Origin of the sequence: Sphaerisporangium flaviroseum (assembly GCF_039537005.1) — a bacterium.
Classification (GTDB): Bacteria; Actinomycetota; Actinomycetes; order Streptosporangiales; family Streptosporangiaceae; genus Sphaerisporangium; species Sphaerisporangium flaviroseum.
This window is the reverse complement of the sequence record NZ_BAAAZR010000002.1, coordinates 954,776-1,012,446: the sequence shown is the minus strand read 5'-3', so window position 1 is coordinate 1,012,446 and position 57,671 is coordinate 954,776. Positions and strand designations below refer to the sequence as shown.

45 protein-coding genes and 3 tRNA genes (2 of these 48 running past the window's edge) are annotated in these 57,671 nt (G+C 70.9%); 21 read left to right on the top strand and 27 right to left on the bottom strand.

Annotated features, from left to right (window positions below; genetic code table 11):
- The 3 genes in view from ABD810_RS10630 to ABD810_RS10620 are tightly spaced (at most 5 nt apart) and all read left to right on the top strand, a layout consistent with a single transcriptional unit that may run on beyond the window.
- Window positions 1–562, top strand: the 3' end of a protein-coding gene (locus ABD810_RS10630) for a serine/threonine protein kinase (RefSeq protein ID WP_344937400.1). Its footprint begins 1,340 nt before the window's first position; the window shows 562 of its 1,902 coding nt (coding positions 1,341–1,902); the start codon falls outside the window, past its left edge; its stop codon occupies window positions 560–562.
- Entirely contained in the window at window positions 559–2,577 is a 2,019-nt protein-coding gene (locus ABD810_RS10625; protein WP_344937398.1) for a protein kinase domain-containing protein, read from the top strand. Before ABD810_RS10630 ends, ABD810_RS10625 begins: the two co-directional genes overlap by 4 nt.
- Window positions 2,578–2,582: 5 nt before the next feature.
- Window positions 2,583–4,496 carry a protein kinase domain-containing protein gene (locus ABD810_RS10620; protein ID WP_344937395.1) on the top strand — a complete coding sequence of 638 codons (1,914 nt, stop codon included), beginning with the start codon at window positions 2,583–2,585 and terminating at the stop codon, window positions 4,494–4,496.
- 13 nt (window positions 4,497–4,509) lie between these two features.
- On the opposite strand, the gene ABD810_RS10615 is transcribed toward ABD810_RS10620, so the two are convergent.
- Window positions 4,510–6,138 (bottom strand): beta-N-acetylhexosaminidase, encoded by a 1,629-nt coding sequence (locus ABD810_RS10615; RefSeq protein WP_344937392.1) that lies wholly within the window; start codon window positions 6,136–6,138, stop codon window positions 4,510–4,512.
- A gap of 325 nt (window positions 6,139–6,463) precedes the next feature.
- Between ABD810_RS10615 and ABD810_RS10610 the strand changes: the two genes are divergently transcribed.
- Window positions 6,464–6,904, top strand: a complete 441-nt coding sequence (locus ABD810_RS10610) for a hypothetical protein (RefSeq protein ID WP_344937389.1) — start codon at window positions 6,464–6,466, stop codon at window positions 6,902–6,904.
- A 113-nt stretch (window positions 6,905–7,017) separates the two neighbouring features.
- Window positions 7,018–8,004 carry an isopenicillin N synthase family dioxygenase gene (locus tag ABD810_RS10605; RefSeq protein WP_344937386.1) on the top strand — a complete coding sequence of 329 codons (987 nt, stop codon included), beginning with the start codon at window positions 7,018–7,020 and terminating at the stop codon, window positions 8,002–8,004.
- Here ABD810_RS10605 and ABD810_RS10600 read toward each other — a convergent pair.
- From ABD810_RS10600 to ABD810_RS10590, 3 genes are all read right to left on the bottom strand, one after another.
- Window positions 8,001–9,458 (bottom strand): ATP-binding protein, encoded by a 1,458-nt coding sequence (locus ABD810_RS10600; RefSeq protein ID WP_344937384.1) that lies wholly within the window; start codon window positions 9,456–9,458, stop codon window positions 8,001–8,003. The genes ABD810_RS10605 and ABD810_RS10600 overlap by 4 nt on opposite strands.
- The gene (locus tag ABD810_RS10595; protein ID WP_344937382.1) at window positions 9,455–11,113 is read right to left on the bottom strand and encodes an NAD(P)/FAD-dependent oxidoreductase; all 1,659 of its coding nucleotides are present in this window, start codon (window positions 11,111–11,113) and stop codon (window positions 9,455–9,457) included. The genes ABD810_RS10600 and ABD810_RS10595 overlap by 4 nt, the downstream gene beginning before the upstream one ends.
- Window positions 11,114–11,241: 128 nt before the next feature.
- Window positions 11,242–12,669 (bottom strand): L-fucose/L-arabinose isomerase family protein, encoded by a 1,428-nt coding sequence (locus tag ABD810_RS10590; protein ID WP_344937380.1) that lies wholly within the window; start codon window positions 12,667–12,669, stop codon window positions 11,242–11,244.
- A gap of 238 nt (window positions 12,670–12,907) precedes the next feature.
- On the opposite strand from ABD810_RS10590, the gene ABD810_RS10585 reads away from it, so the two are divergent.
- Window positions 12,908–13,468 (top strand): hypothetical protein, encoded by a 561-nt coding sequence (locus ABD810_RS10585; RefSeq protein WP_344937377.1) that lies wholly within the window; start codon window positions 12,908–12,910, stop codon window positions 13,466–13,468.
- Window positions 13,469–13,757: 289 nt separating this feature from the next.
- On the top strand, window positions 13,758–14,579 hold the full coding sequence (locus tag ABD810_RS10580) for an SAM-dependent methyltransferase (RefSeq protein WP_344937375.1): 822 nt from the start codon (window positions 13,758–13,760) through the stop codon (window positions 14,577–14,579).
- 1,580 nt (window positions 14,580–16,159) lie between these two features.
- Here ABD810_RS10580 and ptsP read toward each other — a convergent pair.
- The 9 genes from ptsP to ABD810_RS10535 all read right to left on the bottom strand — a co-directional run bounded on the left by ptsP (window position 16,160) and on the right by ABD810_RS10535 (window position 23,769).
- Window positions 16,160–17,803 (bottom strand): phosphoenolpyruvate--protein phosphotransferase, encoded by a 1,644-nt coding sequence (gene ptsP, locus ABD810_RS10575; RefSeq protein ID WP_344937372.1) that lies wholly within the window; start codon window positions 17,801–17,803, stop codon window positions 16,160–16,162.
- Window positions 17,796–18,080, bottom strand: a complete 285-nt coding sequence (locus ABD810_RS10570; RefSeq protein WP_344937369.1) for an HPr family phosphocarrier protein — start codon at window positions 18,078–18,080, stop codon at window positions 17,796–17,798. Before ABD810_RS10570 ends, ptsP begins: the two co-directional genes overlap by 8 nt.
- A gap of 13 nt (window positions 18,081–18,093) precedes the next feature.
- On the bottom strand, window positions 18,094–19,134 hold the full coding sequence (locus tag ABD810_RS10565) for a zinc-dependent dehydrogenase (RefSeq protein WP_344937366.1): 1,041 nt from the start codon (window positions 19,132–19,134) through the stop codon (window positions 18,094–18,096).
- A complete protein-coding gene (locus tag ABD810_RS10560; protein WP_344937363.1) occupies window positions 19,131–19,643 on the bottom strand; it encodes a PTS mannitol transporter subunit IIA in 513 nt (170 codons plus the stop codon). The genes ABD810_RS10565 and ABD810_RS10560 overlap by 4 nt, the downstream gene beginning before the upstream one ends.
- Complete coding sequence (locus ABD810_RS10555; protein WP_344937361.1) at window positions 19,636–19,944, bottom strand: PTS lactose transporter subunit IIB; 309 nt, start codon at window positions 19,942–19,944, stop codon at window positions 19,636–19,638. The genes ABD810_RS10560 and ABD810_RS10555 overlap by 8 nt, the downstream gene beginning before the upstream one ends.
- Before the next feature lie 4 nt (window positions 19,945–19,948).
- Entirely contained in the window at window positions 19,949–21,142 is a 1,194-nt protein-coding gene (gene mtlA, locus ABD810_RS10550; protein ID WP_344937358.1) for a mannitol-specific PTS transporter subunit IIC, read from the bottom strand.
- A 60-nt stretch (window positions 21,143–21,202) separates the two neighbouring features.
- On the bottom strand, window positions 21,203–22,144 hold the full coding sequence (gene pfkB / locus ABD810_RS10545) for a 1-phosphofructokinase (RefSeq protein ID WP_344937355.1): 942 nt from the start codon (window positions 22,142–22,144) through the stop codon (window positions 21,203–21,205).
- A complete protein-coding gene (locus ABD810_RS10540) occupies window positions 22,141–22,902 on the bottom strand; it encodes a DeoR/GlpR family DNA-binding transcription regulator (protein ID WP_344937352.1) in 762 nt (253 codons plus the stop codon). The genes pfkB and ABD810_RS10540 overlap by 4 nt, the downstream gene beginning before the upstream one ends.
- Before the next feature lie 231 nt (window positions 22,903–23,133).
- Window positions 23,134–23,769 carry a hypothetical protein gene (locus ABD810_RS10535; protein WP_344937350.1) on the bottom strand — a complete coding sequence of 212 codons (636 nt, stop codon included), beginning with the start codon at window positions 23,767–23,769 and terminating at the stop codon, window positions 23,134–23,136.
- A 232-nt stretch (window positions 23,770–24,001) separates the two neighbouring features.
- Here ABD810_RS10535 and ABD810_RS10530 point away from each other — a divergent pair, with 232 nt between their 5' ends.
- Window positions 24,002–25,279 carry an N-acetylglucosamine kinase gene (locus ABD810_RS10530; protein WP_344937348.1) on the top strand — a complete coding sequence of 426 codons (1,278 nt, stop codon included), beginning with the start codon at window positions 24,002–24,004 and terminating at the stop codon, window positions 25,277–25,279.
- Between the two features lie 61 nt (window positions 25,280–25,340).
- On the opposite strand, the gene ABD810_RS10525 is transcribed toward ABD810_RS10530, so the two are convergent.
- Window positions 25,341–26,939 (bottom strand): glycoside hydrolase family 10-like protein, encoded by a 1,599-nt coding sequence (locus tag ABD810_RS10525; RefSeq protein WP_344937346.1) that lies wholly within the window; start codon window positions 26,937–26,939, stop codon window positions 25,341–25,343.
- Window positions 26,940–27,277: 338 nt separating this feature from the next.
- Here ABD810_RS10525 and ABD810_RS10520 point away from each other — a divergent pair, with 338 nt between their 5' ends.
- Complete coding sequence (locus ABD810_RS10520) at window positions 27,278–28,819, top strand: glycoside hydrolase family 3 protein (RefSeq protein ID WP_344937344.1); 1,542 nt, start codon at window positions 27,278–27,280, stop codon at window positions 28,817–28,819.
- Between the two features lie 144 nt (window positions 28,820–28,963).
- Complete coding sequence (locus tag ABD810_RS10515) at window positions 28,964–29,869, top strand: MurR/RpiR family transcriptional regulator (RefSeq protein WP_344937342.1); 906 nt, start codon at window positions 28,964–28,966, stop codon at window positions 29,867–29,869.
- Between the two features lie 64 nt (window positions 29,870–29,933).
- Here the strand turns inward: ABD810_RS10515 and ABD810_RS10510 are convergent, their stop codons facing one another.
- From ABD810_RS10510 to ABD810_RS10470, 10 genes are all read right to left on the bottom strand, one after another.
- Window positions 29,934–30,401 (bottom strand): hypothetical protein, encoded by a 468-nt coding sequence (locus ABD810_RS10510; RefSeq protein ID WP_344937341.1) that lies wholly within the window; start codon window positions 30,399–30,401, stop codon window positions 29,934–29,936.
- A 147-nt stretch (window positions 30,402–30,548) separates the two neighbouring features.
- The gene (locus tag ABD810_RS10505; RefSeq protein WP_344937339.1) at window positions 30,549–30,716 is read right to left on the bottom strand and encodes a hypothetical protein; all 168 of its coding nucleotides are present in this window, start codon (window positions 30,714–30,716) and stop codon (window positions 30,549–30,551) included.
- Between the two features lie 134 nt (window positions 30,717–30,850).
- Window positions 30,851–31,564 carry a hypothetical protein gene (locus ABD810_RS10500; RefSeq protein WP_344937337.1) on the bottom strand — a complete coding sequence of 238 codons (714 nt, stop codon included), beginning with the start codon at window positions 31,562–31,564 and terminating at the stop codon, window positions 30,851–30,853.
- A gap of 159 nt (window positions 31,565–31,723) precedes the next feature.
- A complete protein-coding gene (locus ABD810_RS10495) occupies window positions 31,724–32,782 on the bottom strand; it encodes a hypothetical protein (RefSeq protein WP_344937335.1) in 1,059 nt (352 codons plus the stop codon).
- 261 nt (window positions 32,783–33,043) lie between these two features.
- The gene (locus ABD810_RS10490) at window positions 33,044–36,274 is read right to left on the bottom strand and encodes a helicase HerA domain-containing protein (RefSeq protein ID WP_344937333.1); all 3,231 of its coding nucleotides are present in this window, start codon (window positions 36,272–36,274) and stop codon (window positions 33,044–33,046) included.
- A complete protein-coding gene (locus ABD810_RS10485; RefSeq protein WP_344937331.1) occupies window positions 36,271–36,924 on the bottom strand; it encodes a hypothetical protein in 654 nt (217 codons plus the stop codon). Before ABD810_RS10485 ends, ABD810_RS10490 begins: the two co-directional genes overlap by 4 nt.
- Window positions 36,917–37,033 carry a PDDEXK family nuclease gene (locus ABD810_RS40995; protein WP_425566873.1) on the bottom strand — a complete coding sequence of 39 codons (117 nt, stop codon included), beginning with the start codon at window positions 37,031–37,033 and terminating at the stop codon, window positions 36,917–36,919. The genes ABD810_RS10485 and ABD810_RS40995 overlap by 8 nt, the downstream gene beginning before the upstream one ends.
- Window positions 37,014–37,619 carry a hypothetical protein gene (locus ABD810_RS10480; protein WP_344937329.1) on the bottom strand — a complete coding sequence of 202 codons (606 nt, stop codon included), beginning with the start codon at window positions 37,617–37,619 and terminating at the stop codon, window positions 37,014–37,016. Before ABD810_RS10480 ends, ABD810_RS40995 begins: the two co-directional genes overlap by 20 nt.
- A 215-nt stretch (window positions 37,620–37,834) precedes the next feature.
- Complete coding sequence (locus ABD810_RS10475) at window positions 37,835–39,235, bottom strand: GH12 family glycosyl hydrolase domain-containing protein (RefSeq protein ID WP_344937326.1); 1,401 nt, start codon at window positions 39,233–39,235, stop codon at window positions 37,835–37,837.
- Between the two features lie 127 nt (window positions 39,236–39,362).
- Entirely contained in the window at window positions 39,363–40,859 is a 1,497-nt protein-coding gene (locus tag ABD810_RS10470; RefSeq protein WP_344937324.1) for an SDR family oxidoreductase, read from the bottom strand.
- Window positions 40,860–41,052: 193 nt separating this feature from the next.
- Between ABD810_RS10470 and ABD810_RS10465 the strand changes: the two genes are divergently transcribed.
- Window positions 41,053–41,769, top strand: a complete 717-nt coding sequence (locus tag ABD810_RS10465) for a rhomboid family intramembrane serine protease (RefSeq protein ID WP_344937321.1) — start codon at window positions 41,053–41,055, stop codon at window positions 41,767–41,769.
- A 31-nt stretch (window positions 41,770–41,800) separates the two neighbouring features.
- Here the strand turns inward: ABD810_RS10465 and ABD810_RS10460 are convergent, their stop codons facing one another.
- Together ABD810_RS10460 and ABD810_RS10455 are read right to left on the bottom strand one after the other, a co-directional pair.
- Window positions 41,801–42,487 (bottom strand): HD domain-containing protein, encoded by a 687-nt coding sequence (locus ABD810_RS10460; RefSeq protein WP_344937318.1) that lies wholly within the window; start codon window positions 42,485–42,487, stop codon window positions 41,801–41,803.
- Window positions 42,488–42,513: 26 nt separating this feature from the next.
- Window positions 42,514–43,176, bottom strand: a complete 663-nt coding sequence (locus tag ABD810_RS10455; protein ID WP_344937315.1) for a hypothetical protein — start codon at window positions 43,174–43,176, stop codon at window positions 42,514–42,516.
- A gap of 273 nt (window positions 43,177–43,449) precedes the next feature.
- On the opposite strand from ABD810_RS10455, the gene ABD810_RS10450 reads away from it, so the two are divergent.
- Window positions 43,450–45,942: a DEAD/DEAH box helicase gene (locus tag ABD810_RS10450; protein WP_344937584.1), complete on the top strand. Its 2,493-nt coding sequence runs from the start codon at window positions 43,450–43,452 to the stop codon at window positions 45,940–45,942.
- 78 nt (window positions 45,943–46,020) lie between these two features.
- On the opposite strand, the gene dusB is transcribed toward ABD810_RS10450, so the two are convergent.
- Complete coding sequence (dusB, locus tag ABD810_RS10445) at window positions 46,021–47,133, bottom strand: tRNA dihydrouridine synthase DusB (RefSeq protein ID WP_344937312.1); 1,113 nt, start codon at window positions 47,131–47,133, stop codon at window positions 46,021–46,023.
- Window positions 47,134–47,267: 134 nt separating this feature from the next.
- Between dusB and ABD810_RS10440 the strand changes: the two genes are divergently transcribed.
- The 9 genes from ABD810_RS10440 to ABD810_RS10400 all read left to right on the top strand — a co-directional run.
- Window positions 47,268–47,924: an ACT domain-containing protein gene (locus ABD810_RS10440; protein ID WP_344937309.1), complete on the top strand. Its 657-nt coding sequence runs from the start codon at window positions 47,268–47,270 to the stop codon at window positions 47,922–47,924.
- A gap of 122 nt (window positions 47,925–48,046) precedes the next feature.
- A tRNA-Gly gene (locus ABD810_RS10435) sits at window positions 48,047–48,118 on the top strand.
- Between the two features lie 32 nt (window positions 48,119–48,150).
- Window positions 48,151–48,221, top strand: a tRNA-Cys gene (locus ABD810_RS10430).
- A 19-nt stretch (window positions 48,222–48,240) separates the two neighbouring features.
- Window positions 48,241–48,315 (top strand) — tRNA-Val (locus ABD810_RS10425).
- Between the two features lie 201 nt (window positions 48,316–48,516).
- On the top strand, window positions 48,517–50,769 hold the full coding sequence (locus tag ABD810_RS10420) for a terpene synthase family protein (RefSeq protein WP_344937306.1): 2,253 nt from the start codon (window positions 48,517–48,519) through the stop codon (window positions 50,767–50,769).
- A gap of 206 nt (window positions 50,770–50,975) precedes the next feature.
- Window positions 50,976–52,817 (top strand): ricin-type beta-trefoil lectin domain protein, encoded by a 1,842-nt coding sequence (locus ABD810_RS10415; RefSeq protein WP_344937302.1) that lies wholly within the window; start codon window positions 50,976–50,978, stop codon window positions 52,815–52,817.
- Between the two features lie 185 nt (window positions 52,818–53,002).
- Window positions 53,003–54,385 carry a ricin-type beta-trefoil lectin domain protein gene (locus ABD810_RS10410; protein ID WP_344937299.1) on the top strand — a complete coding sequence of 461 codons (1,383 nt, stop codon included), beginning with the start codon at window positions 53,003–53,005 and terminating at the stop codon, window positions 54,383–54,385.
- Between the two features lie 12 nt (window positions 54,386–54,397).
- Window positions 54,398–56,620: an RICIN domain-containing protein gene (locus ABD810_RS10405; RefSeq protein WP_344937297.1), complete on the top strand. Its 2,223-nt coding sequence runs from the start codon at window positions 54,398–54,400 to the stop codon at window positions 56,618–56,620.
- 152 nt (window positions 56,621–56,772) lie between these two features.
- Window positions 56,773–57,671: the 5' portion of an ROK family protein gene (locus tag ABD810_RS10400; protein ID WP_344937294.1), read on the top strand. The gene runs 295 nt beyond the window's last position; 899 of the gene's 1,194 nt are visible here — the first part of the coding sequence; its start codon is at window positions 56,773–56,775; its stop codon lies beyond the right edge, outside the window.

Genomic DNA, 57,671 nt, shown 5'->3' with positions numbered 1-57,671 from the left:
CCGCGACGCCCGGCGCCTCCTGCTCACCCTCACTTCCGGCAAGGACGAGGTGCCCACCGGTTTCGTCGTCGTCGACGTCGGGCGGCGCACGATGACCGAGGTCGACACCGATGAGGAGACCCAGCGCGGCGAGGGAGTCTACGCGTGGCTGCCGGACGGCTCCGGAGTCACCGTGTCGTACAAGACCGAGCGTGACTACGGCATGCGGATCCGCGATCTGGCCGGACGCGAGGTGCGCACCATGGATTGGGTGGGCTTCAGCACCGGCCGCCGGATGTTCTCCCCTTCCGGGAGGCAGTTCCTGACCCTGTGCCCGAGCGGCGGCACCTACTGCGCCTGGGAGACCGGCACCGGTGTCCGGCGTGCGTCGTTCAGCGTCACCTTCGACTACGCGGAGTTCTGGGGCTGGTACGACGAGAACCACGTGCTGGTGCTCGATCCGAGCAAGGACCCGCACCGGATCCTCGTCATGGACTTCCTCGGACGGCCGCAGCGGACGATGGCGACGATCAAGGCCTCCGACGACGCTCCCGATCTCTTCTTCACCAGGGCGGACCGATGAGCACGCCGACTCCCGCCGATGCGACCGCCTCGGAGAACCCCGGCCGCATCGGCCCCTACCGGGTCGTGAAGCGCCTGTCGGCGAGTTGCTGCTCCGTCGCGACCTACCTCGCCGAGTCCCCCTCGGGGGAGCGGGTGGTGGTCCGGCACTACGCCGATCCCCCGGCGCGGCGGCCGGCGGACCCCTCGTCATGGCTCGACCGGTTACGCCAGGCGTCCACGGTGGGCACCGCTCACGTACTGGACGTCGGCCCGGACTACGTGGCCGGTGAGCACGTCGACGGGCCCGCCCTGCCCACGGAGATCCAGAACCGCGGGCCCATCTCCGGCGCGGCGCTGCAGCGCCTGGCCATCGCCACCGTCACCGCCCTGGCCGCCCTCCACCGGGCCGGGATCGACCACGTCGGCATCCGGCCGAGCCGCGTCCTGCTCGGGCCGGACGGGCCTCGCCTCGCCTACCCCGGTCCCGAACACCACGACATGTCCTCCTCGGCCCACGAGACCAATCCGCTCAGTGCCGGCGCCCTGTCGTGGCGGGCGCCGGAGGAGCTCGAAGGGCACCGGCCCGGCCCGCCCGCGGACCTGTTCGCCTGGGCGGCGGTGATGGCCTACGCCGCCACCGGCAGGGACCCGTTCGACGCGGGCTCGATCACCGCGACGATCAAGCGGCTGTCGAACGCGGCCGCCAACCTGGGCGCGCTCGAGGAGGGGGCCCTGCGCGATCTGCTGACCGACTGCCTGGTCAGGGAGCCGGACCAGCGTCCGTCCGCCGAGGACGCGCTGCTGCGGCTGATCGGGCACTCCCACGTGCTGGAAACCGCCGTCCCCGACTCCGTCGTCGCTCCGCGGGCCGCGGCGCGCCCGCGATCGGGTCTGCGCCGTGTCGTCCTGCCGCTCGCGGCGGGCCTGGTCCTCGCCCTGGTCGCCGGGGGCGTCTCCGCGGCCGTCACGCTCCGCACCGCCGGCGACCGGCGACCGGCGACCGCCCCTACGAGTGCCGGCGCCTCGTGGACGCCCCGGGCCGTACCGTCCGGCCCCCTCTCCCCGCTCCCGCGGGGAACCGCGGTCACCCTCCCCGGCGGGCTCGGCACCGTGTACGAGGATCCGGCCGACCCGGTCCGCCTGGGCTCCATCCGCGTCAACGATGGGAGCAAGGATGAAAGCTCCAGCGCCTCCTACGCCCGCGATCCCAAGACCGGCGCCTTCGAGGAGGTAGGCCTCCCCAACACCTTGGCGGAGCTGTCTCCGGACGGCCGGTGGCTCGCCACCTTGGACAGCCTGTTCCTCGCCACGTCGAACCAGCTGGACGTCGCCTTCACCGACCACCTCACCGGCGCCCGGTTCACCGTGCCCGCCCTGCGCCTTCCCTATGTCACTTTCGGGTTCGCCTGGTCCCGGCAGAGTGACAGCGTGGTCATCACGGCCGTGAAGCAGGAGAAGGGCAAGGGGAAGGACACCAACACCGTCTACGCGGCCGGATTCGTGATCATCGACGTGCGGGCGCGGACCTCGGTGTTCGTGCCCACCTCGGACGCCGAGGAGGTCAAGTCGGCCGGTTCGGCGATCGACCCGAACTCGTTCCTTCCCCTCTACCGGTGGGCGCCTGACGGCCGCTCGGTGGCCGCGCGCTACGTCACCGCCAACCTGACACAGGGCCTGCGGTTCCGGGACCTGTCGGGACAGCCGATCAGGCTGATGCACTGGGTGGGCAGCCCCACGGGCAACGGCGACTGGTTCTCCCCCTCCGGTGAGCTGTTCGCCACCAGCGGCTGCGGGCAGACTCCCGTGATCTGTGTGTGGCGGACCGCGACCGGCCAACGGGTCGCGACCATCCCCGCCACGGGCGGTGGCTCGCTCATCGGCTGGTACGACGAGCGTCACTTCATCGAGGTGTCCCGGGAGGACGGCGTTCATCGGGTGGTGGCGCGGGACTTCGCCGGAAAGGTGGCGCGGGTGCTGGCGGAGGTTCGCGCGCCCGCGTCCGCCCTGGTCGACGTGCGTTACACGCGAGGCTGAGCGGGATGTCGGGCGCGACCCCGCTACACGCCGGCGATCCCGTCCGCCTGGGTGCCTACCGCATCGTGGGCAGGCTCGGGGCGGGCGGTCAGGGCGTCGTCTACCTCGCCGAGTCCGCGGGTGGCGATCCCGTGGCGATCAAGATGCTCCACGCCTCGCCGGACACCGCCTCGGTGTTCCGGTTCCGGCGCGAGTCGGAGGTGCTCCCCAAGGTCGCCTCCTTCTGCACGGCGCAGGTGCTGGAGACCGGGGTCGCCGGAACCGTGCCGTACATCGTCAGCGAGTACATCGAAGGCCCGACCCTGCAGCAGGCGGTGGCCGAGCGCGGCCCGCTGCGTGGCCGGGAGCTGCACAGGCTCGCGGTCGGCACGATCACCGCGCTGGCCGCCATCCACCGCGCGGGAGTGGTGCACCGCGACTTCAAGCCGGCGAACGTGCTGCTGAGCCGGGACGGCCCACGGGTGATCGACTTCGGCATCGCCCGCCAGGCCGGTGGAGAGGCCACCGAGGGCGGGCCGATCGGCACCCCGTCGTACATGGCACCGGAACAGCTGGGCGAGGACCCGGTCGGCCCGGCCGCCGACCTGTTCGCCTGGGCCTGCACCATGACCTTCGCGGCCACGGGGCATCCCCCGTTCGGCACCGACTCCCTTCCGGCGATCCTGCGCAGGATCCTGCACGCCGAACCCGATCTCGGCGGGCTCGACGGCGAGTTGCGCGACCTGGTCGCCACCTGCCTGGCCAAGGACCCCGAGGCCAGGCCGATGACCAGGCAGGTGCTGCTCCAGCTCCTCGGCCGGCCCCCCGAGGCGCCGGCCAGGGCGGCCGGGCAGGAGGAGCTGGAAGCGGGCAGCACCTACGCGGCGCAGCCCACCGCTCCCCCCCGGCGGCGGCGCGGGCTCGGCGCCGTGATCGCCGTCATCGCCGTGCTCCTGATCGGCGGGCTGGCCTACCGGGTCATCCCCGCGTCCGGCACACCCTCGCCGTCGCCTTCCCCATCCCCGTCGATCTCGATCGCCTCCAGCGGCGCTCCGGCGAAGCCCACCCATGAGGTCACCGTGGCGGAACTCGGGGCCAAGCTGTACGAGCACCCCTCCGACCCGCTACGGCTCACGTCCTTCATCGACAGGGGCCCCGATCTGCGGTTCACCGCGGCCTGGCGCTCACCCGGCACCGACGCCTTCCGTACGATCGGCGAACGCATGCTGCTCCAGGTCTCCCCGGATGGGACGAGCATGGCGGGTCTCCACGAGCTTCCGAAGTACGTGCACCAGAACCCCAACCACGTCCGCATCACCGACCGCACCCTGGGCGGGGAGATCTGGGTGCCGACGGTGGACAGGCCGCTCGCCGTGCGCGGCCTGCTCTGGTCCGACGACAGCGGCCGCCTGCTGCTGACCCTCTACGACACTCGTGACGACGAGGCGAACAGTGTCGGGTTCGTCGTCGTCGACCGGCGGACGCGCAAGGCCACGGTCAACCGGATCGACGAACGCGGCACCGGCCGCGGGAACTACCTGTGGGGTCCTGGGGACACCACGGCCGCCCGGGCGGCGGGCAAGGACGAGATCCGGCTCTACGACCTGAACGGCGCCTTCCAGCGCACCATCAAAGGGCTGCGGGTGCCCGCCGAGGACGGCCCGAAGTTCTCCACCGGAGGGCTGGTCGCCGGCCTGTGCCCGGGGAAGGGGAACACCGCCTGCGTGCTGGACGCGGTCACCGGCAAGCGCAAGGCCACCTTTCCGCTGCCCGCCGGAGGCCAGATCTGGTTCTGGTTCAACACCGACCACCTCGCCGTGTACGAGAAGGGGACCGATCCCCCCCGGCTCCGCGTCGTGGATCTGACCGGCAAGCCGGTACGGCTCCTGGCCGAGTTCCTCCAGGGCACCGATTGGACCGTCCACTGGACCGGCGGCTGATCCCGCCGGAGGCCTAGGGGCTCCACGGCACCTGCGGGGAGCGGTAGAAGCCGATGCCCATGACCGTCCAGCGCGGGCCCTGGGCGCCGAGCCGGAGCCGGAAGGCGTTCCAGTCGTGCGTCGCCCACGGCGACCACCCCAGCTCGGCGATGGCGGGCAGGCGCGGGAACGCCATGTACTCGATGTGGTCCTCGGTGACGATCGTCTCGCTCCACAGGGGCGCCTCGACACCCAGCACGGCGGAGGCGGGCACGCCGCTCAGGTACGAACCGGGGTCCCAGCCGTAGGCCTTCCGCACCTCGATGTGGCCCGCCCAGTCCAGCCCCAACGGGGTCTGCGCGTTGTACTTCATGTCCAGGTACGCCCTGTCGGCCGGGGACATGACGACGCGCGCGCCTCGCGACACCGCGGAGGTCACCAGCGAGTCGGAGGTGGTCAGGCCCCAGTACTGCACGACGCGGCCAGGAGAGTGCTGAACGGCCGAGGCTCCCAGCTGGTGCCAGCCCATGACGGTCTTCCCGGCGCCGGTCACCAGCGGCTGGACGCGGTTCGTGAACGCCGCGTACTGCGTGGGCGAGGTCGCGGCGGCCTCGTCCCCGCCGATGTGCAGGTAGGGGCCTGGGGTCATGGCCGCGAGCTCGGACAGCACCCCGCCGACGAAGGAGTAGGTGTTCTCCTTGGTCGTGCACAGCGAGCTGAACCCGACGTCGGTGCCGGTGTAGAGCGGTGGCGCGACCCCGTCGCAGTTCAGCTCGGCGTACGACGCGAGCGCGGCGTTGGTGTGCCCGGGCATGTCGATCTCCGGCACGATCGTGACGTACCGCTGCGCCGCGTACGCGACGATGTCCTGGTACTGCGCCTTGGTGTAGTAGCCGCCCGCGCCACCGCCGACCTGCGTGCTGCCGCCGTACGTGGCCAGACGCGGCCATCCGTCGATGACGATCCGCCAGCCCTGGTCGTCCGACAGGTGCAGGTGCAGATGGTTCACCTTGTAGAGCGCGATCCGGTCGATGTACCGCTTGACCGTCGCCGGCGGGTGGAAGTGCCGGGCGACGTCGAGCATCGCGCCCCGGTAGGCGAAGCGCGGGTGGTCGACCACGCGACCGCCCGGGACCGTCCACGGGCCGGGCCGGACCGTGGCGCTCTCGATCTCGGCGGGCAGGAGCTGGCGCAGTGTCTGCACCCCGTTGAAGAGCCCGTTCGCGGTCCGCGCTCTGATGACCACCGTGCCGGCGGTGACGTCGAGCTGGTATCCCTGGGTGCCCACGCTGGAGTCGGCCCCCGCCAGCAGGAGCGAGATGCCCGAGGCGGGAGCACCTGCCGGCGCCGGTGCGACCGGCAGGGCGTATCCGGTGGAGCGGCGCAGTATGGCCGCCAGGTAGGCGCCCACGTTCGCCGCGGCGGCGGAGCCGGCCTCGGTGAAGACGCCCGCGCCGGGCCGCAGCGTGTAGACCGTACCGGGCGTGGGCGTCACGGAGACGGGGGCGGGCAGCAGGTCGTTCATGGAGGAGGCGGCGGCGGCCGGCGAGGCTTCCGTGACCAGCACCAGGCCGGCGCCCGCCGCGAGCAGGACCGCTCCGGCGAGGCGTGCGAGCCGCGAACGGGCACGCAGGCGGGCCGGGCCGGAGGGGACGAGGCTCATGACGTCCTCCGCGAGCGTAGGCAACTATTAATAAGCCTTACTTACAGAAGTGGCCAGCGTCAAGGAAGCCTCCGGCGGGCGGCCGGTGCGGCGGCGCCCGGTGCGGCGGTGCCGCGGGGTGCCGCCGGCGCCCCGGTGGACCGTGCCGCCGGTGTGGCCGCCGAGCGATTCACGATCAGTCGCCGATCTTGGTGAACTACCGGAGCCCGGCCTGCGTATCCGTCACTGAACCGGGGTGCGAGTCGGTGGACGCGCGTGCAAGCCGCCCGGTTCGCACGCGCGGTCGCCGGCGCGCGGGCACTCGAACTACGGCAGGAGAACATCCATGACCAATGCCACGGCCGCCGTCCGGACCCTGCCCGTCCGCGCCCTCTCCGCCTGCCCCTGGTGGTGCGAGCGCGAGCATCCGAGCAGCTCCACCACCCACATGGCGGACATCGCCGAGTTGCGCAACGCCGGCGGGTTCACCGTGCAGATCACCATCGTGCAGCACGTGGACCCGGACCGCTCCGGCGAGCAGGTGGTGCGCCTGTTCACCTGCGCCGGCGAGCAGGCGACGGTCTCCGACCTCGCGCCCGGCGCCGCGGACGCGCTCGGCTCCTCCATCGTGGCGCTGAGCCCCAACGGCTCGGGACGCGCCTACGGGCTGGCACTGCGCCGGGCGGCGGCCCACCTGCTCCCGCCGCCGGGCCGGGAGGAGCAGGTCAGGCGGCCCGTGCCCGCGGTGCGACTGGTGGAGGACCCCGCCCCCGGCGGGCCCCCGTGAGCGGGTCGTCGCCGTGGCGGGGACGGTCAGGGCGCGCCGCCCGCCTTGGCGTGGACGTCGCCGGTCGCCGTCGCGCGATGCGGGCGTGCGCCGGGATTTGGTAAGAAAGGGACGTGAGCGAGTCACTGCCGGTCATCGACGTGTCGGCCCTGGTGCGGCCGGGTTCGCCCGGCGGCAGGGCCGCGGCGGCGGCGATCGGGACCGCCTGCCGTGAGAGCGGCTTCTTCTACCTCACCGGCCACGGCGTGCCCGATGGGCTCGTCGGCGAACTGGACGCCGCCGCGCGCCGCTTCTTCGCGCTCCCGCTGGAGCGGAAGATGGAGATCTCGATGGACCGGGGCGGCCGGGCCTGGCGCGGATACTTCCCCGTCGGCGCGGAGCTGACCTCGGGACGGCCGGACCTGAAGGAAGGCCTCTACTTCGGCACCGAATCGGCGCCCGGCGACCCGCGCCCCCTGCACGGCCGCAACCTGTTCCCCGCGGAGGTGCCGGAGCTGCGCGAGGCCGTGGGGGCCTACCTCGACACGCTCACCGGCGTCGCCCAGGGCGTGATGGGCGGGATCGCCCTGAGCCTCGGCCTGGCGGAGGACTACTTCGCCTCCGGCTACACCGCCGACCCCACCGTGCTGTTCCGCATATTCCACTACCCGCCAGCCCCGCCGGGCGCGAGCGACTGGGGTGTGGGCGAGCACACCGACTACGGCCTGCTGACCCTGCTGCTCCAGGACGGCAACGGCGGCCTCCAGGTGCACACGCGGAACGGCTGGATCGACGCGCCCCCGATCCCGGGCACGTTCGTGTGCAACATCGGCGACATGCTCGACCGGCTGACCGGGTCTTACTACCGCTCGACACCCCACCGGGTGCGCAACCTCAGCGGCCGCGGCCGCCTGTCGTTCCCGATCTTCTTCGACCCGGCCTGGGACGCCGAGGTGCCACCGCTCCCGTCGATGCCGCAGCGCGAGGGTGGCCGTCCCCGCTGGGACGGCCAGGAACTGCGGGCGTTCACCGGCACCTACGGCGACTACCTCACCGCCAAGGTGTCCAAGGTCTTCCCCCAGCTCACCACCGAGGCTCTGGACGGGCCGGGCACGACCTAGTCGGGCGTGATCGGCAGGAACACCCGGAACCTGGTGTCCCCCGGCGAGGACTCGACCTTGATGTCCCCGTGGTGCTTGTTCACGATGATCCGATATGAGATGTCCAGGCCAAGGCCCGTACCCTCGCCCACCGCCTTGGTGGTGAAGAACGGCTCGAAGATCCGGGGCCGGATCGCGGCGGGGATGCCCGGTCCGGTGTCGGCGATCTCGACGTAGACGCGTTCGGTGTCGTGCCCCGTGCGCAGGGTGAGGGTGCCGCCCTTCTCGCGCATCGCCCCGAAGGCGTTGTCGATCAGGTTGGTCCACACCTGGTTGAGCTCGGCGGCGTACGCCGGGATCTGCGGCACCGTGCGGTCGTACTCCTTGACCGTCCGCACCCCCTCGGGTGTCTTGGCCTGCATCATCGTCAGCGTGGCGTCGAGCAGGTCGTGCACGTCGATGGTCTGGTACGGGGCCCGGTCGAGCTGGGAGTACTGCTTGGCCGCGGAGACCAGCGTGGAGACGCGGGTGACGGCGTCGTCGATCTCCCCCATCAGCAGCTCGGTCTCGATCGTGTAGGTGAGCCAGCGCACGGCGGCCTCGAGGTTCTCCCCTCCGACGGCGCCGGTGATCTGCTCCAGCCACGGCACGTCGATGCCACCGGCCACCAGCGTGGGCGCGAGCTCCCACCCTCCCGTGACGTCGTGGTCGTCGAGCCAGTCGCCGAGCCGGTCCTCGGCGTCGGCCGTGGCCATCACCGACAGCGGAGCCGCGCTCGCGGCCCGCTTGACCGCGTCCTCCTGGAGCTCGACCAGGTCGTGCAGACGGGTGCCGTCCAGCCGTCCGTCGGCGATCATGGCCAGCTTGTGACGCATGCCGGCGACCCGCTCGCGCAGCACGGCGGTGGCCCGTACGGCCGCCGCGGCGGGGTTGTTCAGCTCGTGGGTCAGCCCGGCGGACAGCGACCCGAGCGCGAGCAGCCGTTCGCGCTCCCCGACGATCGTCTGGCTGGCGCGCATGCCGAAGAACATGCCCTCCAGCAGGTGCGTCGCCATCGGGAACCACTCGCGCAGCGACTTGGCCAGGACCTTCGAGGGCAGGGTGAACAGCTCGACGTCGCTGACGGCGTGCAGGGTGCTGGAGTAGTTCTGACCGATCCGGTCGCCGAGGTAGGCCTGCATGGCGCCCGCGTAGGCGCCTCGCTGCTCGGTGCGCGTGACCTCGACCTCGTCGCCCTGGATGCGCCGGGTCAGCGCGATCGCTCCGTTGAGCAACTGGTAGAAGCAGGTGGCGGGCTCGCCCTCCTTGTAGACCGTGGTGCCGGCCGGCCAGCGCTCGACACGGCCCTCCTCGACGAACCTGGCGAGCTGCGCGTCGTCGAGCGACTCGAGCAGGAACAGGGTGCGCAGCTCATCGGCGGTCAGGCGATCGCCGTTCATGTGCCCGCTTCCGGCGAGGTCTGCCGGCTCGGTCATTGCGCCTCCAGGTAACGGTGGATGAGCGAGACCGCCATCGCGCCCTCGCCGACCGCGGACGCGACGCGCTTGACCGAGTCGGCCCGTACGTCGCCCGCGGCGAAGACGCCCGGCATGCTGGACTCCAGATGGTAGGGGTCGCGGGGAAGCGACCAGCCCGGCGGCCGCTGACCGTCGGCGAGCAGGTCGGGCCCGGTGAGCACGAACCCCCGCTGGTCGCGGGCGACCGCCTTGTCGAGCCACTCGGTGCGCGGCTCGGCGCCGATGAAGATGAACAGCCACGAGGTGTCGGCCGTGCGGATCTCCCCGGAGCGGGGGTCGCACATCGACAGCCGCTCCAGGTGGCCGTCGCCCTCGGCCGCCACCACCTGGCTGTGCGGGTGGACCTCGATGTTGTCGATCTCCTGGATCTGGGCGATCAGATACTGCGACATCGACCGCCGCAGGTCGCCCGCGCGGATGAGGATGTGCACCCGCTTGGCGTACCGGGAGAAGTGCACGGCCGCCTGCCCGGCGGAGTTGGCGCCGCCCACGATGTAGATCTCCTGCCCGGCGCAGCTCGGGGCCTCGGTCGCCGCGGAGCCGTAGAACACGCCCCGGCCGGTCAGCTCGGCCAGGCCAGGTGCCTCCAGCATGCGATAGGAGACCCCGGTGGCGAGCACGACCGTGTGGGCCGCGATCATCGAGCCGTCGCCGAAGCGCAGCAGCCGCGTCGACCCCCCGGCCTGCAGGGCGACGACCTCGCGGGTGGTGAGGATCTCGGCGCCGAACCGGAGCGCCTGCCTGCGGGCCCGGTCTGTGAGCTGCGCGCCCGAGACCCCGTCGGGGAAGCCGAGGTAGTTCTCGATGCGGCTGCTCTGCCCGGCCTGCCCGCCGGTCGCGCGCTGCTCCAGCAGCACGGTGCGCAACCCCTCCGACGCGCCGTACACCGCCGCGCCCAGCCCGGCGGGGCCGGCGCCGACGACCACCAGGTCGTAGAACTCCTCCGCCGGGGTGGTGGTCAGGCCGACGTGCGCGGCCAGCTCGGCCTCGCTGGGCCTGACCAGCGAGGTGCCGTCCGGCGTGACCACCAGCGGGACCTCGTCGACCGACAGGCCCGCCGCCGAGAGCAGGCGGCCGCCTTCGGCCTCGTCGGCCAGCAGCCAGCGGTAGGGCACGAGGTTACGGGCGAGGAAGTCCCGCACCGCGAACGAGGGGGCCGACCACCGGTGCCCGACGACGCGGGTCTCGTTGATCGCCTCGTCCGGCGCGGCGATCCAGGCGTCGAGCATGGCGTCGACCACCGGGTAGAGCTTCTCCTCCGGCGGGTTCCACGGCTTCAGCAGGTAGTGGTCGAGGTCGACGATGTTGATGGCGTCGATGGCCGCGTCGGTGTCGGCGTACGCGGTCAGCAGGACGCGACGGGCCCGCGGGAAGATGTCCATCGCGGCCTCGAGGAACTGGATCCCGTTCATCTGGGGCATGCGGTAGTCGGCGAGCAGGACGGCGACCTGCTCACCACGTAGCTTGATCTCGCGCAGCGCCTCCAGGGCGGCCTCGCCGGAATCGGCTCGCACCACGCGGTAACGGTCGCCGTAACGGCGCCGGACATCACGGGCGACCGACCGTGAGACGGCCGGGTCGTCGTCAACGGTCAGAATTGCCGGATTCGCCATGTCTTCAATGAAATCATGCCGCCCGGAAAAGAGGAGCAGGCCTGATGATCGGCGGCAGAGCCGCCGTCCGGCGGGTCACGGCCCCGCTTCCACGAGTCCGGGTGGCCCCGCGAGCCCCGGGCGGCGGCTCACGGCCGCACCTCGACGAGCTCGACGTCCATCAGGTCGGCCAGGGCGCGCAGGTCGGCGGTGCGGTGGCCGGTGCCGAGGGCCCAGTGGTGGGAGATGCCGGTGGCGCTCCAGGCGTCGGTCCACTCGCCCGGGTCGCAGCCGAAGTCGACCCGGGAGGTGGTGTTGCCGATCTTGAGGTGCGGCCCGTCGACGACCTCGCCCTCGGAGACCACGAACGCGAACCGCCCGTCGCGCCCGTGCCGGATGCCGAACGCGGTGACCGGGCCCTGGGCGACGTCGAACTCCACCGACACCCCGAACCCCCGCTTGCCGTGGTAGACGCCGAGGCCGCGGAGCAGGGGACGCCGGGCGCTGATCGCGAGGTGGGCGGGTCCGTCGTGGCCCATCTCGACGTGGCCGCGCGTGAAGTCGAGCGCCTGGAACTCGGTGAAGGACCCGCCGCCGCCGAGCCGATCCATGATCAGCATGGCCAGGGAGGTGCGAAGCTCGTACTCGCCGGCGGCCGGGATGCCCCGCGCGGTGAGCAGCGAGGCTCCGAGGATCATGCCGGCGCCGAGCCGCTCGTGGACCTCGCCGTCCAGGCCGCGGTGGTAGTAGGCCAGGCTGTCGAGCGCGAAGTCGTCGGCGAGCCGGTCGAGCCCGACCGACACCCGGGCGGCCCAGGCGAAGTCCTCCTCGTTGACCGACTCGTCGAGCTCGAAGATGTCCCCGGCCAGGTCCATGCGCTCCTTGACCTCGGACTCTGCGACCTTCTCGACCCGCACCCGCAGGTCGTCGAACTCCAGCACCTCGACGTGGCCGCCGAAGTTGACCGGCACCAGCGTCAGATCGGTGGCGACGTCGAGCATGCCGGGATACAGATGGCCCATCAGGCCGTGGCGGCCGCGCCGAAGCGCCGCTCGCACCCCCGCCGCCCGCACCCAGCGCCCGATCTTGGCCCAGGCCCGCTCGTCTTCGAGGTGACCGGAGACCGAGCGGAACGGGATGCCCGCGCGGATGAAGGTGTTGGCCATCTCCGGCAGCGGGCACGCCCCGCAGTAGGCCAGCCACTGGCCGGTGTCGAAGGCGGCGTGGTCCATCGACTCGGTGGGCTGCAGGTTGATCAGCAGCACCGGCGCCCCGCTGCGCTGCGCGACCGGGAGGAGCATCGTGGCCGTCATGTAGGTGGTCAGGAATCCGACGATGATGTCGCACCCGGCCTCGCGCAGCCGCTCGGCGGCGGCCGCGCCCTCCTGGGCGTCGGAGATGAAGCCGACGTCCACGACGTCGCAGCCGAGCGCCCGCATGCGCTCCGACACGCGCTCGGCCGACCGGGTGAGCTGAGGGAGCAGGTCGGGGAACTGGGGCCAGTAGGCCCCGAGCCCTCCGGCGACCAGCCCCACCTTGGCGCCGGGCGGCGCGATCCGGGTCGGCTCCGTGCTCATGACGATCTCCTCTTACGCGGCCAGCGCGCGGGCACCGGCGGGTAAAACGTTTTACTCGACTGCATCCGGACGCTAATCCCGGCGATCGCGGCTTGTCAATGGACGATGAGCGCCAGGTTCACCGGGCGCGGAACGGTTTCTGTGCGATCGGGGCATGACACGTCCGGACGGCGGGATATCGCCGCTTTGGGGGTCTTATGCGATCGCCGCACCGGGGGGATCGGTAGAGTCGCTGGCGATGGCCACGCATACGATCACCTCGCAGTGGGACGAGATCCCTGAGGACGCCGACGACCTCGCCCTGGTCCAGGGCGGTGCCTTCCGCACCTTCCAGTGCGCGTGCGGCACCCCGCTCCCCAACCGGATGGCCGCCGAGCTGCACGCGACGGAGACCAACCAGTGCACGGCGTGCCTCGGATCCGCGGACGAGGAGATCGTGCCCGGGTTCGTCCGCCGCTGTCCCGCCTGCGCAGCCACCGGCCGGCGCAACGTCCAGCTCGTGTGGGAGGTCGCCCACAGCGAGGCCGAACAGATCATCACCGTCGAGCTCGTCCGCGGCCTGATCGACGGCCTCACCGGCCCGTTCCGGCTGTCGGAGGTGGCCGACGCGACGCGCCTGGCCCTCGGCCTCCCGATGGGCCGCCTTCCCGTCGGGCCCCGCGTACGCGACGTGCTCCGCGAGCTTGAGGCCGCCGGCGAGCTGGTCATGCTCTCCGCTCCGGACGAGCTGCTCCGGGGGCCGTCGGTGGTGCTGTACCGCGACCCCCAGTGGCAACGGGTGACCGCGCCGTCCGCATGACCAGAGGCCAGGGTTTCGGGGAGGCCCAAGGCCTCGGAGAGGACCAAGGCCTCGGAGAGGACCAAGGCCTCGGAGAGGACCAGAGCTTCAGGGAGGACCAGGCGATCGGCACGCCACTTCTCCATGCCGTACGCCCACCAAATCCCGATTAATCCCTACGTATGGGTTCCGGTCTCGCTCCTGATGAAATATGAACGTAGCCGGGAATGCCGCCAAGATCCTCGCACCTGGCGCTACGCTGACGTGTGAACGATCACAACGGAGTGAAGCGGAAAGGGCTGCTACCCCCGTGAGCAACAGCACCCCCCTCCCCGATCAGGGGCAGCAGGCGAAGATCGATCCTACGGTGGCGCACTCGGCCCGAGTCTGGAACTACTGGCTGGGCGGCAAGGACAACTTCGCCTCCGACCGCGAGGTGGCCGAGCAGATCCTCACCGTGATGCCCGATCTCGTGGACTCCGCCCGCGCCGACCGCGCGTTCCTCGGCCGGGCCGTCCGGTTCCTGGTCGCCGAGGCGGGCATCCGCCAGTTCCTCGACATCGGCACCGGGCTGCCGACCGCCGACAACACCCACGAGGTGGCGCAGTCGGTCGCCCCAGAGTGCCGTGTGGTGTACGTGGACAACGACCCGATCGTCCTGACCCACGCCCGCGCCCTGCTCGTGGGCACGCCCGAAGGCGTCACCGACTACATCGAGGCCGACCTCAACGACCCGGAAATGATCCTGAAGCAGGCCGCCCGCACGCTCGACCTCACCCGGCCTGTGGGGCTGATGCTCCTCGGGAGCCTGAACTTCATCGTCGACACCGCCAAGGCCATGGCGATCGTCAAGCACCTCGTGGACGCGATTCCCTCCGGCAGCTACCTGGCGATCGCCCACCCCACCGCGGAGGTCCACGGCGACGCCATGATCGAGGCGGTCCAGCGCTGGAACGAGGCCGGGTCGGCGCCGATGACACTGCGCACCTCCAGCGACTTGGCCGCCTTCGCCGAAGGGCTGGAGATCCTCGAGCCGGGCGTGGTGTCGTGCTCGCAGTGGCGTCCCGAGCCCGACGACTTCGACGCCCGGCAAGAGGTCTCCCAGTTCTGCGTCCTCGCCCGCAAACCCTGATCCCACCACCCGGCCGCCAACCCGATTTCACCGACCCGCCTCCCACCGCCTCGGCGCCGTAACACACCACCGGGGCACCGAAGGTAATGCGCACCCGAGGCCCATCGACCCCAGCATCAGCGGGCATGAGCGGTGCAATGGTCCGGCAAGCACCCCTGGAATGGTCCAGCAAACAACCCGTGGATGGTTCGGCAGGGAACCCGTGGATGGTTCGGCGAGAATAGGCCCCGGCTCACCCGCCCACCCCAGCTTGCTCGCCGCACCACGGCGCCGGATTCACCGCCTCGCCTCCCACCGCCTCGGCGCCGCAACACACCACCGGGGCACCGAAGGTAATGCGCACCCGAGGCCCATCGACCCCAGCATCAGCGGGCATGAGCCGTGCAATGGCCCGGCAAGCAACCCGTGGAGTGGTCCGGCAAGCAACCCCTGGAATGGTCCAGCAAACAACCCGTGGACGGTTCGGCAGGGAACCCGTGGATGGTTCGGCGAGAATAGGCCCCGGCTCACCCGCCCACCCCCGGTTCCCCGCCGCACCACGGCGCCGAATTCGCCGCCTCGCCTCCCACCGCCTCGGCGCCGCAACACACCACCGGGGCACCGAAGGTAATGCGCACCCGAGGCCCATCGACCCCAGCATCAGCGGGCATGAGCCGTGCAATGGTCCGGCAAGTAGCCCGTGGAGTGGTCCGGCAAGCAACCCCTGGAATGGTCCAGCAATCAACCCGTGGATGGTTCGGCAGGGAAGCCGTGGACGGTTCGGCAGGGAAGCCGTGGATGGTTCGGCGAGAATGGGCCCCGGCTCACCCGCCCACCCCCGGTTCCCCCGCCGCACCACGGCGCAACCTTCACCACGGCGCAACCTTCACCGCGTCGCCTCGCTGATGCAGGGGTCGACGGGCCGCGAGTGCGGATCACCTTCGGCGCCCGGATCGTGCGTTCCGGCGCCGACGCGGCGGGACGCGGGGCGGTGACTCCGGCGCCGTTGTACGGCGGATAGCCCGGGGAGGGCGGGCGAGCCGGGGCCCATTCTGGCCGGCGTCTTCCCACCGGTTCTTACCGCCCTCTCCACCAACAAGCCCCCACACCGATCCAGCTGACCACAACCACTGGCGCCCCGGTGGCGTACTTCAGCGCCGCCCTCCGGCGCCCGGATCGTGCGTTCCGGCGCCGACGCGGCGGGACGCGGGGCGGTGAATCCGGCGCCGTTGTACGGCGGACAGCCCGGGGAGGGCGGGCGAGCCGGGGCCCATTCTGGCCGGCGTCTTCCCACCGGGTCTTACCGTTCACCAGCAAGTCCCCACACCAATCCAGCCCCTCACCACAACCACTGGCGCCCGGTGGCGTACTTCAGCACCGCCCTCCAGTGCCCGGATCATGCGTTCCGGCGCCGACGCGACAGGACGCGGGACGGTGAATCCGACGCCGTTACGGCGGACAACCCGGGGAGGGCGGGCGAGCCAGGGCCCATTCTGGCCGTCGACTCCCCACCGGGTCTTACCGTTCACCAGCAAGTCCCACACCGATCCAGCCCCTCACCACAACCACTGGCGCCCCGGTGGTGTGCTTCGAGTCCGCGGTCATCGGCGTCCGCTGATCGCCGCCCTGGCCTCGGCCGGGTTCTCCGCCTCCAGGGCCCGCCGGGCGCCGGCCTCGCACTCGTCCAGTGAGTGCCGGCCCAGTGCCTCGCGTACGGCCGGGACGCTCGGAGCGGCCATGGACAGGCTGCCGATGCCGAGTCCCACAAGGACGGTGGCCAGCAGCGGGTCGGCCGCGGCCTCGCCGCACACCCCCACGGGCTTGCCTGCCTCCCGTCCCGCCTCGCCGCACATCGCGATCAGCCGAAGCAGCCCCGGCTGCCAGGGGTCCAGAAGGTCGGCCAGCTCGCCGTGCTGCCGGTCGGCGGCGAAGGCGTACTGCCCGAGGTCGTTGGTGCCCACGCTGAGGAAGTCGACCTCCGCCAGCAGGCGCCGGGCGTGCAACGCGGCGGCCGGGACCTCGATCATCACCCCGACATGCCGCAGGCCGCGTTCACGGGCACGCCGCGCGAACCCGGCCGCCTCGTCCGCGGTGCTCACCATCGGCGCCATCACCCAGGTCTCGGCGGCGCTCGCACGCGCGGCCTCGGCGATCGCGTCGAGCTGGGTGTCCAGCACCTCCGGATGGATCCTGCTGGTGCGCAGCCCGCGCACGCCGAGAGCGGGATTGGACTCGCCGGGAAGGCGCAGGAACGGCAGCGGCTTGTCCGATCCCGCGTCCAGGGTGCGGATCACCACCCGCCTGCCCGGAAGCGCCTGGAGCACCGCCGTGTAGGCGGCCACCTGCTCCTCGTAGGTGGGGGCGTCGCGACGGTCGAGGAACAGGAACTCCGTGCGGAACAGGCCGACCCCCTCCGCCGTGCCGGGCCGCAGGTCGCGCGCCGAGCCGATGTTGAGCAGCAGCGTGACGGGATGCCCGTCGGCCGTCCGCCCCGGGCCCTGCTCGGTGGCCGGCCGGTCGCGCAGCGCCGCCGCGTCGCGCTGGATCGCCGCCGCGGCCTCCTCCCCCACGCCGACCTGGACCTCGCCGCTCGCCCCGTCGACGGAGATCCACGTCCCGTCGCCGATGGCCGCGGCCCCCCGGCACGCCACCACGGCGGGCAGGCCCAAGGTCCGGGCCAGGATGGCGGTGTGGCTGGTCGGGCCGCCCTGCTCGGTGACGAGCGCGAGGACGGTCGCGGTGTCGAGGTTGGCGGTGTCGGCGGGCGCGAGGTCGTCCGCGATCAGGATGTACGGGTGGCCGGGGTCGGGCACGCCGGGCATCGGCAGGCCCAGCACGGCCGCTACGGCGCGGTTGCGGATGTCGTCCAGGTCGCCCGCGCGGTCGGCGAAGTAGCCGCCCGCCGCCAGCAGCGCCTGACGGTGGTGGGCGCACGCGGCGTCGACCGCGTGCGCGGCGCCCAGCCCCGAGCCGACCCCCTCCTCGACCGATTCACGGAGGGCGGGGTCGGCCGCCATGAGACTCTGCGCCTCCAAGATGGCCCGCGCGTCCGGGTTCGACGCTCTGGCGGCGTGCTTCTCCAGCAGTTCGGCGACGGCGTCCAGGGCTCTGGTCGCGACACCGATCTCGTGGGCCGCGTCGGTCACCGGCGCGGGCGGCGGCAGCACCGGCGGCCGCTCCATCCGGTGCGCCCGGCCCGCCGCGCGCCCGGGACTCACCCCGAGCCCGCGCACGATCTCAGGCATCGGCGGGCTCCTCCGCGTCCAGGTCACGCGACAGCAGTTCGGCGAGGGTCTCCAGGGCCTCCTCCGCGCCCGGACCCTCGGCCTGGAGGGTCACCACCGTGCCATGCCCGGCGCCGAGCGCGAGCACACCCAGCATGCTCGTGGCCGGCACGGACGGCCGGTCGCCGGCCCGGATGCGTACGGCCACGCCCTGCCGGGCGGCGGCCTGGACGAACAGCTTCGCGGGCCTCGCGTGCAGACCGCTGCGTGAGGCGATGGTGACGGTCTTCTCTGGCATGGCGGCGCTTCCCTCAGGGTTCGACGGTGACTTTGATCGCGGTTCCGCGGGCGACGATGTCGATGCCGTCCAGGACCTCGGTGAGCGGGATGCGATGGGTGATGAGGTCGCTGACCGGGACCGCCCCCGTGGCGATCAGGTCGAGCGCCTCGGCGTTGTGCCGGGGACTGGATCCGTTGGCCCCGACGATGGTCAGCTCGCGGTAGTGCACGAGGTTGGAGTCCAGGGCGATGACGGGGTCGTCCTTGGGCAGGCCGCCGAAGAAGCTGATCCGGCCCTGGCGCGCGGCCATCTGGAGCGCCTGCTCCTGGGCCGCCCCGGACGCCGCGGCCGTGATGACCACGTCGGCGCCCCGGCCGCCGGTCAGCTTGAGCACCTCGTCCACGATGTCGGCCTTCCCGCCGTTGATCACCGCGTCCGGCCCTACGCGCTCGGCGGACATGGCGAGCCTGCCGGCGTTGAGATCGGCGAGGAAGACCCGGCCGGCCCCGCGCGAGCGGGCGAGCCGCACGTGCAGGCAGCCGATGGGACCGGCCCCGATGACGACCACGTCGTCCCCCTGGCCCACGCGGGCCAGTTCCTGCCCGTTGAGTACGCAGGCGAGCGGCTCGGCGACCGAGGCCTCGGCGAAGCCGACGCCATCGGGGATCCGGTTCAGCCCGCCGACGGCCAGGACCTTGGCGGGCACGATCGTGTGCTCGGCGAACCCGCCGTCGTAGTGGTACCCCATCGACTCCTGGTTGGGGCACACGGTCATCCTGCCGCGTAGGCACTCCTCGCAACGGCCGCACGGGATCGCGGCGATCACCTGCACGCGGTCGCCCGCCGCCCAGCCGGAGACCCCGGCGCCGACCTCGGCGACCTCTCCGGCGATCTCGTGCCCCATGACGCGGGGCGGGCGGATGTGGTGGTGACCGTGCTTGAAGATCTTGACGTCGGTGCCGCAGGTGGAGCAGTTGCGAACGCGTATCTTGACCTCGCCGGGTCCCGGCGAGGGCTCGGGCGCGTCCTCCACGCGGATGTCACCGGGGGCGTGGAAGCGGGCGACCTTCACTCGGGCGTTTCCTCTCTGATGGGCGGCGGCCCGCTCCCGGGTGCCGGGAGCGGATCCGCCTCGTCGTCTGTATCGGGTTGCAGGAGCCGGACCACCTCGTCGACATCATCGGTCCGGCGGAGGGCCTCGGCGCGCTCGGGGTCGAGCAGGATCTGCGCCAGCTCGGACAGCAGCTTCACGTGGCCGTCGCCGCGTGCGGCGATGCCGATGCACAGCACCACAGGAAAGCCGTCCCAGTCGACGCCGCCGGGAAAGCGCAGGACACTGATGGCGTCGTGGTGGACGGAGTCCTTGCCCGCGACGGTGCCGTGCGGGATCGCGACCCCCTCGCCGACGTAGGTGGAGATCGACCGCTCGCGCTCGAGCATCGTGCCGATGTACGGCTCGTCGATCGCGCCCACGGCGAGCAGCGCCTCGCCGCACTGCCTGATCGCCTCGTCGCGGGATCCGGCCTCGGCCGAGAGCCGTATGGCCCTTCGATCGAGCGGCAGCGGGGCCGTGTCAGGCATCGACGGTGCCGCCGCTCTTCATCGTGCTGATGAGCTTGGTCACGGCGGGGTCGCCGATGAACAGCTGGATCGGCACCAGGACGGTGCCGGGGGCGGAGACCCTGGCACGGTCGGCCAGCCCCGCGTGGCAGACGATGATGTCGGCGTCGGCGGGGATCGAGTTGACCGGCGTGTGCTCGACCTCGACCGACAGCCCTTTCAGGGACTTGCGGAGCTGGCTCGCGAGCATGACGCTGCTTCCCATGCCCGCGTCGCAGGCGACCACGATCTTCTTGACGTCCTTGCTGTCGATGCTGGGCATTCGGTCACACCTCTCTGGTGACGGGCTGGGCCTGCTTGTCGTCCTTGGCGTCCCCCGCGGGCACCTCGTCGCCGGCGGTGTCGCCGTCGCGCAGGGCCCCGGCGTCCGGCTGCCCCGCGGAGGCATCGGGCTCGACGGCGGGCTCGTCGCCGTTGGCGCGGCCGAAGCCCAGCAGCGCGGAGGCGACGACGAACGAGACGGCGGCGGCCACGACGACCCCCGCGAGGACGCCGAAGTAACCGCCCCTGGGGGTGACCGCCATGTAGGCGAAGATGCTGCCCGGCGCGGGGGTGGCGACCAGACCGGCCCCGGTCGCCATGAAGACCAGGATGCCGGACGCCCCGCCCGCCATCACCGCGAGGATCAGCCGGGGCTTCATGAGCACGTACGGGAAGTAGATCTCGTGGATGCCGCCGAGGAACTGGATGACGATCGCGGCCGGGGCGCTGGGCCGCAGCAGGCGCGGGCCGAAGAACATGTAGGCGAGGAGCAGTCCGAGGCCGGGGCCAGGGTTGGACTCCAGCATGAACAGGATCGACTTGCCCTGCTTCACGGCCTCGGCGACCCCGAGCGGGCCGAGCACGCCGTGGTTGATCGCGTTGTTCAGGAAGAGCACCTTGGCCGGCTCGATGAGCACCGAGGCGAACGGGAGCAGGCCGTTCCCGATCAGCCAGGAGACGGCCTGACCGGCCGCCTCGGTGATCGACTCGACGATCGGGCCGACGGCCCACACGCCGAGGACGGCCATCCCCGCGCCCACGATGCCGGCGGAGAAGTTGTCCACCAGCATCTCGAAGCCGGCCTTGGTCCGCTCCTGGATGAAGCCGTCGACCAGCTTGATGACGTAGGCCGCGAGCGGACCCATGATCATGGCGCCGAGGAACATCGGGACGTCCGCCCCGACCACGACGCCCATCGTGGCGACGGCGCCCACGACGGCGCCGCGCTGGCCGTGGACCATGCGCCCGCCGGTGTACCCGATCAGAATGGGCAGCAGCGAGCCGATGATCGGATCGACCAGCGCTCCGAGGGTCTTGTTGGGCAGCCAGCCCGTCGGGATGAACAGGGCGGTGATCAGGCCCCAGGCGATGAACGCGCCGATGTTCGGCATGATCATGCCGGCGAGGTATCCGCCGAAGCGCTGGATGGACGCCTTGACGCCTGTTCCGTGCACCGTCGGTGTGTAGGTGTCGGCCATGTGAGGTTGCTCCTTCCGGGGCGGCCGGCGTGAGCCGGCGGGGGGTGTGGAACGCCGCTGTCAGTCCCCGGACGTCAACGGCTTGGTGGGATCAGGGTCGATGATGCGGACGCTGCCGCGGTGGATGTCGGCGGGCGAGGGCATCCGGCTGCCGGGTAGCGCCACGGCGGCGGAGGCCCAGGCCAGCGCCTCCACCAGGGCCGCCTCGCCCTGTGCTCCGGCGGCCAGGAAACCCGCCAGCATGGCGTCACCCGCGCCGACGGTGCTGCGCGGCTCGTGCACAGGGCACTGGCCGTGCCAGGCCCGGCCGTCCTCGACGAGGATCGCGCCGTCCGGGCCGAGGCTGGCCAGGACGGACCTCGCGCCCATGGCCCGCAGCTTGCCCGCCGCGTCGATGGCGTCCCCCAGCGACGCGATCGCTCCGCCGGTCGCCTCGGCGAGCTCCTCCCGGTTGGGCTTGACCAGGGCGGGCGCCGAGGCCACCGCCGACACCAGCGCGGGCCCGCTCGTGTCGACCGCGACGTTGATGCCCGCCTGGGTGAACCGCCGGCACAGTTGGGCGTACAGGTCGACGGGAACGCCCGGGGGAAGGCTGCCCGAGGCCACCACCCAGTCGGCCGACTCCGCGGCGCCGAGCACCGCGTCGGCGACGGCGTCCAGCTCCGCGGCGGAGAGCGCGGTGCCCGGTTCGTTGATCTTGGTGATCGTGCCGTCGGGCTCGGCCAGCGTGACGTTGGACCGGGTGGGCCCGGACACCGGGACGGTGATCATCTGGATGCCCTCCTGGGAGAGCAGGCTGACGAGCTGGCCGCCCTCGGCTCCTCCGTAGGGGACGACCGCGCACGACCTCACCTGGTTGGCGAGCAGCGCGCGGCACACGTTGACGCCCTTGCCGCCCGGGTCGAGGTGGGCGGTGGCGGCGCGGATGACGGTGCCCCGCGCCAGGCTCGCGATCTCGATCGTGCGGTCGAGGCTCGGATTGAGCGTCAAGGTGAGGATCACGCGCGGATCACCTCCGGCCCGGCCGCCACCACGTCGGCGACCGTCGCCGGGTCGAGCCCGGTGTCGGTGATGACCACGTCGATCTCGTGCACGGAGGCGAAGCGGGCGAGGTAGGTGTCAGCGAACTTGGTGTGGTCGGCCAGCAGCACGCTGCGCTTCGCCGCCTTGATCATCGCTCGTTTGATCGCCGCCTCGGCGGGGTCGGGCGTCGTGAGGCCCTTGGCCACCGAGCAGCCGTTGGCCGCCATGAACGCGACGTCGACGTTGAGCCGGGAGAGCGGGCGCAGGGCCCAGTCGTCGACGGTGGCAAGCGTGCGCCCTCGCAGCCGCCCGCCCAGCATGATGACGTTCAGGTTGGCGCGCGTCGCCAGCACCGTGGCGAGCGGCGGGGAGTTGACGATCACCGTCAGCTCGCGGTCGGCGGGCAGGATCCGCACCAGCCGGCCCGTCGTGGATCCCGCGTCGATGATGATCGCGCCGTCTTCCGGAAGCTCCGCCACCGCGGCCTTGGCGATGCGTTCCTTCTCCGCCGTCATGACCTCGTCCCGGGCGGCCAGCTCCGGTTCGAACCCCAGCCGCTCGACCGGGATGGCCCCGCCGTGCACGCGGCGCAGCACGCCCGCACGCTCGAGAACGGTCAGGTCGCGGCGGATGGTCTCGGTGGTGACCGCGAACTCCTCGCCCAGCGTCACCACGTCCACCCGGCCGATGGCCCGGGCTCGCCGCAGGATCTCCTGCTGCCGCTCCTCGGCGTACATCGTGTTGATTCACCGCCGTTTCGAGTTGGTTTCGTCTTTGTTTATACCCGTCTAAGTTGGAACGTCAAGGTTTCAGGGACGGCAAAAGGTCGGCCATATCGGCTCAGGGGGCAGAAAGGCGGGACCGTACCGGCTCTGGGGGCGGGGGAAGGCGGGGCCGTACCAACTCCGGGGCGGGGGAAGGCGGGTCCGTACCGGCTCTGGGGGCGGGGAAGGCGGGGCCGTAAGGGCTTACAGACCGGACAGGGCCAGGGTGAGCAGGGCCGTGCCTCCTCCGGCCAGGGCACCGGCGGCGACCTGGGCGACGGTGTGATGCGCGAGCCGTACGCGCGCCCAGCACACGACCGCGACGACCACGGCCCCGCCCACGATCGTCGGCGTCGCGGGAAGGACGTGCGCGAGCACCAGCACGGTGCCCGCCGACACGGCGGCGTGGAAGGAGATCTTCCACTTCAGCGTCACGGGGACGGTCACCGCCAGCCCCGCCAGCATCGCGGCGACCGTGGCGACCAGGAGCCGCGGAGCGCCGAGACCGGCCAGCAGCATCAGCGCCGCGAACACGGCCACGACGGCCACCAGCAGCGGGACGGTCCTGCGCGACCGGTCGACGAGGTGCCGCGAGTCGAGCCGCCCGGCGCGGACGCCTATGGCGATCACCAGGGCCGGGATCCCGCCGCACAGCGCCGAGGCCACCAGACCCCACCGGGCACCGGCCCAGCCGTCGGAGACCAGGCCGACCACCGGCGGCAGCCCGATGACCAGCACCTGCGGTGCGAAGATCTCGGTGACCAACCGGGCGAGCCGTTCAGAGACGCCGGAAACCCCCGCGGCCCCTTCCTCGGCACCCGTCGCACGCCGGCCACCCATTGACGCTCCCCCGTCGACACTTCCCGAGCTACGCAGACTGCCACACCTCGATGACCGACGGTCGCCACCACGCGTGATCACGCCCTCGAGATTCTTTCCTCCTCCCCCAGGCCCCGGGGGTCGGCCGCTCCGGGCCGCCGCCGGACTCCTCCGGCGTTCTTCCAGCAGGCGCGAGATGGCGTAATTCTTCGTCTGCCTATAATCCTGAGGAGATCAGCGCCATAGGAGGGGTATGGGAAACACCGGCCCCCCAGCCACCGGCGACACCGGCACCGGCCATGCGGCCACAGGCGGCACCAGCACCGGCACCGGCCATTTGGCCGCAGACGGCACCGGTACGCGCCATGTGGCCGCGGGCGTGGACGAGGGCACCTTGAGCACGCGTCGCCTGGTCGTCGGCGTCGACGGGGGCGGCACCAGCACGCGCTGCCTGGTCGCCACCCTGGACGGTGAGATCCTCGCCCGAGGCCAGGCCGGAGGGGCCAATCCGCGCTCCGCCCGCGACGCCGGAGGAAACCTCGCGCGCGCCCTGACCGAGGCACTGTCGCGCATCGGCCCCCGGTTCCGTACGGAGGACGTGCTCGGCGGGGTGTTCGGGCTCGCCGGCGCCAGCGAGGCGGGCCGAAGGCAGGCATGCGCGCTGGCCACGGACGCGTGGCGGGCCGCCGGCCTCCCGGGGCTCCCGGTCGTGGTCCCGGACATCCTGGTGGCCTTCGCCGGCGCGACCTCCGGCCCGACCGGCAGTGTGATCATCGCGGGTACGGGCGCCGTGGCCGCGCGCATCGAGGATCGCGAGATCACCCGCCGTTGCGACGGGTACGGATGGCTGCTCGGGGACGAGGGGTCGGGCGTGTGGATCGGGCGGCGGGCCGTCCAGGCGGCCCTGACCGCCCTCGACGGCCGAGGCCGCCCCACGGTGCTCGTCGACCGCGTCCTGCCCGCGCTCATGCCCGACGCGGCCGAGAACGCGCCTGCGACCGGTAAGGCACCGGCCGACGCGGCCGAGAACGCGTCTGGGAGTGGCGAGGCGCCGGCGCGGCCCATCGTGAGCGGCGAGGCGCCGGCGCAGCCCATCGTGAGCGGCGAAGCGCTGGCGCAGGCCATCGTCGCGGCGGTGTACGGCGGGGAGCCGGCGCGGCTGGGGACGCTCAGCCCGGTCGTGGAGGCGGCCGCCCGTGAGGGCGACAGGGTCGCCCTCACCATCCTCGACGACGCCGCCCGTCTGCTCGTCCGCACTCTCGAGACGGTGGGCCCCGGCGATCCCGGCCTGCCCGTGGTCCTCGCGGGCTCGTTGCTGACCCGGCCGACCCTGGTCGCCGAACGGGTCAGGGAGTCGCTGCCCGGCCGCCTGGTCGTCCTGTCCCGTGACGGCGCGGCCGGAGCCGCCGCGCTGGCCCTCCGTACCGCCGCCCGCGCCTGGAACACCACCGCTCCGCCTGCCGGAGACCGGCGCGGGATGCCCGGCGCGGAAATCGAGGCGGCCCACCACCGCCTCATCACCACCGGCTGACGAAACCACCTCGTCCAGCCCGTCACATCCATGTGACCCGAGGATCCGGCTTCGTGCCGGGCTATCGCACCTGGTGTGAAGGGCTGGGCTCGCTCTGCCGGTTGGCCCGGTCGAGGGCGGTCACCCGATAGCACGCGCCACGCTTGCCACCGGTGTCGAGGAACTCGCCCCGATGTCCGCCCGGCACCACCGCCACCAGCCCCTCGGCCTCCGCCGCGTCCTGTCCGCCGAAGCGGTAGACCGCGTACAGCCGCGGCTCGCCGTGACCGGTCGCGCGGAAGCCGAGTTCGACGCCCTTCCCCGTATGGCGCGCGTGGGTGATGACGGGCCGCCGGGGCGGGTCGCCCTCGGCCAGCCGCGGGAGCACCGGACCGAGCGCCGGTCGCGTGTAGTGGTCGTTCTCGAGCCGGGTGAAGAATCCCAGCCGGTCGGCGCGCACGTCGGTCGAGCTGAAGTAGACGTCACCGCCGATCTGCGGGTGCTCGCGGTTGAGGGTCAGGTGCCGTGAGAGCTCCGCCGGGTCCTGCCAGGCCGGGGGCTGTCCGGCGACGCCCACGTTGTAGGCGGCCTGCCCGATCCAGAGCTGGGTGCCGGTGCCGGCCACGGCCTCGGCCCACCAGGGGGTGAGGACCGCGTAGTCGGCGGCCGGCAGGCCGATGTTCCAGTAGAGCTGCGGGACGACGTAGTCGAGCCAGCCCTTCTTCACCCATCCCCGGGTGTCGGCGTACTGCTGGTCGTAGGACTCCGAGCCCGTCGTCGCCGAGCCCAGCGGGTCGGTGGTCGAGTTGCGCCAGATGCCGAACGGGCTGATCCCCCACTGGACCTCGGGCTTCTCCGTGCGGACGCGCTGCCCGATCTCCTTGATCAGCAGGTCGACGTTGTTCCTGCGCCACGCGGCCCGGTCGGGGAACCCGGCCCCGTGGCGGGCGTAGGCGTCCGCGTCACCGAACTCCTGCCCGTCGAGGGGATAGGGGTAGAAGTAGTCGTCGAAGTGCACGCCGTCGATGTCGTAGCGAGTGACCGCGTCCATGATCGCGTCCTGGACGAAGGCACGGACCTCGGGCAACCCCGGGTTGTAGTACAGCGAGCCGCCGTAGGCGACCCCCCAGTGAGGGTGGCGGCGCACCGGGTGCTCCGGCGCGAGCAGGGCCGGATCGGCCTGCATGGAGACGCGGTAGGGGTTGAACCACGCGTGGAAGGCCAGCCCGCGCTCGTGAGCGGCCTCGATCATGAAGGCGAGCGGGTCGTATCCCGGGTCCCGCCCCTGGACGCCCGTGAGGTACTGCGACCACGGCTCGTACGGCGAGGGCCAGAAGGCGTCGGCCGTCGGGCGGATCTGGACGAAGACCGCGTTGAACCGGCGCTCGTTGGCCAGGTCGAGCCAGGAGACGAACTCTCTCTTCTGCTCGGCGACGGGCAGACCGGTGAGCGAGGGCCAGTTGGCGTTCGCGACGGACGCGATCCACATGCCGCGCATCTGGCGCGGCGAGGCCAGGGCGGCCGTCGCGCCGGAGCCGGCGTGGAGAGCGTCACCGGCGTGATCGTGAGGCCCGGCGGCGTCGGCGCGGTAGGCCGGGCGCTGCCCGAGTGCGAGCGGGACGAGTGTGGCCGCCGCCAGGCCTTTCAGTACGTCCCTGCGGCTCACCGGGCGCGGGCGCATGCGGCCTCCGGACGGCGTGGTGAGAGACCTCTGGCCGCTCCGGCGACGAGGCCCCGGCGCCGGCCATGGCCTGGGCGCCGACGGGGGCCTCCGGCGTGAAGATGGCAGAAGGTTTCCGTGGGATCAATGACCCTGAAGGAAATCGTCATCAGGTCGTGACCTAACGAAGAGTGGATGAAGGAAAGCTTCATAGAAGATATGTGAAATGACAGGTAACGCCACATTGACGCAAACCCGCAGGCACGAGCACCGTCGCCGGCGAGATCGATCGGCCCCCATACGGGAAGGATTGAAGAGGGCCGGCAGCGACCAGCCGCACCGACGAACCGGAAGCCCGCATGCCGCACAGCGCTGATCTCGACCGCCTCGCCGCCACCGTGCTCCAGGTGGGGTTCGACGGCACCACGCCTCCGGACTGGCTGCTGCGGCAGCTCGCCGGCGGCCTCGGGGGAGTGGTGCTGTTCGCCCGCAACATCTCGCCCGACTCCCCCGGGCTCGTATGGCGGCTCCGCCAGGAGAACCCGCAGGTCATCATCGCCGTGGACGAGGAGGGCGGCTCGGTCACCCGCCTTGAGGCCGCCACCGGCAGCTCGTGGCCGGGCAACGCCGCCCTGGGCGTGGTCGACGAGACCGACCGGACCGAGCGGACCGGCATGGAGATCGGCCGGCTTCTCGGCGCGGCGGGGGTGACCCTCGACTACGCCCCGGACGTGGACGTCAACGCCGATCCGGACAATCCGGTGATCGGCATACGGTCCTTCGGCGCCGACGCCGGGCTCGTGGCCCGGCACACCGCGGCCTGGGTGGCCGGCCTGCAGAGCACCGGTGTCGCCGCCTGCGCCAAGCACTTCCCCGGGCACGGGGACACCGTCACCGACTCCCATCTCGCGTTGGCCACCGTCCACGCGTCACGTGAGCTGCTGGAGCACCGTGACCTGCCGCCGTTCCGCGCCGCCATCGCGGCGGGGGTCCAGGCGATCATGTGCGGCCACCTGATGGTGCCGTCCCTGGACCCCGAGCGGCCCGCGACCCTCAGCCGCCGCGTGCTCACGGAGCTGCTCCGCGAGGAACTGGGGTTCGGCGGCCTGGCGGTGACGGACGCGATCGAGATGAAGGCCGTCGCCGCCCACCTCCCCCAGACGGAGATCGCCGTAAGCGCGCTGGCCGCGGGCGCCGACGCGATCTGTGTGGGGATCACCTCCCCCGGCGGGGAGAACGTCGCCGAGTTGCGCGCGGCGATCGCCCAGGCGGTGCGCGACGGCGTCCTCGACGAGGCGCGCCTGGCCGAGGCGGCGGGCCGGGTGCGCGCGCTGGTGTCCTGGCACGAGTCCAACCGCCAGGACGGAGACGGCGAGCACGGCCTGGGGCAGGGACACGAGTCCGGCCGGCGTGGGCCGGTGGTGGTCGAGGTGGACCCGGAGCACGGTGTCTCCCGGCTCGGCCTGGACACGGCCCGCAGGGCGCTTCGCGTGACCCTGGGCGAGGACGCCCTCGAACGCCCGGTCCTCACCCGGCCGCCCCAGGTGATCGAGATGACCGCGCGTCCCCATCAGGCGATCGGTGGCGCCGTGCCGTACGGGCCCGGCGAGGCCCTGGCCGGACGGCTGCCGGGCACCACCGTGACGACCCTGACGCCGGACCGGCACGGCCTCCCTGAGCTGCGTGACCAAAGCCAGTCGCCCCTGGTGGTGGTCACCCACGACGCGCACCGGCACGGCTGGATGGGGGACAACCTGGCGGAGATCCTCCGCCGCCGCCCGGACGCGATCGTGATCGAGATGGGCCTGCCGAGCCGTCCGGTGGGCGCCGCCTACCTGACCACCAGCGGCAACTCCCTGGTCTCCGCGCTGGCCGCCGCCGAATGGCTCACCCGAGCCTGAACACACACCTCATCCCTGCGGGAACCGGGACACAGGCGTGCCCTGACAGCGGGGGCATCGCGCGGCTGACTACAAGTCGAAACTCCCCGCCGGGCTCCGTAGTACCAGGATTGAGTAATCTGTCGGTAACAGAAAAGGAACCCAATGATCGACCCGCAACGCTCGACCCCTGAGAACCTGGTCGCCCGGGTGCGGGCCGTCCTTCCCTCTCTGACCCCCTCCGCGCAGATCATCGCCCGGCTCATCCTCGACGACCCCGCGACCGTCGCCCGGAGCACGATCACCGAGCTGAGCGCCGCATCGTCGACCAGCGAGGCGACCATCGTGCGCACCGCACGGGTGCTCGGCTTCTCCGGGTACGCCCAGCTCCGGCTGGCCCTCGCCGCGGCCGCGGCCACCCGCCAGGTGCCCGACAGGCTCGTCCCCGGTGATCTCGCCCCCGACGACCCGCTCTCCGACGTGATCGCCAAGGTCACCCGTGCCGAGGCCGACGCACTGGAGGACACCGCGGCGCAGCTCTCCCCCGAGCGGCTCGGCGAGGTGGTCGACGCCATCACCGCGGCCCGGCGCATCGACGTCTACGGCGTCGCGGCCTCGGGGCTGGTGGCGGCCGACATGTCCCAGAAGCTCCTGCGCATCGGCCTGTCCGCCCACGCGTTCACCGACGCGCACCTGGCGCTGACCAGCGCCGTGTTACTGCGGCCCGGCGACGTCGCGGTCGGGGTGAGCTGCACGGGTGAGACCCCCGACGTGCTGGAGCCGATGCGCCGCGCGCACCAGGCCGGCGCGACGACCGTGGCGATCACCAACAATCCCCGGTCGGCGCTCGCCGAGGTGTCCAGCCACGTGCTGATCTCGGCGGGCCGGGAGTCGGCCTTCCGTCCCGGCGCGCTGGCCAGCCGCATCAGCCAGCTCCTGCTGGTCGACTACGTCTTCGTCGGCGTCGCCCAGCGCACCTCCGAGGTCTCCAACGAGGCCCTGCGAGCCACCCGCGACGCCCTCGACCAGTTCGTCTCCGAGTCCCGCCCCCGGCCCCGCAAGCCGTCGTGAGGCGCGGCCGCCCGTGGCCGTCCGGAGGCCCGTAGCAGCCGCAACGCCGCCGCCCGTGGCCGCCTCAGCGCCGCCGGCGGCGGGCCACAGATGACCTGCGCGTGCCGGCGGGAGAGCCGCCGGCGCATTCGTCGATGAGCATGCTGAGGCCGATGCCGACCAGCCATACGTCCTTGGCCACGCCCACGCCCTCGGGCGTCGGGCGGATGTCGCCCGGCCGTCGCAGACCGGGCGTGCGGAGGTAGAGGCCGAGCAGGCCGGCGCCGAAGGCCGTGAGCGCCGCGCCGGCGAGGGCCGTAGGGACCACCGGGAGGATCAGCGCCGTCCCGAGGGAGATCTCGGCCATCGCCAGGAGTTTCGTGAACCGCTCGGGGTCCAGGCGTTTGAGAAAGGGGTAGCTGCCGGCGGCCATGCCGTGCACCCCCGCCGCCGTCTGCTCGTCCGCGTCCAGCTTCGTGAGTCCGGAGTTCAGGATGTACGCCCCGGTGGCGATTCGCGCGGGAAGGTGATGGGGACGTGCGAGAAACCGCATGGTTCCTCCTGTTACGTCTGAGGCGGCAGGTCACCCGACCCATACCCACCAGCCGTGGCGCCTACCAGCGCCTCGGCTCGCAGGCGCCGGTAGACGGCATCGATGGGCGGAAGCGGACGGCCACGCGAGGGCACCGTCCGCCCCGCGTCACCGGGCCTCTCGAGAACCGAAGATCTTGGAGAGCGCCGCCACCGCGAGGATGACCACCCCGATGATCAGCGCCCACTTGACGATGCCGGCGACCAGGCTCAGCACGGTGCCGAGGAGGAAGAAACCGACGATGACGGCTACGACGAGCAGAAGAATGCGTCCCATGGCTTCACGCTAGGCCGCCGGACCGGCCGGCGACATATGCCGAGATCGAGTTCAGGGACGAGTCAGGGTTCGCGCTCAGGGTCGGGTGAGGGTCAGCGCATGGCGGCGTGCCCCGCGTGCCGTCGCCAGGTGGGTCAAAGGACGGCGCAGCCGATCCGGACCGGGACGCGTGCCGACCAGCGGCCGGAGAGGACGTCGTAGGCCTGGGCGTAGCCGTTGCTGGGCTTGCCGGCGGCCGAGCAGTCGAAGACGCCGGTCTTCTTGCCGAAGCTGCCGCCCGCGAAGCCGCTGTGCGCGGTGGCGTTGACGGTGCCGCTCCAGAACAGGCGGCCGGTGTTGTAGCGCAGGTAGAGCTTGACCTGGCCGAAGTTGTAGTGGTCGCCGCTGAGCTTGATGCGGGCGATGTCGTCCACCGAGGTCGTGGTCGAGGTGCCGTCACCGTTGTCGGTCGGCCCGACGGTGTACCTGTTGATCCACAGGCGGGCGGAGACCTTACGGTTCGCGGCCTGGGCGTTGTCGGCCTTGGCCTGGGAGCGGACTCCGGGGACGACACAGACGTCGTCGCCGCTGAAGGCCTCGCGCCAGACGTAGCCGGTCACGCAGGTGTGCGCGCCGAACGCGCCGGAGGTCCACCGGCCGGCGGCGGCGGCGTTGTCGGAGCGGGTCTGGGTGCGGACGCCCGGGGTGACACAGACGTGGTCGGCGGGGCGGGCCTCGCGCCAGACGTAGCCCTCGCGGCAGGTGTCGGGGCCGAAGTCGCCGGTGGCGGCGGAGGCGGAGGTGGCCGGGATGGTGACGGTCAGGCCGGCGACGGCGGCGACGGCGAGGCCAAGCAGGGTGCGCTTCATCGTTTCTCCTCGGTTCGAGTGTCTTCCCGGTCCGATCGCTTGGCCCCGGGGGTCTTACACACTCATTGATAGAGGCGCTCACCTGCATGTTCATTGACAGCCGCTTACGTCACCGGCTGTAAGCGGGCTGCAAGTAGGTCAAGCCCGGCGAAGGCGGTCTCACACCGGGACGGCGAACAGGACCCGGCGCCCCTTGTACTCGGTGAGGCTCCAGAGCTGGTTCTTCTCGTTCCAGCACGTGAGGTCCTCGGGGCCGACCGGGAACTTCTTGACCTGGGCGGGCTGTCCGGCCGAGACGACCAGGAGTGAGCCGTTCTTGGTGGACGACGCCGCCTGGCTGAGGTACCAACGTCCCTTATAGGAGAGAGCGCCCTGGATCTTGCCCGCCGGGAGCGTGAACGCGTCGGCCGCGGAGGCCAGGCCGTCCGCGCCGGCGACGAGCGTGCCGTCGGGGGCGAGCGGCCAGCGCGCCACGCGCCCGACCTGGCCGGGGTCGTCGGCGGGGTCCACGTACTCTCCCGAGACGAACATGTGCGGGCTGGTGCTGCGGTCGACGGCGGCGAAGGAGAACCGGGCGGACCCGGTGGCGCTCCAGGCGTCGACCTGCGGCATCACGTACCGGTAGCCGAAGGCGTGGTACTTACCGGACTTCAGCCCGATCTTGTCGTCGTCGCCCTCGACCTCGTAGATGTGCCGGGTGTCGAACACCCGCATCCCCCGCGAGGTGTCGGCGACGTAGAGCAGGTCCCCGTACCAGGCGATCCCGCCCGCGTGGATGTTGACGGCCGCGTAGGAGGTCCCCTTGGGCTCCACCAGTAGGACGTGGCGGTACTTCTTCGTCGCGGGGCTGAGGAAGGACACGCGGACGCCACGCTCGGCCGCCGGGCCCTGCGGTTTCCAGTACCAGGTGGCGGCGAACGCCTGGACGTCCTGGTCACCCGACTCGGAAGTGGAGGTCAGTCCCTGGGGGTACCACTCGGTGGTGTCGTTGTCCCCGGACTCGAAGCAGTACCAGTCGGCCGGCCGGGGACTCATCGAACCGAACGCCGTCGTGCTTCCCTTGCGGGTCGCCGTGCGGTTCGCCTGGGCCAGCACCGTCTTCAGGGTGCGCGCCGGCAACGCGCCGGCCAGCGCCTCGACCGCCTGCGGAAGGTCGCGGGTGTTCCGGCGGAGCCGGAACGGCCCTGGATCCGTCGCGGTCATGAGGCTCGGGCCCATGCGGACGCCCCCGTCGTGCTCCAGGAGCGAGGACGTGCCACCACGGCATTCAACCGCATCCCGCTCAGTCGATGATCAACCACGACAGTGTGCCGCAGGAGCGATATATCCGTCTACGTAATGACCGATTCGGCATTCCCCACGGATCCCCCCATCTCCACCAGGGAGAGGTGGGAGGACGATGCCGCCCCGGTTACCGGTGGCCGACCCGCGGAAATGGGGGCCTCCCCGAGATGGGAGGCCCCCATTTCCGCGCGGATGTCACGAGGACGCGTTGCCCAGGGACGCCCTGGCCCTCTGGATGACCTCTTCTGTCGTGAGCGGGCTCTTGGGGTGGTGGCTCAGGCACAGCGGAGCCTGGAGCTTCTCGAACCTCGCCCCTTCGACCGCGGCGTAGAACTGCCCGGTGCTCAGACGGCCGATGTCGGTGATCTGACTTCCCTTGGCCTGGGCCATCTCCCTCGCGGCGGCGATCTGGATCGGACTGTTCAGCAGCCCGAAGAACTGGGTCGCGGCGTTTCCCGGAATCCGGTTGTGCAGCCCCTTGGGAGCCTGCGTCGCGAACACCAGGCCCAGCCCGTACTTGCGCGCCTGGGACGCGAGCGCCAGCGTGCTCTCCGTACACGCCGTCATCGACCCCGACGGCGCGAACGTCTGCGCCTCGTCCATCACGAACAGCCCGCCGAGCGGCCGGTCACCGGCCGGGTTCCGCTTGATCCATGCGAACAGCGCCATCTGCAGCTGGTTGACGAAGCTCTGCCGCTGCTCGTCGGACTGAAGGCCGACGAAGCTGACCACCGAGACGCGTGCCCTCTTCCCCTCGGCGGGGGTGAGCAGCACTCCGGGGTCCATGGAAGCGCCCCCTCCGCCGAACAACGGGTCGATGACCATCGCGGCGGTGAGGTTCTGGGCGATGTCCGCGGCGAGCTTCTCGGCGTTGCTCAGCTCGCTGACGCCGTCCGGCAACGAGGAGAGCAACGCGATCAGCCCCCGGAGGCTGGTCGCTCCCTGGCGCCCGTAGTACGTCAGCACCTCCCGTAGCACGGCCTGGCCCTGGTGCGCCTTGGCGGTGTTCCCCGAGAGCTTGGCCCGCGGGGCGAGGGAGGCGACAGCGGCGTTCACGGCCCCCTGGAACTCGTCGGCGTCGCCGGCCACGCTGCCGAAGTCGGGCAACGGCTGGAAACCGACCGGGCGTCCACCGTCGCGCAGCGGAGTCCAGATCACCACCTCGGTGTTCGCCAGGTAGTCCTTCGCCTTCGCCGCGTCACCCGCCGCCCACAGCGCGGGCTCCTCCGGCCAGGGATCACCGAGACGCGCCAGGTCGTTGTTGGGGTCGAGAACGATGGCGGAGACGCCGCGCAGCGCGCATTCCTCGACCAGGCGGCGGATCAGCACGGTCTTGCCGGACCCCGATCCGGCGAAGATCGCGGTGTGCTTGCGGAGGGCCTCCAGGGCCACGGCCATGGGCACGTCACCGGCGACGGTCCGCCCGATGGGGACGGTCTGCGGGTCATCCGCCACGGTGGCGGCCACCGGTCCCGTACGGCCCAGCCCGCCGGGAGCGGTCCGTACGGCGAGCTCCGCACCGTTGACGGGCTTCTCGACGAGGGCGGCCGAGGACTCTGTGCCCGGACGCTCATCAGGCGGGGCCGGGCCGTCGGGAACGATCCACACATCCCGCAACGCCTCTCCGAACAGCTTGACGTCGGTGGTGGGGCGCCGCGCCACCAGCCACGCCTGGAGGTCCGGCGGATTCTCGGCCAGCAAGGTTCGAAGCCCCGCGAGGATCCGGAGGTCCCCATCGTCGATCGGCAGCGTCCTGCCACCCGCATGCTCGAAAGCCGCGATGGCCTCACGGGTGCGCGGTCCGGACGACCACATGGAGTTTCGCAGCACGAACAGCCGCCGCTTCGGGACGTCGGAATCCAATCCCGCCGCAACGGACGCGGTGCGCAGGCGATGGAGCGCGGCGACGGGGTTCTCCGCGGCGATCGCACGAAAAGCCCAGTGCGCCTCGTCCTCGGTCGTCTCGCTCAGGGCTCGGCGCAGGCGCGCATGGAGAGAGGGCTTGGAACTGGGCGGAGCGTCCTGGCCGAAGGCCTGTCCGGCTTCACCCTGCTCGGCGATCCAGGCCGCGAGCCCGGCCGACAGCAGGGCGGGCATCACGGCGTCCTCGGTCCGCGCGTCGAGGGCCGCGTCGACCTGCGCCTTCTCCCTCAGCTCCGCGAACCGGGTGTCGAGGTACGTCAGATCGTGGTCGGGGGGCCCGGGGTCCGCGATCGGGGCGACAGGAGTGGGCATCACGATCGGATCGGCGAGATGCTCCAACTCCTTCACCTCGCCACCGATCAGGCAGGCCCGGACATGGCTGTCGATCTTCATCAGGAGCCCTCGCGGAGTGAAGCCGGGGGCGCTCTCGAAGGCGGACGGCTTCACGGGCCATGTCGGATAAGGCGGACGGAATCCGATCTCGCGGTACCTGGCCGTGAGCCGCTTCTCGATCAGATCGCGCCCCACCTGGGCGCTCTGGATCGCCTTGAGCGGCTCCGCCTGCCGGAACCTGTCCTGAACGGTGTCGGTCGCCCGCTGCTCGATGAGCACCCATGTCGGCGGGATGCAGGAGAGGACGGTCAGCGTGCGGCGAGTGTATTCCCGCAGGGACATCAGGCCACCGGCGACCTGCTCGATCACCAGCGCCTCGCGCCAGTCGAGCTTGGTGTCCCCCTTGCTCGACATGGACATCTGCGCGATAAGCGTGTCGATCTGATCCACGGCGATGACCGACGGGCCGGTGAGCGCGAGCAGGCGGGTGAGGTCACTCACGATCTCCTGCTGCGACTTCTGCGACTGCCGCATGCCCCACCGCGCACGCTCCCCCGGTTCCTCCTCGGGCTCGGAGGACAGGTACGTGTGGCCGACGTCCTGTGCCTGCAGGTCATTCGACGCCCGCAGGACCAGCGCCCGCACGGTGTCCTGGGCCTGCCGGCCGACCCGCTCGTCGAAACGGCGCAGCCCGTCCACGAAGGAGTCCAGGGCCTCTCTGGACAGCGGCGCCCTGCCGGTCAGCGCGCGCCGGGCCATCCGCTGCACCCCTACCTGGGACGACAGCCGTAGCAGGAACATCCTGAGCTGGCTGTCGCCGTCGATCTCCCGAGAGAGGCTGTCGAGCATCGAGACCAGGACGCTGTCCCAGAAACTTCTGGCGTCGAGCAACCCGACCAGGAAGAAGTATCCGCCTTCTTGCTGGACCTTCTCCCGTACCCACCCGAGCAGGTGCGTCTTGCCCGACCCGCGCTGGCCCTGGATGACCACCCCGATCGGGCTGGCGTCGACGCTGTCGTTCACCTCGGCCAGCCCGTCCAGGATCACCTGTGCCGTGGGCCGGTTCAAGCCGTCGACGTGGAACTCCGAAGGACGCCACACATCGTCGGGCACCTCCGCCCAGTTGAACCTCAGTGCTTGGAGGGCGCGCCTTTCCTCGTCGGTCATCATGCTCCGATCCAGAGAAGGTGCTTGTCCTGATCGCCGATGATCACCGCCGCGTCGCGGTCCTGCGGGGTGAGCGTCTTCTGGTTGGACTCGGGGATGAGGTTCACGCCGTTGGTGAGGAACAGCCGCCTGAGGGCGCCGTCGACATCTGCTCTCGGCACGTCACGAAGAAGCGACCGGACCTCCGCGAGCCCGACCCACGTGCCCGGCCTGCGGGCCAGCGTGGCGTACGCGGCACGGATCCTGGCCTCGATGTCGGCCCCGTCCGGCGGGGTGGCCGGCTCATCCGCCGGCGCGGGCTCCGTCTGCTCCGCGAAGATGTCGGCCAGAGCGTGGCCGGTCCGGTCCATGAAGGTCTGGAGGCCGCCCAGCAGCGCGTACAGGGCGGCACCCGGCGAGCCCGCGGGCCGTGCGATGCCCGTGCGGAACTCCTCGCTCAACCGTGCCCAGCCCGAGTCGGTCAGCACGTGAGCGAACGCGCGCCCCTGCTTCCAGCTGTCGACCAGTTTCAGGTCGTTGAGGTGCTGCCGCTCCGGGTTGACGAGCGTCAGACCATAGCGCTCCTTGAGCTCCGGATTGGAGATCTCTCTCGCCTCGCGCATCAGCACGATCAGGGCCGCCAGTTCGGGCAGTGACAACTTCTCGTCAGGCACGTTGCAATCCTTCCGACGTTCCGGCGCGGCGGCCGCGGAGGAATCTCCCTAGCTGGCCGACGACGGCTTCTGTGTCTGTTAGAACCTGGTCATTCGTGAAGCGCAGCACGGCGTACCCGTCGAGCTGGAGCCGGACGTCGCGTTGGCGATCCTGCGCGTACCCTGGACGAGGATCGCGCCCGAGGGCGGCCGAAGCCCTCCGCCAGCACTCGGGCGAGGCCGATGGCGCGCACCTCAGGCGAGAACCGGGAAAACGGCCGCACCACGCCCGTCAACGACGACTCGGCCAGATACGCGAGGTAGGGCCCGAAGTGATGGCCGGCCGACGCCATCCGCAGGGCGAGGGCCCGTACGGCGTTGACCCCGCCGCCGCCCGGTCCGTCGATGCCTTCCGCACCCGGCACCCAGGCCGGGAACAACTCGACGGCGGCCTTTTCCAGCTCGCCCAGGACCGCGGCCACCGTTTCTGCCACAGAACGCGCCGCGCCTGGAAAGTAGCCGAGAATCGCGGGCGCACCGTCAGGGAGCGGTTCGATCGACAAAGCGGTGGTGTCCGCGTTCACTCCTGGAAGTCGCACCACGCGGCCTATCGGCAGGTCCTCCCACGACAACGCCACGTTTCCCTCGGATTCCGCTGTTCTCGTTGGCTTGCCGAGGTTATAGGAAAAAGGCATCATGCGCACCACCTCACCCATGACTCGATATTCTGCCCGGCTTTCACCTGGGTAAGCAGTGGCAAGGGCGGCTAAGACGCCTGAATACCCTAATCGGTTTACCTGCCAGGCCACTCCAATACTCCACGTAAGCAGGAAAGGAAAGAAACCGGAAAGTCATCACGGTCTGTGTTATTTCGGGAATGCAACAGGGCCGGGTACGGCGTCGCCGTGCCCGGCCCGGGGGTGGGTTGGGATCAGCCCAGCGTGCAGGCGGAGCCGTTGAGGGTGTAGGCGGTCGGGGAAGCGTCGCTGGAGGCCCAGGTGCCCTGGAAGCCGAACGAGACCTTGCCTCCCGGGGCGATCGACCCGTTGTGCGAGACGTTCCTGGCCGTTATGGACGCGCCGCTCTGGGTCACGCCGGCGTTCCAGCTGCTGGTGATCCGCTGGTCACCGGGGAAGGAGAAGGCGAGGGTCCAGCCGTTCACCGCGCCGCTTCCGGTGTTGGTGATGGTCACGTCGGCCGTGAAGCCGCCCTGCCACTCGTTCTTGACGTAGGCGACCGCGCAGGCCCCGCCGCCACCGCCGCCACCGCCCGAGGGCGTCGTCACCGTGACGGTGTTGGAGGACGGGGAGGTGTTGCCGGCGGCGTCGCGCGCCCGTACCGAGAAGGAGTAGGTCGTGGAGGCGGACAGCCCCGTGACGTTGAACGAGGTGCCGGTGGCCGTGCCGACGATGGTGCTGCCCCGGTAGACGTCGTACCCGGTCACGCCGACGTTGTCGCTCGACGCGTTCCAGGTCAGGCTCGCCCCGCCGGCGGTCACGTTCGAGGCCCTCAGGTTGGAGGGCGCGCTCGGCGCGGTGGTGTCCCCGCCGCCACCGCCGCCGCTTCCGACGCTGTAGGAGAAGTTGTTGACCGCGAGGCCCGTGCCGCCGACCCAGGGCTCGAAGCCGGCCTGCACGCTGGTGATGTACCAGGAGTTCTGCGCGTATCCCCGGCTCACCATGTCGCTGTAGAAGGTGCTCACCGGGAAGCTGATCGAGCTGGTCGGCGAGGTTCGCACGTAGGACACGACGTTCCAGCCGATGTTGCCGAACCATACGTCCCAGGTGCCGCCCGCGAGGCTGACGGTGGCGACCCTGGACCCGACCGGCTGCACCGTCCCGGTGTGGTTCAGCCAGATCATCAGCTCGGCGCCGGTGTTCTGCCCGTCGGTGCGCGCGGTCGGGTCGAACCAGATGTCGTACGCGGCGTCGTACACCCCGGCCGAGGAGGGGTAGGTCATGCTCACGCTGGTCTGGATGGTCGCGAACCTGCTGTCCGTCACGCGCATCGGCAGCCCGCTGCCAGAGCTGCAGTTCGCGTAGTGACAGCCGGCGTAGACGGCAGGGTAGGAGCCAGGGGCGCCGTTCTGCGGCTTGTTGTGGCTGGCCTGGGTGATGGTGAACCCGGTCGAGGTGACGTTGATGCACTGCTGGGTGTCGTCGCCCCAGTTGTTGTTCATCACCACGTACCTGCCGCCGGCGATGGATACCGAGCCGTACTTCTCGCAGGTCACGGTGTCCGCACTGGCCTGACCGGTGACCACCACCGTCATGAGGATGGAGCCCATGACGGCGAACACGGCCGTCAGGGCTCGCAGGGTTCGGCGTTTCATCATTCGACTCCGGGGGGACGAGGTGGTGGGAGCGCTCCCATTATTCATCGTGACCCTAGGACGGGCTCACGGCCCCGGAACAGCACCGGTGAGGTCAACCGGCGCTCCCCCGCCCCCTGAGCAGGCATTACCCGCGATCGGAGGGTGAAAGTTTCAGCTCGGCCCCCGGCAGTGGCCGGGCCGCGGCCCTTCCCACGTTGGCGGCCATGCGGCCGAAGATGAAGCCGTGGAAGGGATAGACCGACCACCAGTACAGGTGGCCCATCAGGCCACGCGGATGGAAGATCGCCCGCTGGCCGTACACGGTCTTCCCCTCCTGCTCACCGCACGTCAGCTCCAGCCAGGCCAGCCCCGGCAGCAGCATCTCCGCACGCAGGCGGAGCAGGCGACCCGGCTCGATCTCCTCCACCCGCCAGAAGTCCAGCGCGTCGCCGATCCGCAGCCGGGACGGGTCGCGCCTGCCCCTGCGCAGGCCCACCCCGCCGACGGCCCGGTCCATCAGGCCGCGGATCCGCCAGGCGACCGGCAGGGAGTACCACCCGTTGGCGCCGCCGATGCCCTCGATCACCCGCCACAGCGCCTCGGGAGACGCGTCCACCACGGTGGTGCGCTCGTCGACGTACAGGCTGCCGCCCGCCCAGTCGGGGTCGGTGGGCAGCGGGTCGCTCGGCGCGCCGGGGGTCGAGGCCGACGACCAGCGCGTGGCCACGTCGGCGTCCTTGACGCGGCGGAGGGCCAGCCGCACCGCGTCCTGGAATCCGACGAGGCCCTCGGGCGGATCCGGGATGAACCCGGCGACATCGTGCTCCCGGCAGACCGCCTCGTTGCGCAGCGACTCCACCAGCGGACGTGCCACGCCGGCCGGAACCGGCGTGACCAGGCCGACCCAGTGGCTGGACAGGCTGGGCGTGAGCAGCGGGACGGGAACGATCAGCCGGGGAGGCAGCCCGGCGACGGCGGCGTACCCCTGCATCATCTCGGCGTAGGACAGGACGCTGGGGCCGCCGATGTCGAAGGCCCGGTTCAGCCCGTCGGGGAGGTCCACGGCCCTGACCAGGTAGCGCAGCACGTCCCTGATGGCGATGGGCTGGGTGCGGGTGCGGACCCAGCGCGGTGTCGTCATGACCGGCAGGCGCTCGGTGAGATACCGCAGCATCTCGAAGGAGACCGACCCGGAACCGATGATCACCGAGGCCCGGAACGCCACCGCCGGCACTCCGCAGCCGATCAGGATCCGCTCCACCTCCGCCCGCGACCGCATGTGGGGCGAGGGCCGTTCCGAGGGGGTCAGGCCGCCGAGATAGACGATGCGGCCCACGCCCGCGTCCTTGGCCGCCGCCGCGAAGGTGGAGGCCGCCTCGCGGTCCCGTTCGGCGAAGTCACGGCCGGCCGCCATCGTGTGGATCAGGTAGTAGGCGACGTCCACGCCTTCGAGCGCCGCCCGGGTCCGGCCGGCGTCGGTCGCGTCGGCCTCGGCGACCTCGACCTGGTCGCGCCACACCTGGCCGCGCAGGCGCCCCGCCGAACGGACCATGCAGCGCACCCGATGACCGTCCCGCAGCAACTCGGGCACCAACCGGCCGCCGATGTAGCCGGTCGCGCCGGTCACCAGACACCGGGTCATCTCACCACCCCCGCTGATTGCCTTCGGACCGGAGCCCTACCCCGGTTGCCTCCCGCCCGATCGTGCTCCATCACCGCTTGGCGGTAGCCCTTCCGGCGCGGGATTTGCGAAGATACCTGGGCGGGAACGATCGGGCGTACCTTCCCGGCCGTCACGACAGGTTCGGCGCGTGCGCGCATTCAGGGAGGCATCGGTGGGCACCGAGAACCAGAAGGCCGAGATCATGATCGCCGAGGCCCAGAAGGCGTTCTGGGTCATGGTGGGGTTCCTCGCCTTCATCTGGGCGGTACAGATCGGCAACTGGGCCACCTCCTACTCGCTCAGCCAGTCCTTCGGCATCGTCGCCCGCGATCCGTCGCGCCTCCCCGACATCGTCACGGCGCCGTTCCTGCACTGGAGCTGGGCGCACATCGAGGGCAACTCCGGGCCGCTGTTCGTCTTCGGCTTCCTCGCCGCCTACCGGGGAGTGGTCAAGTTCCTGGGCGTCACCGCGCTGATCGCCGTGGCGAGCGGTCTCGGCGTCTGGTTCGTGGCGGGCGCGAACAGCGTGACGGCGGGGGCCAGCGGCGTGGTCTTCGGGTACTTCGGCTACATCCTGGTGCGTGGGATCTTCGACCGGCACCGCATCGACATCGTGGTCGGGCTGGTGATGGCGCTCTGCTTCGCCTACCAGTTCACCGGGCTGCTGCCGACCGACGAGTTCAGCTGGCAGGGCCACCTGTTCGGCTTCGTGGGCGGCATCCTCGGCGGCTGGCTGTTCCGCGACCGGCGCCCGCGCGCCGCCGCCACCACCCACGCCCCAAGGCCCGTGGGCGACTCCGCCGCCAGGGGCCTGGAGAGACCCGCCGCCACCGGCGGCGATCCGTCCCGGGCCGCCCTGATGAAGGAGCTCGACGACCTGGGGCTGTGAGGCGGCGAACACGTCCGATACTCACAAGAGTTCACCTCCCCGCGGGTGCCACAGTGGTCCCATGCGTTTCGCGGCCGGGCTCGGCGTGCCGGGCGGCCAGCGCGGTGAGCTCCGCCTGTACGTTCGCGCGGGCCGGGGACTCCCAGAGCGTGCGCGCCAGAGGCGTGCGATACAGCGTGGGCATGGCAAGAAGGCCTTCCAGCACCCGCGCCCTGCCCGCCCTGAACCGCTGGTCGGGCACGTGCCGGTACTCCTCCCGCACGGCTCGGGCGTAGGCGTCGTACCCGGGCCCTGCCAGCACGGCGAGGTCCGCGTCGCACAGGACCTCGCCGTTGCGGTCGCCCGGCGCCGGGTCGTGGGCGGCGGTGAGCCGTACGAGCCTGGCCACCTCGCGGACCCGCGCACCTCCCATGAGGGGCCCCGGCCGGCCCGCGAGCCGGGAGAGCCGGGACCACGCGAGCTGGGCGCTGCGCTCCTCGTCCCGGCCCGGCCTGCCGTCGTACACCGCGTCGTGGAACCAGGCGGCCAGCCGTGCCGCCACGGGATCATCGGCGTGTACGGCGATCGGCTCCATCGCCGCGAGCACCGAGCGCAGATGGTCGAGCGTGTGGTAGCGGCGGTGCGGCTCCGCCCAGCGGGCGATCAGCTCCGCCCCGACCGCGAGGGCCGCCGGGGAGGCCCCCGCCAGCCTCCGCCACTCCTCCGCGAGCTCAGGCATACCCCATCGTGACACGCGGCGGTGCGTCAGTCGGCGATGTAGGAGATCGACCTCACCTCGTAGCCGCGCGTCGCGCTCCCGCGGGCGTGCATCAGCATGGCGCCGCCCTCGTAGGAGTACGCGCAGGACCTGCCGCCCTTCTCGGGCACGCATCCCTGGTAGTAGTAGCGGACGCCGCCGAACCTGGTGCGGAACAGCCTCTTCACCGCGCCCGCCGAAGCGACCTCAAGGCCCCTGTTCCTGTCCCCCGCCTTCCACGCGCCGAACAGGTGCCTGGCGGCCTTGCCTGCGGTGGTGAGGTGGCGCGACTGGTAGACCTTGGTGACGGTGCCCCCCGAGACGATCATGAGGATCCCGTTGAGCGCGCCCGGCACGCGGACGCTGGTGTGGACGAAGCGGCAGGCGTTCCCCGAACATCCGCCGAACCGGTCCGGCGCCCGGTAGACGTACGCGAACAGGGTCTTCACCGCGGCGGGGGTGGCCACGGCGGCCGCCGCCCGCCTGTCACGGCCCAGCCAGGCCTTGAACAGCTTCTTCGCGACGCTCGCCGGCGTACGCAACGCCTGCTCCGAGCCTGCCTGCCGGACGGCCGTGACGCCCGCCCTCACGTCCGTACCCGCCTCGGCGGGCGCGGGAAGCATCAGCATGCCCGCCATCGCCAGGACCACGGCCGCCTTGAATCCACGCATCGCCACTCCCTCTCCCCCGGAGCCTCTCCGGCCCCGCACAGGGGACGCGGCGAGAGGCACCGGGGTTCACACGGGTCATCAGGCGATGGGACCTTATGGGGGACCTCGACCCCATCTCCGATCGCGACCAGCGCCTGGTGCTCTACACCGCCGCTCCCGGCTGGCGTCGCTCGACGCTGCGCCGCCTCAGGACGCTGATCTGACCTCGCGCGTGGCCTCCCCTGACCGGACCGTGGCCAATCATGGACCGACCATGGCGAGGCTTTCGGCAGTATTGAGTATGTGACCCTCCTCCAGCACCTTCCCCAAGACACCGGCCCCGACGCCCTCTTCGAGGCCTTCGTGGACTGGAACTCCCAGCGCGGGCTCACGCTCTACCCCGCACAGGAGGAGGCGCTGATCGAGATCCTCTACGGGAACAACGTGATCCTGTCCACGCCGACGGGGTCGGGCAAGAGCCTGGTGGCGGCGGGCGCCCACTTCGCCGCCCTCGCCACCGGCCGGCGCACCTTCTACACCGCGCCGATCAAGGCCCTGGTGTCGGAGAAGTTCTTCGACCTGTGCGCCGTCTTCGGCACCGAGAACGTCGGCATGATGACCGGTGACGCCGCCGTGAACGCCTCGGCGCCGATCATCTGCTGCACCGCGGAGATCCTCGCCAACATCGCGCTGCGCGACGGCGCGGAGGCCGACATCGGCCAGGTCGTGATGGACGAGTTCCACTTCTACGCCGAGCACGACCGGGGCTGGGCCTGGCAGGTTCCGCTGCTGGAGCTGCCGCAGGTGCAGTTCATCCTGATGTCGGCGACGCTCGGCGACATGACGCGGTTCGAGGCCGACATGACGCGGCGCACCGGGCGCGAGACGGCGCTGGTCCGCTCGGCGACCCGGCCGGTGCCGCTCTATTACAGCTACCGGACCACGCCGCTGCACGAGACGCTGGAGGAGCTCCTCTCCACCCAGTCGGCGCCGGTCTACGTGGTCCATTTCACGCAGGCCGCGGCCATGGAACGGGCCCAGGCCCTGATGAGCGTCAACATGTCGACAAAAGCGGAAAAAGAATCAATCGCCTTGCTCATCGGCAATTTCCGGTTTACGACGAAGTTCGGGCGGGCGCTCTCGCGGCTCGTACGGCACGGCATCGGCGTGCACCACGCCGGAATGCTGCCGAAGTACCGGCGGCTGGTCGAGCGCCTCGCGCAGGCGGGGCTGCTCAAGGTCATCTGCGGCACCGACACCCTGGGCGTCGGCGTCAACGTGCCGATCCGCACGGTGCTGTTCACCGCGCTCAGCAAGTACGACGGCAACCGCGTCCGCCTGCTGCGCGCCCGCGAGTTCCACCAGATCGCCGGGCGGGCGGGACGAGCCGGCTTCGACACCCTCGGGTACGTCGTCTGCCAGGCCCCAGACCACGTCGTGGAGAACGAGAAGGCGCTGGCCAAGGCCGGGGACGACGCCAAGAAGCGGCGCAGGGTCGTGCGCAAGAAGGCCCCGGAAGGGTTCGTGAGCTGGAGCGAGGAGACCTTCGAGCGCCTCCAGAAGGCCGAGCCCGAGCCGCTCGGCTCCCGCTTCAAGGTCAGCAACGCCATGCTCCTCGCGGTCATCAACCGCCCGGGCGACTGCTTCGCGGCGATGAAACGGCTGCTCACCGACAACCACGAAGATCGCAAGGCCCAGCGGCGGCACATCAGCCACGCCATCGCGATCTACCGGTCCCTGCTGGCCGGCGGCGTCGTCGAGAAGCTGAGGGAGCCCGACGAGTACGGCCGCATGGCCCGCCTCACCGTCGACCTGCAAGAGGACTTCGCGCTCAACCAGGCCCTGTCGACGTTCGCCCTGGCGGCGTTCGAGCTGCTCGACGCCGAGTCTGTGACCTATCCCCTCGACATCGTCTCGATCGTGGAGTCCACCCTGGACGACCCGCGCCAGATCCTGCACTCCCAGCTCAACAAGGCCCGCGGCGAGGCCGTGGCCCAGATGAAGGCCGACGGAATCGAGTACGAGGAGCGCATGGAGCTCCTCACCGACGTCACCTATCCCATGCCGCTCCAGGACCTGCTGTTCGGCGCGTACGAGACCTACCGGCGCGGTCACCCGTGGGTGGGAGACCACGCCGTCAGCCCCAAGTCGGTCGTGCGCGACATGTACGAGCGGGCCATGACGTTCACCGAATACGTCCACCACTACGAGCTGGCACGCTCCGAGGGCACGGTGCTGCGCTACCTGGCCGACGCCTACCGCACGCTGAGCCGCACCGTCCCCGACCACATGAAGACCGAGGACCTGCAGGACCTCATCGAGTGGCTCGGCGAGCTGGTCCGCCAGGTCGACTCCAGCCTGCTGGACGAGTGGGAGCAGCTGCAGAACCCGACGGACGAGCTCGAACGGCCCGGCCTGGAAGAGAACACCCGGCCGGTCACCAGCAACCGCCGGGCCTTCCGCGTCCTGGTGCGCAACGCCATGTTCCGCATGGTCGAGCTGGCGGCGCTGGAGCGGTACGACGAGCTGCACGAGCTGGCCGACATCGACTGGGAGAGCGCGCTGGACGCCTACTTCGAGGACCACGACGAGATCCGCACCGGCCCCGATGCCCGTGGCCCCTCGCTGCTGCTCATCGAGGAGGAGACGGAGCTCTGGCGCGTCCGCCAGGTGCTCCACGACCCCGCCGACGATCACGACTGGGGCATCAGCGCGCAGGTCGACCTGGCCGCCTCCGACGAGGAGGGCCACGCCGTCGTGCACGTCACCGCGCTCGACCGCCTCTGATCCCGGCTCCCCCACGCGGCCCACGGCCTATCTGACAGGCGGCGCCCGTCGCGTAGGGACCGGGCGGCGCAGCGGGGTTCAGCCGCCCGAGGAGTCGAGCTCGGCGCCCTCGGGGACCGCCGCGTCGTACGGGTCGTCGAGCCAGCCGTCGGGCAGGTGGACGCGCTCGCGGGCGTTCGACTTGCCACGCGGCCCATCGGCCGCGTCCGCCGGCCAGGGCTGGTCGCCGGGCAGGCGGGCAAGACGCTCGCCCAGCTCGGCCAGCGACCGGGCGGTGGCGAGATCGCGGCGCGGCCCGGCGCCCACGGTGAAGCCCTTGAGGTACCACCCGACGTGCTTGCGGAAGTCCAGGACGCCGTGGGCCTCGCCGCCGTAGTGCTCCACGAGCAGCTCGGCATGGCGCGCCATCGTCGCGGCCACCCGGCCGAGATCCGGCCGGACCCGCTCGGTCACCCCGGTGAAGGCGTTGTCGAGGTCGCGGAAGAGCCAGGGACGGCCGAGGCAGCCGCGGCCCACCACCACCCCGTCGCACCCGGTGCGCTCCATCATCGAGATCGCGTCGTCCGCGCTCCAGATGTCCCCGTTGCCCAGTACGGGGATCTCGGGGACCGCGTCCTTGAGGCGCGCGATCGCGTCCCAGTCGGCCGTGCCCCCGTAGTGCTGCACCGCCGTGCGGCCGTGCAGCGCGATGGCGCTCACCCCCTCCTCGACGGCGATGCGGCCCGCGTCGAGATAGGTCAGGTGATCGTCGTCGATGCCCTTGCGCATCTTCATCGTCACCGGCAGCGTCCCGGCGTTCGCCACCGCGGCGCGCAGGATCCGCCGCAGCAGGTCGCGCTTGTACGGCAGGGCCGACCCGCCGCCCTTCTTCGTGACCTTGGGCACCGGGCAGCCGAAGTTCAGGTCGACGTGGTCGGCCAGATCCTCCTCCGCGATCATCTGGACGGCTCTTCCCACCACATCCGGGTCCACGCCGTAGAGCTGGATGCTCCTCGGCCTCTCCCCGGACTCGAACCGGATCATCGCCAGGGTCTTCGCGTTGCGTTCGACCAGGGCACGCGTCGTGATCATTTCCGAGACGTACAGGCCACCGCCCTGCTCACGGCAGAGCGTGCGGAAGGGCGCGTTGGTCACACCCGCCATCGGCGCCAGGACCACCGGCGGCCAGACCTCGATCGCACCTATCTTCACCTGCCTATTTGTACCTCAAAGCCGGATTGGACGCGCGAAACGCCTGGTCCGGGCGCTGCCGCTTGGACCACAGGGAGGGCGGGCGGCTAGATTGGAAGGCGGGTGCTACCGTACGTGACCGGGGAGGCGCTTGAATGCTCCTGAGACTGCGTATCTCACTGCCTGACCGCCCGGGGTCCCTGGGCCAGGTGACACGCGTCCTCGGGATCGCGGGTGCCGACATCATCCAGCTGGTCGTGCTCGAGCGCGGCGAGGGCAGGGCCGTGGACGATCTCACGGTCTACTGGCCCGACTCCGCCCCGCGGTCCACCCTCGTCCATGGGCTCGAAGGCGTTCCGGACGTGGTCATCGAGGGGGTGTGGGGCACCCGCGAGGCGCCCGGCACCTACCCGGAGCTGGAGATCCTCAAATACATCACCACGGCGGGCGACCGGGCTCTCGCCACGTTGATCGACTCCATGCCCGTGCTGTTCAGCGCCGACTGGTCCGCCGCCGCCACGGAGAAGACCCCGAGGACCGTCGTCCACTCCAGCTGGCGGGCTCCCACCGAGGTGCCGTTCCCCTCGATCACCCCGCCGCGCCCCGAGGCCCACACCCTGCCCTCGGGCCTGCACATCGTCGCGGCCCCGCTCCCGCCGCTGGCCCTCACCTTCCTGCTGGCCAGGTCCGACGGCCCGCCCTTCCACCGTATAGAGGTCCACCGGCTCACCCGCATCCTGGAGCTCTTCCTGACCCTTCCCGCCGTCGAACGCAGCGTGGCACGCAACTTCCGCGGCTCGGCCGCCCACTGACCACGGCCCGCACCCGGCGGGCACGCGCCCTGCCTGGATCAGCCTCCGGTTAGGCACAGACAGCCAAAACCCGCTAGAGTTCCGTCGTCGCCGTGCGGAGGGTAACCACCCGCGGATGGCATGCGGACGTGGCTCAGTGGTAGAGCATCACCTTGCCAAGGTGAGGGTCGCGGGTTCGAATCCCGTCGTCCGCTCGGAGAGGCCTTGTGGATACGAGGCCTCGCCCGGTGGAGTGGCCGAGAGGCGAGGCAGCGGCCTGCAAAGCCGCGTACACGGGTTCAAATCCCGTCTCCACCTCTGCAGTGATGATCAGCAAGGGCGATTAGCTCAGTGGGAGAGCGCTACCTTGACACGGTAGAGGCCACTGGTTCAATCCCAGTATCGCCCACCATTACCCGCGTGAAGAAAGCATGATCGCCAGAGCCGGTCTCCTTCGGGAGCCGGCTCTGTCGCTTTCATGACGCTGGGGCACCGAGGGGGACGGCTGGGCGGATCGCGCCGACGGAGTTGACGTGGTGCAGTACTTTCCGTGGTTATGCCATTACCATGAGTGAACGGCACCGGTCGTCGGCTCAAGGGAGTACGCACGCTCATGCAGGCTTTCACACTGCCCGACTTCTACCTGACCTATCCCGCCCGGATCAACCCCCATGTGGAACGTTCCCGCGAGCACAGCGCGGCCTGGGCGCGGCGGATGGGCATGCTGGACGCGCCCAAGCCCGGCGGCGGCGTCGTCTGGGACGACGAGGCGCTGGCCGACATGGACTACGCGCTGATGTGCGCCTACACCCACCCCGACTGCGACGGCCCCACCCTCGACCTGATCACCGACTGGTACGTCTGGGTGTTCTTCTTCGACGACCACTTCCTCGAGCAGTTCAAGTACTCCCGCGACCTTCCCGGGGCGAAGGCCTACCTCGACCGTCTCAAGCTGTTCATGACCCTTGAGGGGGAGATGCCGCCGGAGCCGGCCAACCCCGCCGAGGCGGGGCTGAAAGACCTGTGGGAGCGCACGGTGCCGGCGATGTCAGGCGAGTGGCGGCGCCGCTTCATCACCAGCACGAACAACCTGATGGTCGAGTCGATGTGGGAGCTCGACAACATCGACCGCGGCCGCGTCGCCAACCCCATCGAGTACGTCCAGATGCGGCGGCGCGTCGGCGGAGCCCCGTGGTCGGCCAACCTCGTGGAGTACGCCGTCCACGCGGAGATCCCCGGCGCCATCGCCGCGACGCGGCCGATGCAGGTCCTGTGCGACACCTTCTCCGACGCGGTGCACCTGCGCAACGACCTGTTCTCCTACGAGCGCGAGGTCCGGCAGGAGGGGGAGAACTCCAACGCGGTGCTGGTCTTCGAGAGGTTCTTCGGCTGCTCGACGCAGGAGGCGGCCGAGCTGGTCAACGACCTGCTGACCTCCCGGCTGCAGCAGTTCGAGAACACGGCGCTGACCGAGGTCCCCGCCCTGCTGGCCGAGCAGGCCGTGCCCCCGCACGAGCAGGTCGCGGTGGCCGCCTATGTCAAGGGCCTGCAGGACTGGCAGTCCGGCGGGCATGAGTGGCACGCCAGATCCAGCCGGTACATGAACGACGGCGCCGTCTCCGAACCCGCCGGCACGTCGCTGCCCGGACCGACCGGCCTCGGCACGTCCGCCGCCGGTCTGGCCTTGTCCCCTGAGCGGCTGGGCCTGCACCGCCGGGTCCGGCAGCACTCCTATGTGCCCTTCCGGCCGGTCGGGCACCTGCCGCCGCCCGAGCTGTACATGCCGTTCCCCTTCCGCACCAGCCCGCACCTCGACGCCGCGCGACACCGCGCGGCCGGCTGGGCGCGGGAGATGGGCATGTTCGACTCGGTGCCGGGGGTGGAGCTCGGCGGAGTGTGGGACGAGCGGCGTTTCGCCGGCCTTGACCTGGCCCACTGCGCCGCGATGGTCCACGCGGACGCGGACCTCGAACAGCTCCACCTCTCCACCGACTGGCTGGCCTGGGGCACCTACGGCGACGACTACTTCCCCGTGGTGTTCGGCGCCACCCGCGATCTGGCGGGGGCCAAGCTCTGCAACGACCGGCTCCGGGCGTTCATGCCGCTGGACGCGGGGGCCACCCCCGAGCCGGCGAACCCGCTCGAGCGGGGGCTGGCCGACCTGTGGCGGCGCACCGCGGGGCCGATGGAGGTGCCGGCCCGGCGGCGGTTCCGCAAGGCGGTGGAGGACATGACCTCCAGTTGGCTGTGGGAGCTGGTCAACCAGGCCCAGAACCGCATCCCCGACCCGGTCGACTACGTCGAGATGCGCCGGAAGACGTTCGGGTCCGACCTGACGATGAGCCTGGCCCGGCTCGCGCACGCCGATGTGGTGCCGCCGGGCATCCACCAGACGCGGGTCATGCGCGAGCTGGACACCGCGGCCCAGGACTACGCGACCTTCACCAACGACCTGTTCTCCTATCAGAAGGAGATCGAGTTCGCGGGCGAGGTGCACAACCTCGTCCTGGTCATCGAGCACTTCCTGGACGTCGACCGGTGGAAGGCCCGCGACATCGTGGCCGACCTGATGGCGGCGCGCATGCGCCAGTTCGAGCACATCCTCGCCAACGACCTGCCCGCGCTGTTCGAGGATTTCGCCCTCGACGAGGCTGCCCGCCAGGCCCTCACCCGCCACGCCGACGACCTCAAGGACTGGATGGCGGGCATCCTCGAGTGGCACCGCAAGTGCGTCCGGTACACCGACGCCGAGCTCAGGCGCTTGCGGGCGGCGGCCGCGCCGACCGACTTCTCCTTCCCCGTCACCGGTCTCGGCACGTCGGCGGCACGGATCACGGCGCCGGCCGATGGACGGCAGGCTTCCTGACCTGCCGCGGCGTCACGGCTCAGTGCGCCGGCAGGGCGGCTGCCGGCAGGCTGTACTTTTTTCATGTCGGGATTTAAGAGTTGAATTTTTGTGGCTCGAGGCGTTGCGCGGCCGTTTCAGGCGTGTTACCACTACCTCACGCCAGTGCGATGCCGGGCAGGGCCGTACAGGCAGGTCTTCACTCACCCCTCAGAGGGAGATCCGCTATGTCATTCCTGAGATCACGACTGGCCCTGTCCGCCGCTCTGCTGCTGGCAGGCGCGGGGCTGGGTGTCGCCCAGGCTCCGGCCGCGCAGGCCGCGGGCGAGAGCGTCAACATCTGGCTCACCACGACCTCCGACTCCGGAGGTCGCACGGTCACCAGAGGCCTGCAGCAGCAGGCGCCCGTGTCGTTCGCGGCGACCAGCCCAGGGGCCGCACAGACGATCACCGTCAACGAGAACACCACCTACCAGCAGTTCGAGGGCGGTGGCGCGTCGTTCACCGACACCGCCGCGTGGCTGATGAACAGCAGCGGCGCGCTGAGCGCCGGCACGCGCGCCGCCGTCATGCAGAAGCTGTTCGACCCGGTCAACGGGATCGGCCTCAGCTTCGTGCGCAACCCGATGGGGTCCTCCGACCTCGCCCGGTACAGCTACTCCTACGACGACACCTGCTGCGACCTGTCCGGATTCTCGATCAACCACGATCTCGCCGACGTCGTCCCCCTCACCAAGCAGGCCAAAGCGCTCAACCCGGCCCTGAAGATCATGGCCTCGCCCTGGAGTTCACCGGCCTGGATGAAGGACAACGACGCCTGGAGCCAGGGCTGGCTGGAGTCGCAGTACTACGGGATGTACGGCGAGTACTTCGCCAAGTACGTCCAGGCGTACGCCGCCCAGGGCCTGCACATCGACTACGTCTCGCCGCAGAACGAGCCCACCTGCTGCGCGGGGTACCCGTCGATGAACTGGAACACCTCCGGCCTGCAGTACTTCATCAAGAGCGCACTATGGCCGGCGTTCCGCAACGCGGGCATCACCACCAAGACGCTCGTCCTCGACTGGAACTGGGACGCCTATAACACCTGGGCCGCCCCGTTGCTCGGTGACTCCGCCATCAGGAACGACCCGCTGTTCGGCGGGATCGCCTGGCACGGTTACGGCGGCGACGTCAGCACGCAGACCGCGGTGCATAACCAGTATCCCCAGGTCAACGCGTACATGACCGAGCACTCCGGCGGGAACTGGATCCCGGACCAGCAGAGAGAGGACATGAACAACCTGATCGACTACACCCGCAACTGGGACCGTAGTTGGGTCAAGTGGAGCCTGGCCGTCGACCAGAACCAGGGCCCGCACAACGGCGGCTGCGGCACATGCACCGGCCTGATCACCGTGCACAACGGCGACGCACGCCACGGCCAGGTCGACTACACGGTGGAGTACTACACCATGGGTCACCTGACCAAGTTCGTGAGGCCCGGGGCGTACCGCATCGACTCGACGGCCGGCTCCGCGGTGAAGAACGTGGCGTGGAAGAACCCGGACGGGTCCAAGGCGCTCATCGCCTACAACACCACCGGAAGCGCGCAGTCGGTCAAGGTCAACTGGGGCGGCCAGTCGTTCACCTACACCCTGCCCACCAAGACCTCAGCGACCTTCACCTGGTCGGGGACCCCATCGGGCGGCGGTGGCAAGGCCATCACCGGTTACGGCGGCAAGTGCGTCGACGTCGCCGGCGCGAGCAGCGCCAACGGCACCCAGGTCCAGCTCTACACCTGCAACGGAAGCACGGCCCAGCAGTGGACTGCCGGCGCCGACGGCACCATCCGCGCCCTGGGCAAGTGCCTCGACGTCGCCGCCGCCGGCAGCGCCAACGGCACCAAGGTGCAGATCTACGACTGCAACGGAAGCGCCGCGCAGTCCTGGACCGCCGGCGCGGACGGCAGCCTGCGGGCACTCGGCAAGTGCCTGGACGCCGCCGGCCCGAGCTCCGCCGACGGCACTCCCCTGCAGATCTGGGACTGCACCGGCGGCGCCAACCAGAAGTGGGCCCTCCAGACCTGAGCCTGTGCCGCAACGCCGCTCTTGACTCACCGTGTCCAACAAGCGTTAAATTCGGGGCGTGAAATAAAAAGGAAACCTTCCTGTGAGTGAGGGCTGCCCACCTCATTCGCAGGGAGGCACCTCGTCAGCCGCTTCCTCCACCGCTTATTTCAAGATGTGACCCCCCGTAGGAAGAGACACCCCCCATGCCTCAACGCTTCGTTCCCTCCCGGCTGCGGCTGCTCCTCGGCGCCGTCGTAGCGTCCCTGGCCCTCGTCCTCACCGGCCTGTCCCCCGCGTGGGCCGCCACCGGCCAGATCACCGGCTATGGCGGCAAGTGCGTCGACGTCGCCGCCGCCAGCAGCGCCAACGGCACCCAGGTCCAGCTCTACACCTGCAACGGAAGCGCCGCCCAGCAGTGGAACGTCGGCACCGACGGCACCATCCGGGCGCTCGGCAAGTGCCTCGACGTCGCCGCCGCCAGCAGCGCCAACGGCACCAAGGTGCAGATCTACGACTGCAACGGAAGCGCCGCGCAGTCCTGGACCGCCGGCGCGGACGGTACCCTGCGCGCCCTCGGCAAGTGCCTGGACGCCACCGGCCCGAGCTCCGCCGACGGCACTCCCCTGCAGATCTGGGACTGCTTCGCGAGCGCCAACCAGAAGTGGACGCTGCCGGGCGGCGGCACCACGCCCCCGCCCCCGCCCCCGCCCGGCAAGATGCCCGGCGCGCCGTACCTCTACATGGGCTGGGGAAACCCGCCCAGCGCCACCTCGGTGATGAGCTCCACCGGCGTCAGGTCCTTCACCATGGCCTTCATCCTGTCCGGCGGCGGCTGCACGCCGAGGTGGGACGGGTCCAGGCCGCTGACCGGCGGCGTCGACGCCCAGACGATCTCGGCCATCAAGGGGGCGGGCGGCAGCGTCCAGGTCTCCTTCGGCGGCTGGTCGGGCAACAAGCTCGGCCCCAACTGCTCCTCGGCGGCGGCCTACGCGGCGGCGGTCCAGCAGGTCATCAACGCGGTCGGCCCCGCCGTGGTCGACTTCGACATCGAGAACTCCGACGAGTTCTCCAACTACACGGTTCAGGACCGCATCCTCGGCGGTCTGAAGATCGTCAAGCAGAACAACCCGAACGTCAAGGTCGTCCTCACCTTCGGTACCGGCACCAGCGGCCCCGGCGGCGACGGCATCCGGCTGATCAACCAGTCGAGGGCGCTGAACGTGCCCATCGACAACTACACGATCATGACCTTCGACAACGGCAGCGGCGCGAACATGTACCAGAACACGGTCAACGCCTCCGAAGGGCTGAAGAACGCGCTCAAGAACGCCTGGGGATGGACCGACGCCCAGGCCTACGCGCACATGGGCATCTCGGGCATGAACGGCCTGTCCGACCAGCAGGAGGTCACCACGACCGCGATCTGGACCCAGATCCGCGACTGGGCGAGGTCCAAGGGCCTCACCCGCCTGGCCTTCTGGTCGGTGAACCGTGACCGCCCGTGCCCCGGCGGCGGTGTGCAGGAGACCTGCAGCGGCGTCTCCCAGAACAACTGGGACTTCACCCGGATCACGGCCGGCTTCTAGCCAGGAGGCGTCATGTCGGTCAGACATCCAATCCGCGTGGCTCTCGCGGCGCTGGCCACCGTCGCCCTGTCCCTGGTGGCACCGCCCGGCGCGAGCGCCGCGACCCCGCAGGCGGGCACGTCCGCCGAGCTCGGTGGCGCCGGCGTGGCGGCGGCGCCACCGACGGGCTGGACCACGGTGGTGAGCAAGGTCAGCGGCAAGTGCGTGGACGCGCGGGCCGCCGCCTCCGCCAACGGCACGGCGGTGCAGCAGTACGCCTGCAACGGCTCCGGCGCGCAGTTGTGGCAGTTGCAGGCGACCAGCGGCGGCTACTACCGCGTCAACGCCAACCTCAATGCCGCACAAGCATGGGACGTCACCAACGTCTCGACCGCGGACAGCGCCCCGGTGCAGCTGTGGTCCTATTCGGGCGGCAACAACCAGCAGTGGCAGCCCGTGGAGGAGGCCGGAGGCTCGTACCACTTCGTCAACCGCAACAGCGGCAAGTGCCTGGACGTGCCGGCCGCCTCCACGTCGGACGGCGTCCAGTTGCAGCAGTACACCTGCAACGGAACGGCGGCCCAGTCCTTCACCATGGGAACCACGACTCCACCGGGCGGTGGCCCGGACCTCGGCCCCAACGTCAGCGTCTTCGACCCCTCGATGCCGGCCTCGGCCATCCAGAGCAGACTGAACTCGGTGTTCAGCCAGCAGCAGACCAACCAGTTCGGCGGTAACCGGTACGCGCTGCTGTTCAAGCCCGGCACCTACAACGTCGACGTCAACGTCGGCTTCTACACGCAGGTGCTCGGCCTCGGGCTGTCGCCGGACAACGTCACCATCAACGGCGGCGTGCATGCCGAGGCCGACTGGTTCCAGGGCAACGCGACCCAGAACTTCTGGCGCGGCGCCGAGAACCTCTCGGTCAGCCCGCCCTCGGGCACCGATCGGTGGGCGGTCTCGCAGGCCGCGCCGTACCGCCGCATGCACGTCCGAGGGAACCTGCAACTGGACGACGGTGGCTGGTCGAGCGGTGGCTTCATCGCCGACTCCAAGATCGACGGCCAGGTGCGGTCGGGGTCGCAGCAGCAGTGGCTCTCACGCAACGCCCAGTGGGGCAGCTGGACGGGGTCCAACTGGAACATGGTCTTCGTCGGCGTCACCAACGCGCCGTCGGGAAGCTTCCCCAACCCGCCGTACACCACGGTGAACACCACACCGGTCGTCCGCGAGAAGCCGTTCCTCTACGTCGACCAGGCCGGCGCCTACCAGGTTTTCGTGCCGGCGCTGCGCGGCAACTCCCAGGGCACCACCTGGACCGGCGGCGCGCCTGCCGGGTCGTCGATCCCGATCGACCAGTTCTTCGTCGTCAAGCCCGGCAACTCGGCCGCCGACATCAACGCCGCGCTGACGCAGGGCAAGAACCTGCTGTTCACGCCCGGTGTCTACCACCTCAACGACACGATCCGGGTGAACCGGGCCAACACCGTGGTGCTCGGACTGGGCCTCGCCACGCTGATCCCCGACAACGGCGTCACCGCGGTCTCGGTCGCCGACGTCGACGGGGTCAAGGTGGCCGGGCTGCTCATCGACGCCGGGACCACCAACTCACCGGTGCTGATGCAGGTGGGCCCCTCCGGCTCCTCGCAGAACCATGCCGCCAACCCCGTCTCGCTGCACGACATGTTCTTCCGTATCGGTGGCGCCGGGGTCGGCAAGGCGAGCCAGAGCCTGGTGATCAACAGCTCCAACGTCATCGGCGACCACTTGTGGCTGTGGCGGGCCGACCACGGCAGCGGCGTGGGCTGGAACTCCAACACCGCCGCCAACGGCCTGATCGTCAACGGCAACGACGTGACGATGTACGGCCTGTTCGTCGAGCACTACCAGCAGTACCAGACCATCTGGAACGGCAACGGCGGGCGGACGTACTTCTACCAGAACGAGTTGCCCTACGACCCGCCGAACCAGGCGGCGTGGATGAACGGAAGCACCCAGGGGTACGCCGCCTACAAGGTGGCGAACTCGGTGACCAGCCATGAGGCGTGGGGCCTCGGCAGCTACGCCTACTTCAACGTCAATCCGAGCGTGGTGGAGGCGCGCTCCTTCGAGGTGCCGAACACCCCCAACGTCCGGTTCCACAGCCTGGTGACGGTGTCCCTGGGCGGCACCGGCACCATCAGCCACATCATCAACAACACCGGCGGACCGTCCAACTCCGCCACCAACGTCGCCAACCTCGTCAGCTACCCCTGACCCGCGGAACGGCGTCCCGGGCCCGGCGGCCCGGGGCGCCTTCGGCGTTCCCCACGCGGCTCGTCCAGGGGTGACCGGGTTTCGATCACCGCTTGGGGATGCCTTATTTCACGGCCTGATCTAACATGACCGCAGGCTGGGGGAAGGAAATCATGGTCAGGCCCGAACGCAGAACGGTGCGCGACCTCCGGCGCGGGAACCGCGCGGTGCTGTTGCGCACCCTGTACTTCGCGGGTCCGACCAGCCGCCACGAGCTCAGCGGGCTGACCGGACTCAGCGCCGCCTCGGTGAGCAACGTGACCGGCGACCTCATCGCCGATCATGTCATCGTCGAGGCGGGCCTGGTGGAGTCCGACGGCGGACGCCCCCGGGTGCTGCTGCGCGTCAACCCCACGTTCGGGTACGTGATCGGGGTGGACGTGGGCGAGACCCACGTCCACGTCGAGCTGTTCGACCTCGACATGAAAGAGCGGGCCAAGGCCGAGTACGCCCTGCTCCCCGGCCGGCACGACGTCGACCTGGTCGTGCGGCACATCCTCGCCGGCATCGACGCCGTGCTGGCCGCCGGCGGAACCGACCAGGCCCATGTGCTGGGAGTCGGCATCGGCGTCCCCGGCATCGTCGAGAGCGGCACCGACGCGCTCATCCACGCCCACACCTTCGGATGGGACGCGGTGCCCCTGGGCGCGCTCCTGCGCGCGGGCACCTCGCTTCCGCTCTACGTCGACAACGGCGCCAAGACGATGGGGCAGGCCGAGCTGTGGTTCGGCGCCGGCCGCGGGGCGCGGCACGCCATCGTCGTGCTGCTCGGTTCCGGGGTGGGCGCGAGCATCATCACCGACGGGCTCACCTACCGGGGGGCCAACAGCAGCGCCGGGGAGTGGGGCCACACGAAGATCGCGGTGGGCGGCCGGGCGTGCCGCTGCGGCGCCCGCGGTTGCCTCGAGGCCTACATCGGCGCCGAGAGCATCCTGGAACGTGCCGGGCTGTCCGCCGAGATGGCACACGAGCAGGCCACCCTGGCCGAGCTGGTGCGGACGGGCGCCCCGGT

What these genes read in the sequence shown, in the direction of transcription:
- ABD810_RS10500 (WP_344937337.1), bottom strand. Translation starts at nt 31,564, where the DNA reads ATGAAGCGCACCCTGCTTGGCCTCGCCGTCGCCGCCGTCGCCGGCCTG.
- ABD810_RS10505 (WP_344937339.1), bottom strand. Translation starts at nt 30,716, where the DNA reads ATGGGACGCATTCTTCTGCTCGTCGTAGCCGTCATCGTCGGTTTCTTC.
- ABD810_RS10535 (WP_344937350.1), bottom strand. Translation starts at nt 23,769, where the DNA reads ATGGGTGGCCGGCGTGCGACGGGTGCCGAGGAAGGGGCCGCGGGGGTT.
- ABD810_RS10440 (WP_344937309.1), top strand. Translation starts at nt 47,268, where the DNA reads ATGCTCCTGAGACTGCGTATCTCACTGCCTGACCGCCCGGGGTCCCTG.
- ABD810_RS10585 (WP_344937377.1), top strand. Translation starts at nt 12,908, where the DNA reads ATGGCCACGCATACGATCACCTCGCAGTGGGACGAGATCCCTGAGGAC.
- ABD810_RS10570 (WP_344937369.1), bottom strand. Translation starts at nt 18,080, where the DNA reads ATGCCAGAGAAGACCGTCACCATCGCCTCACGCAGCGGTCTGCACGCG.
- ABD810_RS10460 (WP_344937318.1), bottom strand. Translation starts at nt 42,487, where the DNA reads ATGCCTGAGCTCGCGGAGGAGTGGCGGAGGCTGGCGGGGGCCTCCCCG.
- ABD810_RS10600 (WP_344937384.1), bottom strand. Translation starts at nt 9,458, where the DNA reads ATGACCGAGCCGGCAGACCTCGCCGGAAGCGGGCACATGAACGGCGAT.
- ABD810_RS10555 (WP_344937361.1), bottom strand. Translation starts at nt 19,944, where the DNA reads ATGCCCAGCATCGACAGCAAGGACGTCAAGAAGATCGTGGTCGCCTGC.
- ABD810_RS10615 (WP_344937392.1), bottom strand. Translation starts at nt 6,138, where the DNA reads ATGAGCCTCGTCCCCTCCGGCCCGGCCCGCCTGCGTGCCCGTTCGCGG.
- ABD810_RS10475 (WP_344937326.1), bottom strand. Translation starts at nt 39,235, where the DNA reads ATGAAACGCCGAACCCTGCGAGCCCTGACGGCCGTGTTCGCCGTCATG.
- ABD810_RS10515 (WP_344937342.1), top strand. Translation starts at nt 28,964, where the DNA reads ATGATCGACCCGCAACGCTCGACCCCTGAGAACCTGGTCGCCCGGGTG.
- ABD810_RS10595 (WP_344937382.1), bottom strand. Translation starts at nt 11,113, where the DNA reads ATGGCGAATCCGGCAATTCTGACCGTTGACGACGACCCGGCCGTCTCA.
- ABD810_RS10510 (WP_344937341.1), bottom strand. Translation starts at nt 30,401, where the DNA reads ATGCGGTTTCTCGCACGTCCCCATCACCTTCCCGCGCGAATCGCCACC.
- ABD810_RS10620 (WP_344937395.1), top strand. Translation starts at nt 2,583, where the DNA reads ATGTCGGGCGCGACCCCGCTACACGCCGGCGATCCCGTCCGCCTGGGT.
- ABD810_RS10625 (WP_344937398.1), top strand. Translation starts at nt 559, where the DNA reads ATGAGCACGCCGACTCCCGCCGATGCGACCGCCTCGGAGAACCCCGGC.
- ABD810_RS10405 (WP_344937297.1), top strand. Translation starts at nt 54,398, where the DNA reads ATGTCGGTCAGACATCCAATCCGCGTGGCTCTCGCGGCGCTGGCCACC.
- ABD810_RS10590 (WP_344937380.1), bottom strand. Translation starts at nt 12,669, where the DNA reads ATGAGCACGGAGCCGACCCGGATCGCGCCGCCCGGCGCCAAGGTGGGG.
- ABD810_RS10610 (WP_344937389.1), top strand. Translation starts at nt 6,464, where the DNA reads ATGACCAATGCCACGGCCGCCGTCCGGACCCTGCCCGTCCGCGCCCTC.
- ABD810_RS10480 (WP_344937329.1), bottom strand. Translation starts at nt 37,619, where the DNA reads ATGGGTGAGGTGGTGCGCATGATGCCTTTTTCCTATAACCTCGGCAAG.
- ABD810_RS10490 (WP_344937333.1), bottom strand. Translation starts at nt 36,274, where the DNA reads ATGATGACCGACGAGGAAAGGCGCGCCCTCCAAGCACTGAGGTTCAAC.
- ABD810_RS10520 (WP_344937344.1), top strand. Translation starts at nt 27,278, where the DNA reads ATGCCGCACAGCGCTGATCTCGACCGCCTCGCCGCCACCGTGCTCCAG.
- ABD810_RS10560 (WP_344937363.1), bottom strand. Translation starts at nt 19,643, where the DNA reads ATGCCTGACACGGCCCCGCTGCCGCTCGATCGAAGGGCCATACGGCTC.
- ABD810_RS10530 (WP_344937348.1), top strand. Translation starts at nt 24,002, where the DNA reads ATGGGAAACACCGGCCCCCCAGCCACCGGCGACACCGGCACCGGCCAT.
- ABD810_RS10540 (WP_344937352.1), bottom strand. Translation starts at nt 22,902, where the DNA reads ATGTACGCCGAGGAGCGGCAGCAGGAGATCCTGCGGCGAGCCCGGGCC.
- ptsP (WP_344937372.1), bottom strand. Translation starts at nt 17,803, where the DNA reads ATGCCTGAGATCGTGCGCGGGCTCGGGGTGAGTCCCGGGCGCGCGGCG.
- ABD810_RS10495 (WP_344937335.1), bottom strand. Translation starts at nt 32,782, where the DNA reads ATGGGCCCGAGCCTCATGACCGCGACGGATCCAGGGCCGTTCCGGCTC.
- ABD810_RS10420 (WP_344937306.1), top strand. Translation starts at nt 48,517, where the DNA reads ATGCAGGCTTTCACACTGCCCGACTTCTACCTGACCTATCCCGCCCGG.
- mtlA (WP_344937358.1), bottom strand. Translation starts at nt 21,142, where the DNA reads ATGGCCGACACCTACACACCGACGGTGCACGGAACAGGCGTCAAGGCG.
- ABD810_RS10455 (WP_344937315.1), bottom strand. Translation starts at nt 43,176, where the DNA reads ATGCGTGGATTCAAGGCGGCCGTGGTCCTGGCGATGGCGGGCATGCTG.
- ABD810_RS10410 (WP_344937299.1), top strand. Translation starts at nt 53,003, where the DNA reads ATGCCTCAACGCTTCGTTCCCTCCCGGCTGCGGCTGCTCCTCGGCGCC.
- ABD810_RS10470 (WP_344937324.1), bottom strand. Translation starts at nt 40,859, where the DNA reads ATGACCCGGTGTCTGGTGACCGGCGCGACCGGCTACATCGGCGGCCGG.
- ABD810_RS10525 (WP_344937346.1), bottom strand. Translation starts at nt 26,939, where the DNA reads ATGCGCCCGCGCCCGGTGAGCCGCAGGGACGTACTGAAAGGCCTGGCG.
- ABD810_RS10415 (WP_344937302.1), top strand. Translation starts at nt 50,976, where the DNA reads ATGTCATTCCTGAGATCACGACTGGCCCTGTCCGCCGCTCTGCTGCTG.